49 protein-coding genes, 1 other RNA gene, 2 pseudogenes and 1 riboswitch (1 of these 53 only partly in view) are annotated in these 57,671 nt (G+C 30.7%); of the genes and pseudogenes, 3 read left to right on the forward strand and 49 right to left on the reverse strand.

Translation table 11 applies throughout. The features are described 5' to 3' along the window. Positions 1–202 precede the first annotated feature (202 nt). A riboswitch (cyclic di-GMP riboswitch) is annotated at positions 203–286 on the reverse strand. A 231-nt stretch (positions 287–517) separates the two neighbouring features. Beyond that, positions 518–1,288, reverse strand: a complete 771-nt coding sequence (locus tag B3630_RS02855; protein WP_346895361.1) for a tyrosine-protein phosphatase — start codon at positions 1,286–1,288, stop codon at positions 518–520. A gap of 612 nt (positions 1,289–1,900) precedes the next feature. Here B3630_RS02855 and B3630_RS02860 point away from each other — a divergent pair. Continuing rightward, on the forward strand, positions 1,901–2,872 hold the full coding sequence (locus tag B3630_RS02860) for an LCP family protein (RefSeq protein ID WP_346895363.1): 972 nt from the start codon (positions 1,901–1,903) through the stop codon (positions 2,870–2,872). Between the two features lie 141 nt (positions 2,873–3,013). Here B3630_RS02860 and B3630_RS02865 read toward each other — a convergent pair whose 3' ends face one another. The 19 genes from B3630_RS02865 to B3630_RS02955 all read right to left on the reverse strand — a co-directional run bounded on the left by B3630_RS02865 (position 3,014) and on the right by B3630_RS02955 (position 25,464). After that, positions 3,014–3,643, reverse strand: a complete 630-nt coding sequence (locus B3630_RS02865) for a sugar transferase (protein ID WP_346895365.1) — start codon at positions 3,641–3,643, stop codon at positions 3,014–3,016. Between the two features lie 290 nt (positions 3,644–3,933). Then, entirely contained in the window at positions 3,934–5,259 is a 1,326-nt protein-coding gene (locus B3630_RS02870; RefSeq protein WP_346895367.1) for a nucleotide sugar dehydrogenase, read from the reverse strand. Between the two features lie 118 nt (positions 5,260–5,377). Continuing rightward, positions 5,378–6,502 (reverse strand): DegT/DnrJ/EryC1/StrS family aminotransferase, encoded by a 1,125-nt coding sequence (locus B3630_RS02875; RefSeq protein WP_346895369.1) that lies wholly within the window; start codon positions 6,500–6,502, stop codon positions 5,378–5,380. Positions 6,503–6,790: 288 nt separating this feature from the next. Further along, positions 6,791–7,906, reverse strand: coding sequence for a polysaccharide pyruvyl transferase family protein (locus tag B3630_RS02880; RefSeq protein ID WP_346895371.1), 1,116 nt, complete (start codon positions 7,904–7,906; stop codon positions 6,791–6,793). Between the two features lie 3 nt (positions 7,907–7,909). Beyond that, positions 7,910–9,103, reverse strand: coding sequence for a Coenzyme F420 hydrogenase/dehydrogenase, beta subunit C-terminal domain (locus tag B3630_RS02885; protein ID WP_346895373.1), 1,194 nt, complete (start codon positions 9,101–9,103; stop codon positions 7,910–7,912). Positions 9,104–9,218: 115 nt separating this feature from the next. Beyond that, positions 9,219–10,727, reverse strand: coding sequence for a hypothetical protein (locus B3630_RS02890; protein ID WP_346895375.1), 1,509 nt, complete (start codon positions 10,725–10,727; stop codon positions 9,219–9,221). A 35-nt stretch (positions 10,728–10,762) separates the two neighbouring features. Next, positions 10,763–12,412 (reverse strand): O-antigen ligase family protein, encoded by a 1,650-nt coding sequence (locus tag B3630_RS02895; RefSeq protein ID WP_346895377.1) that lies wholly within the window; start codon positions 12,410–12,412, stop codon positions 10,763–10,765. Between the two features lie 34 nt (positions 12,413–12,446). Further along, a complete protein-coding gene (gene wecB / locus B3630_RS02900; RefSeq protein WP_346895379.1) occupies positions 12,447–13,550 on the reverse strand; it encodes a non-hydrolyzing UDP-N-acetylglucosamine 2-epimerase in 1,104 nt (367 codons plus the stop codon). After that, on the reverse strand, positions 13,501–14,274 hold the full coding sequence (locus B3630_RS02905; protein WP_346895381.1) for a WecB/TagA/CpsF family glycosyltransferase: 774 nt from the start codon (positions 14,272–14,274) through the stop codon (positions 13,501–13,503). The genes wecB and B3630_RS02905 overlap by 50 nt, the downstream gene beginning before the upstream one ends. A 35-nt stretch (positions 14,275–14,309) precedes the next feature. Continuing rightward, entirely contained in the window at positions 14,310–15,359 is a 1,050-nt protein-coding gene (locus B3630_RS02910; protein WP_346895383.1) for a glycosyltransferase, read from the reverse strand. A gap of 3 nt (positions 15,360–15,362) precedes the next feature. After that, the gene (locus B3630_RS02915; protein ID WP_346895385.1) at positions 15,363–16,076 is read right to left on the reverse strand and encodes a glycosyltransferase family 32 protein; all 714 of its coding nucleotides are present in this window, start codon (positions 16,074–16,076) and stop codon (positions 15,363–15,365) included. 138 nt (positions 16,077–16,214) lie between these two features. Beyond that, on the reverse strand, positions 16,215–16,838 hold the full coding sequence (locus tag B3630_RS02920) for a sugar transferase (protein ID WP_346895387.1): 624 nt from the start codon (positions 16,836–16,838) through the stop codon (positions 16,215–16,217). Between the two features lie 1,224 nt (positions 16,839–18,062). Next, positions 18,063–18,483: RNase P RNA component class A (gene rnpB / locus B3630_RS02925), an RNA gene on the reverse strand. Positions 18,484–18,786: 303 nt separating this feature from the next. Continuing rightward, on the reverse strand, positions 18,787–19,581 hold the full coding sequence (locus B3630_RS02930; RefSeq protein WP_346895389.1) for a Nif3-like dinuclear metal center hexameric protein: 795 nt from the start codon (positions 19,579–19,581) through the stop codon (positions 18,787–18,789). A gap of 20 nt (positions 19,582–19,601) precedes the next feature. Beyond that, the gene (locus B3630_RS02935) at positions 19,602–20,288 is read right to left on the reverse strand and encodes a class I SAM-dependent methyltransferase (RefSeq protein ID WP_346895391.1); all 687 of its coding nucleotides are present in this window, start codon (positions 20,286–20,288) and stop codon (positions 19,602–19,604) included. Between the two features lie 20 nt (positions 20,289–20,308). Beyond that, on the reverse strand, positions 20,309–21,196 hold the full coding sequence (locus tag B3630_RS02940) for a PH domain-containing protein (protein ID WP_346895393.1): 888 nt from the start codon (positions 21,194–21,196) through the stop codon (positions 20,309–20,311). A gap of 112 nt (positions 21,197–21,308) precedes the next feature. Further along, on the reverse strand, positions 21,309–22,382 hold the full coding sequence (gene rpoD, locus B3630_RS02945) for an RNA polymerase sigma factor RpoD (RefSeq protein WP_346869618.1): 1,074 nt from the start codon (positions 22,380–22,382) through the stop codon (positions 21,309–21,311). A gap of 18 nt (positions 22,383–22,400) precedes the next feature. Further along, complete coding sequence (gene dnaG / locus B3630_RS02950; protein WP_346895395.1) at positions 22,401–24,176, reverse strand: DNA primase; 1,776 nt, start codon at positions 24,174–24,176, stop codon at positions 22,401–22,403. Positions 24,177–24,447: 271 nt separating this feature from the next. Next, positions 24,448–25,464: a deoxyguanosinetriphosphate triphosphohydrolase gene (locus B3630_RS02955; RefSeq protein WP_346895533.1), complete on the reverse strand. Its 1,017-nt coding sequence runs from the start codon at positions 25,462–25,464 to the stop codon at positions 24,448–24,450. Between the two features lie 507 nt (positions 25,465–25,971). Between B3630_RS02955 and B3630_RS02960 the strand changes: the two genes are divergently transcribed. Continuing rightward, a complete protein-coding gene (locus B3630_RS02960) occupies positions 25,972–27,048 on the forward strand; it encodes a CotS family spore coat protein (RefSeq protein ID WP_346895397.1) in 1,077 nt (358 codons plus the stop codon). Positions 27,049–27,138: 90 nt separating this feature from the next. Here B3630_RS02960 and ppdK read toward each other — a convergent pair. The 27 genes and pseudogenes from ppdK to gpr form a co-directional block, all read right to left on the reverse strand. Then, positions 27,139–29,801 (reverse strand): annotated as a pseudogene (ppdK, locus tag B3630_RS02965) (pyruvate, phosphate dikinase). 53 nt (positions 29,802–29,854) lie between these two features. Further along, entirely contained in the window at positions 29,855–30,487 is a 633-nt protein-coding gene (locus tag B3630_RS02970) for a helix-turn-helix transcriptional regulator (protein ID WP_346869639.1), read from the reverse strand. A gap of 232 nt (positions 30,488–30,719) precedes the next feature. Beyond that, complete coding sequence (locus B3630_RS02975) at positions 30,720–31,262, reverse strand: DUF4342 domain-containing protein (protein WP_346895399.1); 543 nt, start codon at positions 31,260–31,262, stop codon at positions 30,720–30,722. Between the two features lie 55 nt (positions 31,263–31,317). Continuing rightward, positions 31,318–32,049: a DNA repair protein RecO gene (gene recO / locus B3630_RS02980; protein WP_346895401.1), complete on the reverse strand. Its 732-nt coding sequence runs from the start codon at positions 32,047–32,049 to the stop codon at positions 31,318–31,320. An 18-nt stretch (positions 32,050–32,067) separates the two neighbouring features. After that, positions 32,068–32,949: a GTPase Era gene (era, locus tag B3630_RS02985; protein WP_035128906.1), complete on the reverse strand. Its 882-nt coding sequence runs from the start codon at positions 32,947–32,949 to the stop codon at positions 32,068–32,070. Between the two features lie 10 nt (positions 32,950–32,959). After that, positions 32,960–33,358 (reverse strand): cytidine deaminase, encoded by a 399-nt coding sequence (locus B3630_RS02990; RefSeq protein ID WP_346871309.1) that lies wholly within the window; start codon positions 33,356–33,358, stop codon positions 32,960–32,962. 270 nt (positions 33,359–33,628) lie between these two features. After that, positions 33,629–34,327: a diacylglycerol kinase gene (locus tag B3630_RS02995; protein WP_346895403.1), complete on the reverse strand. Its 699-nt coding sequence runs from the start codon at positions 34,325–34,327 to the stop codon at positions 33,629–33,631. Positions 34,328–34,395: 68 nt separating this feature from the next. Then, the gene (gene ybeY, locus B3630_RS03000) at positions 34,396–34,863 is read right to left on the reverse strand and encodes an rRNA maturation RNase YbeY (RefSeq protein ID WP_414632992.1); all 468 of its coding nucleotides are present in this window, start codon (positions 34,861–34,863) and stop codon (positions 34,396–34,398) included. 19 nt (positions 34,864–34,882) lie between these two features. Further along, positions 34,883–37,132: an HDIG domain-containing metalloprotein gene (locus B3630_RS03005; protein ID WP_346895405.1), complete on the reverse strand. Its 2,250-nt coding sequence runs from the start codon at positions 37,130–37,132 to the stop codon at positions 34,883–34,885. A gap of 14 nt (positions 37,133–37,146) precedes the next feature. Then, positions 37,147–38,310, reverse strand: a complete 1,164-nt coding sequence (gene yqfD, locus B3630_RS03010) for a sporulation protein YqfD (RefSeq protein ID WP_346895407.1) — start codon at positions 38,308–38,310, stop codon at positions 37,147–37,149. Further along, entirely contained in the window at positions 38,297–38,587 is a 291-nt protein-coding gene (gene yqfC / locus B3630_RS03015; RefSeq protein ID WP_346871306.1) for a sporulation protein YqfC, read from the reverse strand. Before yqfC ends, yqfD begins: the two co-directional genes overlap by 14 nt. Before the next feature lie 112 nt (positions 38,588–38,699). Next, a pseudogene (locus tag B3630_RS03020) lies at positions 38,700–39,150 on the reverse strand (GatB/YqeY domain-containing protein). A gap of 21 nt (positions 39,151–39,171) precedes the next feature. Next, on the reverse strand, positions 39,172–39,348 hold the full coding sequence (gene rpsU, locus B3630_RS03025; RefSeq protein ID WP_035128888.1) for a 30S ribosomal protein S21: 177 nt from the start codon (positions 39,346–39,348) through the stop codon (positions 39,172–39,174). Between the two features lie 147 nt (positions 39,349–39,495). Beyond that, the gene (locus tag B3630_RS03030) at positions 39,496–39,840 is read right to left on the reverse strand and encodes a histidine triad nucleotide-binding protein (RefSeq protein WP_346895409.1); all 345 of its coding nucleotides are present in this window, start codon (positions 39,838–39,840) and stop codon (positions 39,496–39,498) included. Positions 39,841–39,961: 121 nt separating this feature from the next. Continuing rightward, positions 39,962–41,263: a tRNA (N(6)-L-threonylcarbamoyladenosine(37)-C(2))-methylthiotransferase MtaB gene (mtaB, locus tag B3630_RS03035; protein ID WP_346895411.1), complete on the reverse strand. Its 1,302-nt coding sequence runs from the start codon at positions 41,261–41,263 to the stop codon at positions 39,962–39,964. 1 nt (position 41,264) lies between these two features. Next, a complete protein-coding gene (locus B3630_RS03040) occupies positions 41,265–42,017 on the reverse strand; it encodes a 16S rRNA (uracil(1498)-N(3))-methyltransferase (RefSeq protein ID WP_346895413.1) in 753 nt (250 codons plus the stop codon). Between the two features lie 26 nt (positions 42,018–42,043). Beyond that, on the reverse strand, positions 42,044–42,979 hold the full coding sequence (gene prmA / locus B3630_RS03045; protein ID WP_346895415.1) for a 50S ribosomal protein L11 methyltransferase: 936 nt from the start codon (positions 42,977–42,979) through the stop codon (positions 42,044–42,046). 276 nt (positions 42,980–43,255) lie between these two features. Beyond that, the gene (locus tag B3630_RS03050) at positions 43,256–44,125 is read right to left on the reverse strand and encodes a YitT family protein (protein ID WP_346895417.1); all 870 of its coding nucleotides are present in this window, start codon (positions 44,123–44,125) and stop codon (positions 43,256–43,258) included. A 412-nt stretch (positions 44,126–44,537) separates the two neighbouring features. Beyond that, positions 44,538–45,662, reverse strand: coding sequence for a molecular chaperone DnaJ (gene dnaJ, locus B3630_RS03055; RefSeq protein WP_346895419.1), 1,125 nt, complete (start codon positions 45,660–45,662; stop codon positions 44,538–44,540). 166 nt (positions 45,663–45,828) lie between these two features. Next, entirely contained in the window at positions 45,829–47,688 is a 1,860-nt protein-coding gene (gene dnaK / locus B3630_RS03060; RefSeq protein ID WP_346871298.1) for a molecular chaperone DnaK, read from the reverse strand. 96 nt (positions 47,689–47,784) lie between these two features. Then, positions 47,785–48,411: a nucleotide exchange factor GrpE gene (grpE, locus tag B3630_RS03065; RefSeq protein ID WP_346895421.1), complete on the reverse strand. Its 627-nt coding sequence runs from the start codon at positions 48,409–48,411 to the stop codon at positions 47,785–47,787. A gap of 65 nt (positions 48,412–48,476) precedes the next feature. Then, positions 48,477–49,514, reverse strand: a complete 1,038-nt coding sequence (hrcA, locus tag B3630_RS03070; RefSeq protein ID WP_346895535.1) for a heat-inducible transcriptional repressor HrcA — start codon at positions 49,512–49,514, stop codon at positions 48,477–48,479. A 107-nt stretch (positions 49,515–49,621) separates the two neighbouring features. Continuing rightward, positions 49,622–50,749: a radical SAM family heme chaperone HemW gene (gene hemW / locus B3630_RS03075; RefSeq protein ID WP_346895423.1), complete on the reverse strand. Its 1,128-nt coding sequence runs from the start codon at positions 50,747–50,749 to the stop codon at positions 49,622–49,624. Positions 50,750–50,986: 237 nt separating this feature from the next. After that, a complete protein-coding gene (gene lepA, locus B3630_RS03080) occupies positions 50,987–52,792 on the reverse strand; it encodes a translation elongation factor 4 (protein WP_346895425.1) in 1,806 nt (601 codons plus the stop codon). Positions 52,793–53,056: 264 nt separating this feature from the next. Then, the gene (locus tag B3630_RS03085; protein ID WP_346895427.1) at positions 53,057–53,341 is read right to left on the reverse strand and encodes a hypothetical protein; all 285 of its coding nucleotides are present in this window, start codon (positions 53,339–53,341) and stop codon (positions 53,057–53,059) included. Positions 53,342–53,566: 225 nt separating this feature from the next. Beyond that, positions 53,567–54,595: a stage II sporulation protein P gene (locus tag B3630_RS03090; protein ID WP_346895429.1), complete on the reverse strand. Its 1,029-nt coding sequence runs from the start codon at positions 54,593–54,595 to the stop codon at positions 53,567–53,569. A gap of 83 nt (positions 54,596–54,678) precedes the next feature. Next, positions 54,679–55,692 (reverse strand): GPR endopeptidase, encoded by a 1,014-nt coding sequence (gpr, locus tag B3630_RS03095; RefSeq protein WP_346895431.1) that lies wholly within the window; start codon positions 55,690–55,692, stop codon positions 54,679–54,681. A gap of 229 nt (positions 55,693–55,921) precedes the next feature. On the opposite strand from gpr, the gene rpsT reads away from it, so the two are divergent. Next, on the forward strand, positions 55,922–56,188 hold the full coding sequence (gene rpsT / locus B3630_RS03100; protein WP_150844380.1) for a 30S ribosomal protein S20: 267 nt from the start codon (positions 55,922–55,924) through the stop codon (positions 56,186–56,188). Between the two features lie 61 nt (positions 56,189–56,249). Here the strand turns inward: rpsT and holA are convergent, their stop codons facing one another. Beyond that, positions 56,250–57,260, reverse strand: a complete 1,011-nt coding sequence (holA, locus tag B3630_RS03105) for a DNA polymerase III subunit delta (protein ID WP_346895433.1) — start codon at positions 57,258–57,260, stop codon at positions 56,250–56,252. A 58-nt stretch (positions 57,261–57,318) separates the two neighbouring features. Next, a protein-coding gene (locus B3630_RS03110) for a ComEC/Rec2 family competence protein (protein WP_346895435.1) crosses the window boundary here: on the reverse strand, positions 57,319–57,671 show its final stretch. The gene runs 1,432 nt beyond the window's last position; 353 of the gene's 1,785 nt are visible here — the last part of the coding sequence; its start codon lies off the right edge, out of view — the gene reads right to left on this strand; it ends in the stop codon at positions 57,319–57,321.

Consider the following 57,671-nt stretch of genomic DNA (forward strand, 5'->3'; position numbering starts at 1 on the left):
GTAACGGGGTCAGACCCCCTCCCATTTTATGGAAAGGTATCTGACCCCATGGTATTAAGATTAATTTCAATATATTTACTCTTAATTAAGACTGCCCACCAATTCTTAATTTATAAAACCAGATAAAAATAACCCACCACTATCTTTTACTAATTCATATTCCATAAATTTCCCCTTCAAACTTATAGTTACCCTGAATTAGCACGATAAAGGTGGGTTGCGCTACTAACTCCCTGTAGTCCAAGCGCCCAAGTATAGACTACAGTTCATAATTCCCTTTAAATTTAAGTTATTTATGTCGAATTTTATTTAACCCCTATCGGCTATAAACAGATTTCTAAGCTTCTTTGAAGCTTAGAAATCGTTATCCATGGACATAGCAGCTCTTTACTACCACTTCAAACGAAGAAGGGAGTTTAGAGCTACTAGTCATCGAACTAAAAGTTACCCCAATTTCCAGACTTTTATATAACCGATACACCCAGTTTAAATTTATGTACATTGAACAAGGTTTAATCTATCTTTTAAATATATTAAAAATCCCACCTTGTTTTCTAATTTTTTCCCCTTGAAAGTTCACCTTATTGTTCGTTAAGATTTCCTGAGAAATGTTATCCATCTCCCTTACATATCCAGGGTTTATTTTCTCTATAACCTTTATCCCTGCTATCATATCCGTAGTTCTAACATCAGACCTATGACCATCGGAACCTATAGTGCTATATATTTTGTGTTTTGCAAATAATTTCGCAGTTTTTTTAACTCCATTTCCGAAGTCTCCTGTTATGCTACCTGTGTTTAGTTGAAATAAAAAACCCTCTTCAATAAACTTATTTATTAATTCTGGGGCTTCTATAAAAAGTTTATAACGCTCTGGATGAGCAATGATAGGTACAACTTCCTTTAGTTGAAGTTCATAGATATTATTTATAACTTCATCCATAGAAAAATTTCTTAAAGGAAATTCTATTAACATATATCTACTGTTTTCTATGGTGCCTATATCACCACATTGAAAGCTTTCTAAGATTCTACTAGTATAGTAAACCTCTTGGCCACAATATATTTCTATATTAATGCCCTTTTCTTTAGCTAAACTTTTCAATCTAGCTACTTCTTTTTTTATTTCTTCATAAGATACTTGAAACCTACCCCTAAAAAAATGGGGAGTGGCAACAATTCCTGTGGTTCCTGACTTTTTCGCTAATTTAAGCATGTCTACAGTCATATCTTCATCTTTAGATCCATCATCCACTCCATGAAGTATATGGCTATGAAAATCTATCATAAGCACTCCTCCAACCTCTAAGTGAAATTTTATATATTATTTATTACCATAATGCTATTTATTTTAGTATGTATCCCATTTAATATGGTGCCAATGATGTTTGTATTAACCTTTTTTAAAGGATTTATAGAATTTACAATAGAATCTTTTTTTATTTTTTCTGCTCTAATGACAAGTAATGTTCCATATTAATTCTCCTTACAAAATCAATTTATACACATTACAACATTTTATGTATATTTATCATATGAAAGTATAATTTGAATATAGTTTTAAAACCTGTATAATAGTACATATTTCTTTATATTTTAATTGCATACAAAACTGTTACATCTGTATAATATCATATTTTCAGTAACATTGCTAGTAAAAAATCAATGTTACTAGTAATATTTTGTATAATTATGAATAATAACTTAATGTATCCAACAATTTAATTGATTTTATGCCTATATATACTATTATTTTTATTGTTAATTCATAATTATATCATCGTATCATGTTCATAAAAATTTATAATAAACTTCATGGAATAATTCAACATTATGTATTTGTTTATATTTACACCTTTAACATATGGTGATAGAATTAGGTACAGAGAGGAGTGTAACTATGTCACAGAATAGAATTAATCCTGAAAAAAAGAAAAATAAAAGAAGAAAAAACAAGAAAAAATCCCTGGGATTTAAAATTTCAATGGGAATTCTAGGAGTGTTGATATTTATAATAGCTATTGGAGGAGGATATTTTTATTCATTATATAATAAGATGGATAAGGTAAAGATAGACAAATCTAAATTAGGTATTGCTTCAAAGGATGCCTTTAAAGAATACGACAACCATGAATCTATAAAAAATATAGCCTTATATGGTATTGATGCAGAAGAAGGACAAGCTGGTCGTTCTGACTCTATAATGATAGCTACTATTGATTCTGCTCATAATAAGGTTAAGGTAACATCTATTATGAGGGACTCTTATGTTAATATCCCAGACCATGGTATGGATAAAATAAATCATGCCTATGCCTTTGGAGGAGCTCCCTTAGCTTTAAGAACCTTAAATGAAAACTTTGGACTTAATGTAGAGGATTTTGTATCAGTAAACTTTTCTTCATTGCCAGAAATTATTGATATCCTTGGTGGAATTACAATAGATATTACTGAAGAAGAAGTATCTCATATTCCTGGAGTAAGTTCTACGGGCCCTACCTTATTAACAGGTAAACAAGCACTAGCCTATTCTAGAATAAGATATGCTAGTGGTGGAGATTACGAAAGAACTCACAGACATAGAAATGTAATGTCTGCAGTGTTTAATAAAGCTCTTGCTGCATCTCCTACATCTTATCCTAGTATTCTAAATAACATCCTTCCTCTAGTTCAAACTAACCTAAGTTCTGGCGATTTTATATCTCTAGCAACTAAGGTAGCTGGTTTAGGAAATGGGAGCTTAGAGCAAGAAAGATTTCCAAGGGATGGAGATGGAACTGGTGATATGAGCACTGGAATATACTACTTAAAGTTTGATATTGAAACCGTCAAAAAGCAAATGAGAGATTATATATTTGCTGATAAGAAATAATAGTGAAAACACCGAATATCTAAGATATTCGGTGTTTTATTTATGTTATTTAGTTTTTAATCTTAAATTACAATCTCCAGTAAACCATAGTATCTGCATCTACACTATGTCTATCTATAATGCACCATAAATCTACGTTAACTACATAACATCCTTTGATTCTATTGAATGATAGGATACTTGTACCTCATTTTCTTTTCCATTAACAATATCTTCTTGCTTAAAAACTTTAAATAATGTAATGAAAAGTATTTTTACATCAAAAAGAAAACTTTGTTTTCTCATATATTCAATTTCTAAATTAATTTTTCTATATACGGATATGCTATCTCTACCATTAATTTGAGCCCATCCTGTAAGTCCTGGTACCAACTTATGAATACCATATTTCGTTCTCATCACCAATAACTTTTTTTCACTTTTATTTATGTCATTAATTACAGGTCTTGGTCCAACTAAACTCATATCACCTTTTATAATATTAAATAACTGTGGCAATTCATCTAAGCTAGTTTTTCTTAAAAATTTACCTATTGAAGTTATATATTCATCAGGATTTTCTAAAGATGTGGTTGCTACCTCTGGTGCGGCTTCTACCATTGACCTAAATTTATAAATTATAAATTCTTTATTGTCTTTTCCTACTCTATACTGTTTAAAAATTACAGAACCATGATTGTCCAATTTAATTAATATAGAAATAATTAGAATTATAGGTGACAATAGTATTAAGGATATAATACTTACTACTAGATCAAACGCCCTCTTCACTCTATTTCCTCCAATCAAAGATATGAAGTTTTCAATCATCATAAATTCAACTAATTTTATAGTTCCAACAAAAATACATAATATTTTTTATTACTCAAAAGATTATACCATATTTCATTAGATTTTGCTATATAATTCGCGTTGCAACAGTTCTATTTCTAATATTATTTATACAACTCTTATGGATGATTAATGTGTGAAATTAAAAGAAACTATTGCAAAATGACTAAAAATTAGGCATGAGCAATAGCTTCTCTATCTATATCTTATTTCTGTGGTAATCTTTTATATTACAATCTCCAGTAAACCATAGTATCTGAATCTACACTATTCTTATTCATAATTCCTTTTACATCTATGAATACATCTTTTTCTACTTCATCCTTAGCTGCTGCTACTTCATCTAAAGCTTCACTTCTATATAGTGGAGCAAAATCCTTTATGATCATTTCTCTGTAATTATGATGAGATACAGCAAGGATAATAGCGTCTACATTTTTAATGTCTTCCATAGAAACCATATCTATTCCATACTCATGTTTAATTTCTTCCTTACTTGCTACAGGATCTGTAGCTAATACATTAATTCCATAATCTTTAAGTTCATCTATAATATCCACTACCTTAGTATTTCTTGTATCTGGACAATCTTCCTTAAAGGTAAGTCCAAGAACTGCTACCTTAGCATTTTTAACTCTCTTATTAGCTTTTATTAAACTTTTCACTGTGTTTTCTGCAATATACTTAGCCATTCCATCATTTATATTTCTTCCAGCAGCTATAACCTTTGATTCAACACCAACCTCGTTAGCTCTGTGGATTAAATAGTATGGGTCAACTCCTATGCAGTGTCCTCCTACTAAACCTGGGTTTAGCTTAATAAAGTTCCACTTACTACCTGCGGCATCTATTACAGCTTTAGTATCTATACCCATTTTATCAAAGATCATAGCAAGTTCATTTACGAAGGCTATATTAACATCTCTTTGGCAGTTTTCTATTAATTTAGCTGCTTCTGCAACCTTTATACTTTCAGCTCTATATACTCCAGCTTCTATAACTAGTTCATAAACTTTAGCAACTGTATCTAGTGTTTCTTCATCCATACCAGATACTATCTTCATTATATTTTCTAATCTATGAACCTTATCACCTGGATTTATTCTCTCTGGAGAATAGCCAATTTTAAAATCTTGTCCGCAGATAAGTCCAGATTCTCTTTCTAGTATTGGTACACAGATTTCCTCTGTTACCCCTGGATATACTGTAGATTCATATACTACTATAGAACCTTTAGTTAAATTTCTTCCTAAAATCTCACTAGCACCTATAACAGGTCTTAGATCTGGAGTTTTATCTTCATTAGTTGGAGTTGGTACTGCAACTATGTGGAAGTTACATCCTCTTAATTTTGTTTCATCACTTGTAAAATCTACAGTAGATGCTTTAATAGCTTCATCGCCAACTTCATTAGTTACATCTACTCCACTTAAGTACTTATTTATCTTTTCCTTGTTTACATCAAATCCAACTACAGAAGCCTTTTTAGCAAAAGCTACCGCTAAAGGCATTCCTACATAGCCAAGTCCTACTAAGGATATTTTTAACTCTTTCATTATATCGTCTCCTACTGTTCAAATTAGCAATTATTGTTTTAATAAATTTTGATATATTTTTAACAATTAATTAAATTTATCCAACAACCTGGTTGTTGTTAGATAAACAAAGCCTTTATTAATTATAGAATTCTTTTATACATCCACATATATACTGAACTTCTTCATTAGTAAGCTCTGGATATATAGGTAATGCAAGAATTTGCTTACACATCTTTTCAGTTACTGGGAACTGGCCTTCTTTGTATCCTAGGTACTGAAAACACTTTTGTAGGTGTAATGGTTTTGGATAGTATATACTAGTTGCCACACCTTTAGATTTTAAGAACTCTGCAAGGCCATCTCTGTTTTCAGCAAAGATATTAAATACATAATAAACATTCTTTTGGTCTGCAGCCTTAATACCTTGAACTTTTACACCTTCTACATTTTTTAATCCTTCAGTGTAGAGCTTAGCAACTCTTCCTCTATTTTCAATGGCATTGTTTATATATTTAAGTTTAACTCTAAGCACAGCTGCTTGCATAGCATCTAATCTTGAGTTATAGCCTATGTAGTCATAGTGATATTTCTTTGATGCTCCATGAACTCTAAACATACGACACATATCTGCTAATTCATCACTATTAGTAACTATCATTCCACCGTCACCATATCCCCCTAAAGTTTTAGTAGGGAAGAATGAAAACACCCCCATATCTCCAATGGTTCCTGCATGTCTATATCTCTCTTCACCTTGCATCTGCCATCTCATTCCAAAGGCTTCAGCTGCATCTTCTAACACCTTTAAATCATGTTGCTTAGCAATTTCCATTATATTATCCATATCACACATTTGATTGAATAAGTGTATTGGAAGTATACCTACAGTATTATCATTAATAGCAGCCTCTAATTGAGCTACATCCATACCACAAGACTCTTCATCTATATCAACAAACACAGGTTTTCCACTATGCTTTGCAAGACAAGATGTAGAAGCTAAAAAAGTAAAAGGTGTAGTTACTATTTCCTTATTATCACTAAAGCCAAGGATATCTGATGCAATAACTAAAGCATCTGTTCCTGATGCAACTCCTATGGCATGTTTAGCTCCAGTAAAATCTTTTATTTCATCCTCAAAGGTTTTAACTTCATTTCCTAATATAAAAGCTCCACTATCTATTATATTTTTTATAGCTCCATCAAATTCATGTTTTTTTTCTTTATATTCTCTTTGCGATTCATAAAAATTGATTTTCAAAAAAATCCCTCCTAATTTACATATACAAATTGTACACCAACTTGTAAAAAAATAAAATATTTTTTTCTTATGTTTAATAAAATTTCATACTTAACAAATATACCACAAATTAGGTATTATATCATCTATTAATATATTATCAGTTTTTTTCTTTGAGATTATGATAAATTTCTTAATAATTTTAATGTGTGTGGAGGAAGAGTTGAAATTATATTATTTTAAAAAAATTAGATGGGATATTAATTACACTATAAAAGCTAACTAATATCCCATATTAATTATATTAAACTACTTTAATATAGCATTTAATAAATATTCTAGGCTTTCTTCTCTTTCCTTCATTAAAAGATTAGTTGCCTTATTATAATTAACATTTAAATGTTTATCTATAGAATATTTGTCTTCATCCAATACCATTTGGTCCATTAGGTCTAATTTAGATAGTATATTTACTAATCTAAGATTTTGATTTTCTTTGTCACTTTCCTCATGCCTACGAAGTGCAAAGAAATTTTTTTCTAAATTTAGGGAAAAAATTGTTCCATGGAATGAATCTGTACAAATATACGACGCTCCTAAAATTAATCCAATAAATTCTCTAGGTCCTACTGCAATTCTTTGTTCATCTCCCCAAAACAAATCTTTAATTTCTACTGGAATATTAACAATTTTACATCCAGTTTTCTTTTTAAGATTTTCAACAAATTTTCTAGTAGCCTTACGCTTACCTAAAAAATAACACAATATATATGGTTCTTTAATATCACTTTCAACTGAAAAATCTATCCACTCTTCCTTACTTCTTAAAAGTGTTGGATCTACAACTACCTTCGCATCTCGATTACAAATTTCTTTTATTAACTTTGCTCCATGTTCTTCTCTTATTGATAAGTAGTCTATTCTATTAATTAAATTTTTCATTATTCCTTTTTTATCATCAGGAATCTTAGGATATCCTATACTTGGTGCATAAGAAATTTTCTTTATACCTTCTGGTACAAAATCTAGAAAGAATGTTGTATCCATTGCTTTTGGAATAGGGGTCCATATCTGGTCACTACCACATATAAACGCCTCATAATTATCAACATCTTTTATAAGTTCATCCTTTGAATTATATACCTTACTTTGAGGCATATCATTTTTTATAAAATTTTCAAATAAATAAATTTTTTCTTTAAACTGTTTCCAAAATAATCTTCTTATCAATGCTGGAGGTATTCTAGTTAAAAAATTCTTTATCTTTTCCATTGTACTTTTTTTAATCAAACTACCAGGCTTTTGATAAGCTACTATTTCAGTATCAAATCCTTTGTCATTTAATACTTTTGCTACTGAATATGATTGTAATACAGTACCATAATTATATGTATTATACCACGTTAAAACTCCATATTTAGCCATTAGTTACACCATCCTATTTTTTCTATTCATGATTATTGACTTCTTAGCTCTAAGCCATACAATCACTTTACGCTTTAAAGATACCTTTGTTAGCTTTTGAATACATTCAACAATTTTTCTAGAATCCTCAGTATTTTCTATTACCTCTAAAAAGGTTTCTCTACTTCTAGGTTCCTTTGCACTTGTTGTAAATGATGCATTAGTGTTTATAACATTTTCTATTGTCGAAGGAATACAATTAATTGTATTAACTATTCTACTAAAAAGTTCTTTTCCTTTTTCACTTTGATTAATAACTAGTGAAACTCCATTATAATTATATATTTCAGGATGTACATCTTTAACGTACCAATAATCAGCTAGTTTAATGTCACTTTCACTATTACACTTTTTAAATTGACACTCATAACAAGCTGGCCTTAAGGATATATGAGAATATTGTGCTTGTATATATGCATCAAGATATCTGCTTCTAAAATATTTTCTATTATTTCCTTTTATTAACATACCAAAATTGTCCCAACCTTGATTTTTATTACGAAATTGAACATCACTTACTTTATATAAACTATTCTCTTTATAATAATTTATATATGCTTTATATAATTTTGGACTTGGAACTCCTGTACAAATAAAATCACAAGTGAGTAATTTAGAATAATCTTTTTTTAAATACTTTTTTAATCCAGCTACTTGACACGGTGCTCCACTAAATAATACGTACCTATCATGTAATAAAAATGCCCTTACCTCTTTAAAAGTATTTTTCATGTTACTCTGAACATATTTAGAGCCTCTAAATTTAATTAATTCTTCTTTATTTTCTACACAAGTATGATATACATTAAATTCATCATCGTATGCAGCACCAAATACTACTCCTCCATTACCAATTATCTCATTGGCTAGATGAGTGAATACTCCACCTGATGAACTTTCCATCAAAATCTCTCTATTCTTACTCACACATGCAAAAACCGATACATCATCTATGGATTTATCCTCATTTTTTTTCTCTTCCATAGGGCATATTTCATTGCATGCACCACATTGAATACACTCTTTTACATCTACTTTAGGATATAAAAACCCCTCATCATCTTGAATCATTGATATACATGATTTAGGGCATATATTTATACAAGCAGTACATCCCATGCACTTTTTTTTATCTTCTATAATTATGTGATTACTCAAGTTATTAACTCCTTACGTATTTTTAAATTCCCAGATTTAAAACCTACATCTGCATCAAATAAGCGTATATGCTTTTTAAAATTAATATATTTATCTCAATATATATTTAACTTATCTATATTACTTTACTTTTTCTTATTCTATAAAATAATTTAAAAATGATACGTCTTAAACCCTTTGAGCAAATCATATTTATTACAAACATTAGTATACTACATACAATTCCATAAACTGTAGAATGTAAGAACCAGCTTACATAATTAGTACTATTAATAACAAATATTTTATCAGAAAAATATGAAATTAAAATTATAATAAACATATTGATAGCAAGAGTAAAATAATACTGTATAGATGATTTGCCAAATATCTTTCTGTACATATATATAGGTAAAAATATCATAGTTGTACTAATTCTTGATACTATTGTTCCTAATAATACTCCTATCATTCCAAGTTTCTTAATAAACAGAAATGATAATACTAAATTAATTAGAGATTCCAATAATACTACATATTGTGTTTCTTTAAATAAGTTTTTTACTTCTTTAATCATATGAAATGGTCTAAGTACTATGGTTAAATATAAAGATAATATCATTAAAATTAATGCTACATTAGTCATTATCATTTTAGTACCAATCCATATGCTTACAAACGGCGTCATTACTTTATATAATATAATACTTAAAATGCTAGCAGTTAAAATAAATATTGAATTTATTTCCTCAAATATAGATAATCTTGTTTCTTCAGATTCCGTTACCATTACATTGCCAAAACTTGGAGTTGCTGCCGTTGCACACATTTGAATAATATCTGTTAAGGTTTTTACAATATAGTTGTAAGAAGCATAGATGGTTACCATTGTTGAGTTTAAAAAAGCTGATAATAGTATTATATCTGTATTGTAATAAACCGCACCTACTATTTTATGATAAAACACATTATGCATTCCCTTAATAGGTATGATTTGCTTCTTATCTACAGATTGCAACCAAGGGTATTCCTTATATACTTTTCTATTTGTAACTAAATATGCAGAAAATCTTACGAAAATAGTTACAATTAACAATATAATATAGTTTACACCAATATATAAAAGCACAATCTCTACTATCATTTCTACAATACGGTAACCTTGAATTAATAAATTTACCTTATATAATTTTTGATCTGCTTGTATTACAAATCTAGGTGATAACATTACGTATTCTATCACACTACGGAATAAAAATAGTATAAATGCAACTTGCATATATATCAATGGTAAATCATTGTTAGTCAAAACATTTAAAAAGAATGATACAACTAATCCTATACCAAAGATTATTAATGAAATATTTCTAAATACATATTTGCAAGAAGTAAATATAATATTAATCTGTTTTTTATCCTTATTAGCTAAAGCTTTATAATATAATTGTGTGACAAGTGTCCCTGCACCTGCTTCAGCAATAGATATATACGAGAATATTTGCAAAAATACTTGGTTAAGTGCATATACATCCTCACCTAATCCATTTATATATGCATTTACTCTTGTAAATCCAAGAAGTGTTATAAAAAAATAAGGAACTACGCTTGTAACTAAATTTTTAATTGAATTTTCTTTTCTAGCCATATATTCTCCTTGTATAATATTCATTCTCTCAATGGTTAATTAATAAATTTCATACATAATGATACCATTAAAACTATACATATAACTGTTCCATTTAATACATTAACTCTTTTATAAGCTATAACATCATTATCATTTACATGAGAAATTCCTATTTTATATAATAGAATTACCATATTAATTACAACATATATACTAACTGCAGGAGCTGTGAAAACATGCCCAGCAAAAAATGCGCTTCCAAATCCTAATAATACTGAAATACACCCTACTACTATTTCTAAATTCATAAAACTTACTTTTAAATTTTTCGAAAGTTTAACTACTATACTAACTATTATTAATAAAATCGGTATCCAATATATAATAGTTCCCAATATTCCATATGAAAACCAAATATCTAAGTAATCAATTTCTATCATACTATTTACTGTTAGTCCTTCACTATTTTTAGTAAGATAGCCCATACCAAATATTTTTTCACTAATTTGAGCATTTTTAAATTGACTCAACCTTTCAAGTGCATATCTATCCCTACTACTAAATATATAACTTAAAATTCTTGCTTCATTATCAGTAATACTAATTCTAGTTTCATTTTTTGTATCTTTATTTATGTTTTCTTCTGTTTCTTCATTATTCACATCATCTTTTATTTGTTTGTCGTATTCTCCCTTTTGGTTGTCAATCCGTGCTTCTTCATCTTTCATTATGTTTTCAGTGTTCTTTTCTTCAGTGTCATTATTTTTATTATCATTTTTAGATATGTTTTCTTGTTTAGATACATCTTCACCATCAATATATGATTCTACTATTTTATCTTTATTGATATCAAACCATTCTGAATGCTGATTTAAATTTTTTCGAGTTGGTGACACTATAAATATTCCGATTGAAAATATAACTAATATTATGCATATAATCATTTTTTTTAATGAGTTCTTATTTTTATTTTCAAACAAAAACTTAATTAAATAATGAATTATAATACACATGAATGTTACAATAACAGTAATCCCAGGTACTTTTGTACCAATTTGATACATAGTGAATACAAATGCACTTATAGTTATCATCTTTATTATACTAGATATTCTCTCACTCTCTAAAATAAATAAAGTAGCTGTTGGAAATATTATTGACATAATAGCTCCAACTTCATTAGGCGCATAGAACCACCCTACATGTCCAGCTTTAAAAGAATATTGTTTAATAAATGTTTGAGAAACTCCAGCTAAAATAATAACTATCGCATAATAATAAAAATTATTAGCAATAATTTTACTGTTTAACTTTTCTTTACTATCATATATACAGTTTACTATACCTATCAAAATAATCGGAAAATAAAATGCTTTAATTAAATCTTTTCCTTCACTAATAACATTTCCTATTCCTTCTATTGAATATACATTTATAAAAAATCCTATAATATATAATCCTACTAAAACTAAATAACATAAAGTTACTAGTTTAAGCTTAGGATTATATTTTTTCATTTTCACTAAATATAATATTGTAAATACTAAAAATAAACCTCTAAGTAATATTCCAATAGATAATTCAATTTCAAATTTAACCTTCATAATTGAAGTTAACAAATCAATAGTTGGATTCATTAATAAAAATACCATTAAAATATCCAAATACCTAACATCTTTAGTTCTTAATTTATCTATATTCACCCTTTATTCCTCCAAAATATAGTATCATACAATTCTAATTAAACCTCTTAATAATTTCATCAACAATACGCTTACTTGCCTTACCATCACCATATGGATTAGATGCCTTACTCATTTTTTCATATTCCTGTTTATTACTTATCAATTCTTCAATCATATTGTATATTACTTCTTCATTGGTGCCTGCTAATTTTAAAGTACCAGCTTTTATTCCTTCTGGACGTTCTGTGGTATCTCTTAACACAATAACCGGCTTTCCTAATGAAGGAGCTTCTTCTTGTATTCCACCGCTATCAGTTAATATCAAGAAGGATTTATTTAAAAGATTGTGAAAATCAATAACCTCTAAAGGATTAATCAATTTAATTCTATCGCAATTTCCAAATATCTCTTCAGCTGCTTGCTTTACTATAGGATTAAGATGAACTGGATATACCATCTTTATGTCATCATATTTTTCTATTATTCTTCTTATAGCCCTAAACATATTTCTCATAGGTTCACCTAAATTTTCTCTTCTATGGGCCGTAAGCATTATCATCTTATCATTTCCAATCCAATCAAGAATCTCATGATTATAGTCATCACAAACTGTAGTCTGCAAAGCATCAATGGCAGTATTGCCTGTTACTACAATTGTTTCATTTTTTTTGCCTTCTTTTAATAGATTTTCTCTACTCATTTCAGTAGGTGCAAAATGAATATCAGCTATATTACCTACAAATTGGCGATTTGCTTCTTCTGGAAATGGTGAATATTTATTGTATGTTCTAAGCCCTGCTTCTACATGTCCTACTGCAACTTGATTATAAAAAGCAGCTAATGCACCTGCAAAAGTAGTTGTTGTATCACCATGAACTAAAACTATATCAGGTTTAACCTCTTTTATTACACCATCCAATCCTTGTAGAACTCTACTAGTAATATCAGTTAAAGTTTGTCCTTGTTTCATGATATCTAAATCATAATCCGGAATAATTTTAAATGCATTTAAAACTTGATCTAGCATTTGTCTATGTTGTGCAGTTACACATACAATTGATTCTATTTCTTTACGTGACTTTAATTCTTTAACAAGTGGAGCCATCTTAATTGTTTCTGGTCTTGTTCCGAATACAGTCATTACCTTTATTTTCATTGATATGCCCTCCATTTTTTAGTCTTGCCAACTCTTTAATATATTTAATATTACTACTATAAAATCTTTTTATTCTTTTAGGCTCTTTTCCTATCCTATATAACCATTCTAAATTTAATTTTATAAAAATCTCAGGTGCTCTTTTTTTACAACCACTAATTACATCAAATGCACCACCAACACCAACAAAAATCCCCTTTTTAACATTTTTATATACGCCATCTATAAATAACTCTTGTTTAGGTATTCCTAAGGCTACTAATACAACATCTGGCTCTAATTTTATAATATCTCTATGTACATCTTCATCACTTTTATTATAACCATCAATATATCCAACTAGGTCTATATCTGGATATTCTGTTTTAATTTTTTCCACTAAAGAGTTTAATGTTTTCTGACTCGCTCCGTATAGATACAGCGTTTTGCATAATTTATTTAAAGTTTCTAATAAATATGATACATATTCTACTCCTGTAATTCTCTCTCTTATTGGTATTCCTATATAATTAGCCCCTTTAATAATTCCTATACCATCAGGTACTATAATTGTATTTTCACTTTTTAGAACATCATAAAATGTGTCACTTTCTTTTCCAATCATTAATGTTTCCGGGTTTGCCGTAACAACAAACATCTTTTTATTTAGCTTTAAAGCTTCATACGAATCATCATAAAATTCACTTTTACTACCTCTATATATTCTACTAAAGAACTCTCTCATGCTTACCTCACCATAGTATTACATATTATTTTTAATTATATTAATGAGTCAAATACCGATAAAGATGATTGATTATATTCATTCAAATCATCATATATTTTTTCTTTTCTTTGCACTTCACATAAAGCACTCACAATATTGTCTACTCCATGTATCCCAGCGTTATACTTTTCTAATCTTTTAGGTATAATAACTTGTAACCCTAAAGCTTTTGCTTCCCAAAGTACCATCCCTTGTCCTTCATATCTTGAAGTCAATACAAATGCATCCATACTCTTCAAATATTTATACGGATTTCTTTTGTTTCCTAACAATTTAACATATGAACCTAATTGCAACTCTTTTATCTGTTTCTCCAGATTAACTTTTTCTGGTCCATCACCTAATATGAATAATCTTAAATCTTTTCTTTTGTTTAATGCTTTCTGAAAATCCTCTAATAATAAATCGAACCCTTTTTGGTGGCACAATCTTCCCATTGATACTATATTAGTGAAATTTTCATCTAACTTCAAATCATGATTTTCTTTACTTTTATCTGTTATTTCATTCACATTAATTATATTAGGCATTGTATAAATTGGTACATTATTCATTTTGCTTTCTTTTCTAAAAGAGTCTATTATTCCATCTGAAACAGCTACAAAAGCATCAAAATACTTAAATTTTTCTTTGAAAAAATGATGCAATATTTTATATTTAAACTCTTCACTTTTTTTAATACCCATATCATTATGAATCCACATTATTTTCTTTTTAGCATCGCAATTTATAGTTCCTAGTGCACACTCATTTCTATAACTACTAAAGTCAATTGCAATATCATACTTTTTATCACTTTTATATTTTTTAACTATACCTTTTAAAATATTAAAATATATAAACCTATTTATATATGGAAGTTTGTTCAAATACTTAATATGTATCTTATCTGAAAACTCCAAATTATAAAAGTTAGTTCTTTCATTTAAATAAACATCAATTTCATACTCTCTGCTTTCATCTAAACTATTTAATAAATTAACTAGTGATTTTTGAATACCACCAACATTTAAATCACTTTGAAATATTGCAATTTGCTTCATACACTAACACTTTCCCTTTCGTATAAACTTGTCATACAATTTAGCAGATGTCTTACTTTTAATTCTTACTTTTAACCATAGGACAAATTTTTTTAAAATTTCTCTCTTTCCTTCAATCCAAGTTCCAGTAAACACATGTATTGTAGATGATTTCTTAGATGGATTACATAATATATAATCAGGATAAACTTTGATACCAGTTTCTAATATCTGTTCTTGATTATCTACTTTACAATTGTACTTATTTATTAGTATTTCAGATACTATTTTAGTATTAACTTTTGCCATCTGATCATTTGAATCAAATTCAAAGTCTAATTCATCATAATATTTTAACATATCTTGAACAAAAGGATGATTTTTTTCCGCTCCAAACACAGCTGTAAAAGGATAAAGATGATTTTCAAACCCTACAAAGGCTTTATTATCCAAAAATGCCTTTAAATTATCCAATACTAATACATCAGTATCTAAGTAAATCCCCCCATAATTATATATAGCATATGCTCTTATATAGTCACTTACATATGCCCATTTTTTAGCTTTATAGGCTTGTTTCACAAACTTATTTGAGTTTATATCAAAATTTTCTTCATTCCACTCTATAATCTTATAATCCTTCAAGTGTTTTTCCCATGTTTTCATACATCTTTTAATATTCTCTGGTTTCTCTTTTCCACCAACCCATACATAGTGAATTATTCTTGGTATAGCCATATTAATGAATTTCTCCTTTAATTAATTTATATATTTCTTCATTTCTTTCTTAGTCCTAGCTTTGTACCTAGCATTATATTTGCAACAAATATTCTAATTTAGAATTATAGTATTTAAGTTTTTAATATTTTCAGATAACTACATAGCATCCTTTGCTTTTACCGAATGATAAACCACTTCTTCCAACTCTTCTCTTCCTTCAACAATACCCTCTTGTCTAAAAACCTTCACAAAGGTCATAAAAAGTATTTTAAAGTCAAATGTAAAACTTCGTCTTTCTAAATACTCTTTTTCTAAGGTTATTTTTCTAGCTGTAGACATACTATCCCTACCATTAATTTGTGCCCAACCAGTAAGTCCTGGAACAAGTTTATGAACCCCATACTCTGTCCTTAATTTCAATAATTCTTTTTCACTTTCATCATTAATAACAGGCCTTGGTCCCACTAAGCTCATATCACCTTTTATGATATTTAATAACTGTGGCAATTCATCCAAACTTGTCTTTCTTAAGAACTTACCCATAGTAGTTATATACTCATCAGGATTTTCTAAAGCTGTACTAGCCACCTCAGGTGCATATTCCACCATGGATCTAAACTTATAAATTACAAATTCTTTATTATCTTTCCCTACTCTATACTGCTTAAATATTACAGAGCCCTTATTGTTTAACTTGATTAATATAGAAATAATTAGAATTATAGGTGATAATACTATTAATGCTATAACACTTACCACTAAATCAAACGCCCTTTTCACTTTTACTTCCTCCAATCAAATATACGAAATTTCCAATCTTCATAAATTTAATTAATTCTTAATCCTACATATTCTTTAAATTACTATAAACTTCCCTTATATAATATACGATTTTAAAAGATACATATTACCTATAACACCATATATTTCATTTCTTCTTCTGTAATGAGTCTTATTTTCTATATATTATTTATGTACAATCAATAAGCTTGTCTATTTTTTAAGCTTCGTGAATCCTTGTTAACCTGCACAGTTACTAACTTTCGTTAACAGCGACTCTTTATTTATGTCGTTACTCAAAAAATTATATCACAATTTATAATAATTTGCCATAGATTTTACTGTTATCGCATAGGGTTATATCCAAATATATCCTTTAATTAAATCTTTTATAGAAATTCTAATATATTTAAAACAATACTATATTCCTATGTTTTTATATTCTTAGCTTTTTACATTTTTATGTTCTTCCTTTTTCAAACCCTTGATAGAACTATTATTTAACCTCCTATGGAGATACCTTTTTCTTTATAAAAATATATCTTAATTCTATCATTGCTTTATTCAATCCCCTTTAAATTTTCTTGAAAATTTTTTATATTTAAAATTATTCTTCTATAAAGCAAAAGACTAGGATTGGGGGAAATCCTAGTCTTTTTATGGTATATACAAACACCACGATGCGTATATTTAGCGCTTGTATGAAATGCTTATTGTTTATTAGATTTTAAGGGTTTTTTATTTATTATTAATAAGCCTATGGATACTATTGCTATTCTCACAAATGCTATTTTATGAAAGGATTATAATTACGTAACTAATTCGAAACTAAATTTGAAGTTAATTGTTTCAATTTCATGCAATTTACCAAATTTTCTTTATATTATAATAATATAACATTATTTAAAATTATGAAACTTCATTTCATCTCATTTAAGACTATTTAAGTAAAATAACCTTATTTTCCTATATATTACTACATTTTTATAGATATCTCAAAGATTTTCACTAATTATTTTTATCTTGTGATACATTTTATTTTATATTAAGTTTCATTTTATAAAAGTTATATTTCCCCTTTATAAGTTAACACTGAATTCTACCGAAAAATAAAAATCTTATTCTTTCTAATTGAAAGAATAAGATTTTAAAAAGTTAATTATTCGCTATTTGTTGAAAAATGATAAAATAAAAACACTAAGTTCATACCTTAGTGTTTTTAATGGATCGAGTAAGTCTATAAGCCGAGTTCTGTGTTAGACAATCATCTATCTAGGCCCATTATTACTAATAGACTCAAGCGATACACCCGGGAACGGGACGGGCAGCCCCATAATGTTCCACTTTCGATCTTGCTCCAGATGGGGTTTACATAGCCGCAAAGTCGCCATTGCGCTGGTGAGCTCTTACCTCGCCTTTCCACCCTTACCTTAAATTAAGTGAGAGTCTAAATCTAAGATTTAGTCCCTCGAACTTATGAATTCTAACAAGTTAGAATGTATTCCTCTAAAAAAGTCATTAAGGCGGTATATCTCTGTTGCACTTTCCTTAAAGTCGCCTTCACTGGGAGTTACCCAGCACCCTGCCCTATGGAGCTCGGACTTTCCTCTCCTGATTTCTCAGCAGAGATTGTCTGGCTTACTCGCAAAATTAATATTAACATAAATCTTTTATCATTGCAACGCCTTTAAATTTCCCATTTTAAGTTATAATATCCATATATGAAACAATTTAACTAGATTGATAGATAAATATAGACCTATATACCTATGTTTATATTTATCTATGAAACTATAGAAAATTTTAACTATATTCCTAGTTAAATATATAAAATTTAAACTAGTTAACTATTTAAATAGTTAACTAGTTGTTGGTGTAGTGTGGATTTCAGAGTTTCCCGCACTCTATTAGGCATGTTTTTATATGGGATTATTAGAGCTGGTAGTCATCAAATAAAATTATAGGGATCCTTAGTAGCTTTTGATAAAATAACCTCCACACCTCTGGGCTCTAATATTTTTTTAATCTTTTCTGTTAAACTCATTACAAGGGGCCATTCTGAATTAAAATGTCCTATATCTATTACAGAGAGTCCCATCTCTTCATAGTCAGATACAAAGTGATAGGTAGTATCACCTGTGATTAATAGTTCAGCACCTAGGTCATAGGATTGCTGCAAGTAATCTTCTCCACTTCCATTAACTAAAGCTATGGTTTTTATCTTTTTATTTAACTCTCCGGAATATCTTAAATTTTGTAATTTCAATTTATCTTTAATGCCCTTTATTATTTCCTCTAGCGTAGTTTCTTCCTTTAGCTGAACTATTCTTCCCACTCCTGCTCTAGGCTCTGATGGAGCTGCTTCAATGATTTTACTTTCTTGAAAGCCAAGAAGCTTTACAAATTCATCGTTTAAGCCACCCTTTACAATATCCCAATTAGTATGACTAGAATACAGTGCTATACCATTTTCTATTAACTTCATTATCTTTTTCCCTTGGAGACTATCTGTAGTTATGGTTTTAGGCTTCTTAAACAGCAGTGGATGATGAGTTAGAATAAACTGAACTCCTAATTCCTTTGCTTCTTCTATGACCTTTATGGTGCAATCTAGAGCGACTAGGACCTTTGTTACTTTTCTTTCTCTATCTCCAACCATAAACCCAACGTTATCGTAACTTTCTTTTAGGTTTAAGGGAGCAAGTCCCTCCATTATATCAATGATTTCATTTATTTTTACCATAAAAATATACCTCCAACCATTTACTCAAGCAAAAAGCCCTTTATCCTTTGAATTTTATCCCATAACTCCAGCTTTCTTTTTCTTGAATTTTCCGTGTCACCCTTAAGCTCTTCATGGATTCTTAAATACTTTTCTAACTTATAATTTAAATATTCCCTATAGGTATTATCTTTCTTACCTAAAAGTAGCTTACTTATTTCATAAAAAATAGGCTCAATAACCTTAGGCTTATCTCCCCAGGATATCTTCATAATTTCATAGTATTTTTCTTCATCATATATTATCCACTCATCTAGGATGTTGCATCCTGATGTATAAAGATATTCCCTTAAGACTTCTGGATTTTGTACTGGCTGGACTATAACATAGTTTAACTCTTTAAAGATCTCCCTACTTTCCTCTAGTATATCTCTTATCAAGTTTCCTCCCATACCAGCAATTACAGCTACATCTACTTCTCTAGGAGCTACCGTTGTAAGTCCTCCTCCAAGTCTACATTGTATCTCATGTTGTAAATTATTATCTCTAACATTTTTCTTAGCCTTTTCCACAGGACCTTTATTAATATCACTGGCTATGGCAAAGTCTATTTTATTTTTTTTTAAAAGTTCTATGGGTACATATCCATGGTCAGTTCCTACATCTACCATAGAATTAACCCCTGTGATTAAATCACTTATTAACTTTAATCTTTTGCTAATCATCATATTTTCACCTAACACCTTAATTATATAACAGACATAATAAGTCTCATTTGAAGATATAGGAATAATATTGCCACTAAAAGTGATATATACATATACCTATAGGCAGACTTTTTATCATATTTTGCACAAAAGTGAGCTGCATAATACATACAGAACATCACTGCCATATTTAATAGACCATAGAGCATCTGGGCAAAAGCAAATTGCTTATCTGTACCTACTTCTCCCGCTTCTTTAGACACGTTAATAACTAAAGGCATTACATCTGGAAGTTTATTTAATATATATAAAACCATTGGAAAAAAAGTTGTAAATAAAATTATTGTACTAGTTAAAATCAATGGATATATAAACTTTTTATCCTTATGTAGTCTACTTACCTTATTATATTTCTTTGTCCAAGTCTTTTCTTCAACACCTAGGTTATTTAAAATTTCTAGGAACTTTTCAGAGTTTTTAGGTGACACAGCATAGCTTATATCTTGAGTTTTTAAATATATAACACTATTTCCGCTTGTCACAAACATTCTAGCGGTTCCTAAGTTTTTTACTACAATTCTTCCTATTGCAAATTTATTAGAGCATATACCTGAAAGGCTTATACCTCTTATTTTTCCTTTTTCCACAGTGTAGCATTCTATATCACTTAAGGGTAAAATTACTTTTTTAAGTCCTCCTAGTGCATTTATCCTCAATTCACTATTTGTTACTTCATACTTTACAGTTAACCATATTCCAATATGATATAAGTAGAATATATTGCAAATCACTAACATTACTCTTATTAAACTCAACATAAGATAGGAATCTAGAATATATGCAGACCAACCCCCTATTACATTAAATATAACAAATGTGAATATAGTTGGAATTATTTCTAGTTTCTTATTGCTATTGAAACTATTCATGGATTACCTCCTTATAAATTGTATATACCTTTATTTTATATTATACTAATGTATTTTGTCTATTACAAATTTTGTATGTATAACAAAAGAGCTGCCAGAAGACAGCCCCTAACTAATCTAAATAATCCTTAAGTTTTTTACTTCTACTTGGATGTCTTAACTTTCTTAATGCCTTTGCTTCAATCTGTCTAATTCTTTCTCTTGTTACATTGAACTCTTTTCCAACTTCCTCAAGAGTTCTAGCTCTTCCGTCATCAAGACCAAATCTAAGTCTTAACACCTTTTCTTCCCTTGGAGTTAAAGTTCTAAGTTGACTTATTAGTTGTTCCTTTAACATAGTGAAAGCTGCTGCTTCTGCTGGAGCAAGGGCATCATCATCAGGAATAAAATCTCCAAGATGAGAATCTTCTTCTTCACCTATAGGTGTTTCTAAAGATACAGGTTCTTGAGCAATTTTCATTATTTCCCTAACTTTATCTACGCTCATATCCATATGTTTAGCAATTTCTTCCGGTAATGGCTCTCTTCCTAATTCTTGAAGAAGCTGCCTTGATACTCTAATTAACTTATTAATAGTTTCTACCATGTGTACCGGTATTCTAATAGTTCTAGCCTGGTCTGCAATAGCTCTTGTAATTGCCTGTCTAATCCACCATGTAGCATAGGTACTGAATTTAAATCCCTTACTGTAGTCAAACTTTTCTACAGCTTTTATAAGTCCTAAATTACCTTCTTGAATCAAGTCTAAAAACAACATACCACGACCTACATATCTTTTAGCAATACTTACAACTAATCTAAGGTTTGCCTCTGCTAATTTCTTTTTAGCATATTCATCACCATTTTCTATAAGCTTAGCAAGTCTCATCTCTTCTTCAGCTGATAATAGAGGCACCTTACCAATTTCTTTAAGGTACATTCTAACTGGATCATCTATGGCAATTCCTTCTGGAATTGTTATATCAACTTCTACTTCTACTTCTTCTTCATCCTCAACTTCTGGCTCTAAACCTATAACGTCTATTCCCATAGATTCTAGAACTTCATAAATCTTTTCTATTTGCTCTGGAGTTAGTTCTACACCTTCTACTTCTTCCATTATCTCTTTATAAGTTAAATTTCCTTTTTTCTTACCCTTTTCTACTAATTTCTTTACTATAGCAACTTTTCCTGCTTTATCCTTCATTGCATTACCTCCTCTCTCCTATAGTTTTCCCATTTCCTTTTGTATATCCATAAGCTCTCTAGCTAACATCAAAGTTTCCTCAACCAACCCTTCAGACTCACACTTTCTAATTTTATCCATAATTTTCTTTCTTGACTCCTCTAACTTGTATTTTTTTATGTTATTCACGCAGTCACTTACCATTTTGTCTATGGACCCTTCATCTATATCAACTTTATATTCTTGAATTTTTATCCATTCCTTTGTGAACTCACTATCCTGCATAGTTTGCAGGTTAATAATCTTTATCAATTCTTCCTTAGAGCACATATTGTTTTCTTTAATGATTTTATAAATTACTTTATGTGCCTTTAATATAAGGTCATCTTCACTTACATTACTAAATATTTTATCACTTAGCCTTTTATCAAGGGCAAGGCTTAATACTGTTCTTTCAGCCCTAACAAACCCAGGCTCTAAATATAATTTTTGCCCAAATTTCCTATTTATATTATGATTTTTGCTATTTTGTATAGATTTATCGGGATTTTTATCTAAGGATTCCATTATAGCTTCTTCACCTATGCCACTTTTCTCCGAAACCTGCTTAATATATACGGCTTTTTCTAGTGGATCAAGGTCCTTTAGCACATTAATTACTTTCTTTAGATATTTAATCACCATTTCCTGTTTTGAAAAGTCAATCCCCTTTTCTGCTATCCTTAGTTTAAAATCTATAATTGGTAGAGCCCCATCTACTAGATTTAGAAATTTTTCTTTACCGAAAGATCTAATAAATTCATCGGGATCTTTTCCACTAGGAATTTGTAGAATTTTAAGGTCAAACCCAGATTTTTGTAATATTTCCAATCCTCTTATAGTAGCATTTTGACCTGCTACATCTGAATCAAAGGATACTATTACAGTATCAATATATCTCTTTAATAATTTACATTGACCTTCTGTTAATGCAGTTCCTAAGGTGGCAACTACATTGGTTACTCCTTGCTGAGAAAGAGAGATTACATCCATATAACCTTCAACCATGATAACTGTTCTAGCTAAATTATTCTTTATTGCTAAATTTAATCCATAAAGATTTGTTCCTTTATGAAATATCGGGGTTTCAGGAGAGTTTAAGTATTTGGGTTTAGAATCATCTAAAACCCTTCCACCAAAGCCTATTACCCTACCACTGACATTAAATACAGGAAATATAATTCTGTTTCTAAATCTATCGTATATATTTCCCTTTTCATTTTTTGTAGTAAGTCCTAGTTCTAATATTTCTTTTTCACTAAAGCCTCTTTGTTTTAAATAGGAACGTATTCCCTGCCAATTGTCTAGTGCAAAGCCAATACCGAACTTTTTAATAGTATCATCCGTTATACCTCTTCCTTTTAGGTATTCATAAGGAGCCTTAAATCTTTTTAAATTAGTATAAAAATACCTGGCCGCTTGTATGTTTATATCATACATCCGCTTAAATTTTTCATTAGCTGCTGAACTTTTACCTGATAAATCTGCATCATCTACTACAATGCCTACCTTTTCTCCAAGAAGTTTTACTGCTTCTGGGAAAGACATGTTCCTAGTTTTCATAACAAAACTTATTACATTACCAGCCTCTCCGCATCCAAAGCATTTATATATTTGTTTTTCACTTGATACAGTAAATGAAGGTGTTTTTTCACTGTGAAATGGACATCTTCCTAAATAATTTTTCCCCGTTTTTTTTAAGGTTACTACCTCTGAAACGATATCCACTATATCATTTTCCTCTTTTATTTTTTGTATTATTTCTTCAGAAAACATTATTAACTCACCTCACTCTCAAGTGATTCTAAACTTAAAGAAACCTACTAAATATATTATTCATTAAGTCTAAAAGAATTTAACTCTACGTACAAATTCCTAGCTCTTATAATTCGACATATATTTCTTAAATCCTTTTTTTAAAAAAAGTTTTTTGTAATATAATTGTATTGTATGCTATATATATTCTTTATAAGATATAGTTTTCCTTCATAAAGAGTTATTTTATTTAAATAAATATTTGTATAGTCATTACTTTAAATAAATATCCTTAACTAGGTATATATATGTCCTTAAACAGATCTATACAGTATTCATCACTCATTCCTGCTATATAATCAGCAACACCTTGATTAAGTCCTTCTTCCTTGGCTATTGACTTGTAAAATTCAGGTAGTTTTTCTTCATGAAAATAAAAATATTTATAAAGCTGAATAAGAATAAACCTAGCTTTATCCCTTTCTTCTTTTAGAAATTCTCCATTATAGACTTCTTTAAACATAAAATCTCTAAGCTTTTTAAAGTTATAATCTATATCTTTAGATAATGACACTTGAATATCACTGTAATTTATATTGCTTTTTGTTCTATAGATACAGTCCTTAACTAAGGTATCTACTCTCTCTCCATGAGTATTCCCTAAAATCTCAAGTATATCCTTTGGTATATCCTCCATTGATAAAATTCCTGCTCTTAGGGAGTCGTCAATGTCATGATTTACATAAGCGATTTTATCGCTATACTTTACTACTTGCCCCTCTAAGGTAAAAGCTTTGCTACTGTTATTAGAAAAACCACTATGATATAGTATTCCGTCCAGTACCTCCTTTGACAAATTTAACCCTTGTCCATTATTTTCTATATGTGTTAATACCCTAACACTGTTTTGGTTATGGCTAAAACCATTGGTGAGTAATTCATTAAGTACTTCTTCTCCACTGTGAGCAAAGGCAACATGTCCAATATCATGACCTAGCGCTATAGCTTCTATTAAGTCTTCATTTAGCCCTATGCCTCTACCTATAGTTCTTGCAATTTGTGCCACTTCCAAGGTATGGGTAAGCCTGGTTCTATAGTGGTCGCTCCAGGTTTTAATGTATACTTGAGTCTTTCTCTTTAGCCTCCTGAAGGATTTACAGTGTATTATTCTATCTCGGTCAATCATATAGGTAGTTCTAACTTCATCTAATTCTTCACTTCTAGCCCTGCCCATAGAGTTTTTAGATTTTGAGCCCTGTGGTATTATACTATACTCTTCACTCTTTTCTATGTTTTCCCTAATATTCATCATTGCACCTACCTTTATTTCTTATTGAATACCTAAAGTTATGCTTAGATGTCCAAATTTAGTTTATAAAAACTTTTATATTATAACATAAATTGTAGTTTTATTTCTATAGCATTCAAGTATTCTATATATTAAAAATATTAAATTTAATCACTATTTATCCAATGACTACCAGCTCTAATACTCCCATAAAATTGTAGTAAAGAGCTGCTACGTCCTTAGATAACAATTTTCCCTAAAGGACAACGAATTCTAGGTATCAAATAAATTGATACTTAGAATTCTTTTAGTAAGCTTCAAAGAAGCTAACAACTCTGTTAAGCATATTTAATAACTATATTATGTATGTATATAATTTCTTTACTATACATGAATATTCCTTTAATAGACTATAAAAATCTTTCAATATTTCAATGAATTGATATATTTATCATAAATTTTTCATAAACATAATTGTAGTAGAGATATTTAATATTATCTTATAGTATTTTTAAGGAGAGAAGTACAATGAGTAACGCAATAGCAGATAGTTCTAACTCTAATTTACTATCGCCAAGTAATATTAAGAAAAATGTATTACCTTATTATAATTTATCTAATAATTGCAGTATATATCAGGTGAAGTTTAAGGATACCGATAAGCAAAGAGCTGTTTATAAAATAGAAAGTGATTCCCATGAGTATTGTTTAAAAAAAGTATATTATGATGTAGATGAACTGCTTTTTATTTATTCAGCCATAGAATGGTTATATCGTAATAATATAAATGTACCTAGAATACTATCTACTACTAATCATGGAAGATATGTAAGGTACAATGATATGTTGTTTATTCTCACAGATTGGATTCAAGGGGATAAATGCGATTTTGATGATATAAATAATGTGAATATGGCAAGTAGAAATTTAGGACAAATTCACGAGACTTCTTTAGGATTTTCCCCAATTTTAGGTAGTAAACATAAAGAAGGTTTCACCAATCTTACAGACTCTTTAAATAAACATACTGTTCAACTTGTTAAAAATGAAAAGCTAGCATTAAAGTATAAAGATTATTTTTCTAAAATATACAAAGTTAGCTTTACTAATAGCATGTGTCTAGCAAATTTATCAACTAATGTAGCCAATACCATAGACTATGACAACTTATCTGTTTCTATATGTCACAATGATTATGTAAGTAAAAATCTTATTATAAATCAGAGTAAAATTTATGTTATCGACTTTGATAAATGTAGATACGACTATTCAGCCTTTGATATTTCTTATTGTTTAAGGCGACTGATGAGAAGAGAAAACACTTGCTGGAATGGAGATTTAGCCATAAACTTTTTACAGGAATACGAGAGCAGTCATCCTTTGACCTTTGATGATTATAAATATATCCTTGCCTACTTAGCCTTTCCACAAAAATATTGGAAATTATCTAGGGATTACTATAAAAATATATCAAAATGCAATAAAAAAGCCTTTATTAATCTGCTTAATAAAGCTGTATTACACAATGATATCCATATTGATTTCAGTTATAAACTACTGGATTATATTGAAAATAAATTCAGCACTAAAATTTCCTTTAAATAAGACTCTCAAGGATATATAAAGAGGTAATCTGAAAATTTTTTAATTCTTTTCAGATTACCTCTTTGTTAATTGTTATTTTTTATTTTATTTTTACTTGCATCCACAGCAACATTTTTTTCTTGGATTTTTAACTTCAGCTTGAGCAGCTGCAAGTCTTGCTACTGGAACTCTGAATGGTGAGCATGATACATAGTTTAATCCTACTTCGTGGCAGAATTCAACGGAAGATGGATCTCCACCGTGCTCTCCACATATTCCAAGTTTGATGTCTGGTCTAGTTGATTTTCCTAGGTCTGCAGCCATCTTAACAAGTTTTCCAACTCCAACTTGGTCTAATCTTGCAAATGGATCGGATTCATATATGCTCTTGTCATAGTAGTGTTTTAAGAAGTTTCCAGCATCATCTCTTGAGAATCCAAAGGTCATTTGTGTTAAGTCATTAGTTCCAAAAGAGAAGAATTCAGCTTCTTTAGCTATTTCATCAGCAGTTAAAGCAGCNNAGCAGCTCTTGGAATTTCTATCATAGTTCCTACCATGTACTTCATATCTATGCCTGATTCTTTTATGATTTTATCAGCTATTTCTGTAACTATGTTTTTAACATACTTAAGCTCTTTTACTTCTCCAATTAATGGTATCATGATTTCAGGTACTATATCATAACCTTTTCTAGTTTTAACATCTATAGCAGCTTCTATTACTGCTCTCGTCTGCATTTCAGCTATTTCTGGGTAAGAAACTGCAAGTCTGCAACCTCTATGCCCCATCATTGGGTTAAACTCATGTAATGATTCAACAGTATTTTTTAGTTCTTCAAAGGTAATTCCAAGTTCTTTAGCTAATTCTACTATTTCATCATCTTCATGAGGAAGGAACTCATGTAGTGGTGGATCTAAGAATCTTATAGTGGCTGGTCTATCTTGTAACTCCTCGTAAATTCCTATAAAGTCACCCTTTTGCATTGGTAATAATTTTTCTAGAGCTGCTCTTCTTGTAGCCTCATCCTTAGCAACGATCATTTGTCTTATAGCCATTATTCTCTCGCCTTCAAAGAACATGTGCTCTGTTCTACAAAGTCCTATTCCTTCTGCTCCGAACTTAACTGCTTGAGCTGTATCTCTTGGATTATCAGCATTAGTTCTTACTTTTAAGCTTCTTATTTCATCAGCCCATGCCATGAATGTTCCAAAGTATCCACTTATTTCAGGATCTACAGTTTTAATTTGTCCTGCATATACATTTCCTGTACTTCCATCTATTGAGATGTAGTCCCCTTCTTTATAAGTAACTCCACCTACTGCAAAGGTTCTATCTCCTTCATTTACTGTTAAGTCGCCACAACCAGCAACACAGCATGTACCCATACCTCTAGCAACAACAGCTGCGTGAGAAGTCATTCCACCTCTTACTGTTAATATACCTTCAGAGGCAATCATACCTTCAATATCTTCTGGTGAAGTTTCAAGTCTAACTAAAACTACCTTTTCACCACTTTCATGGGCAGCTTTTGCATCTTCTGCAGTGAAGTAAACCTTGCCGCAAGCAGCACCAGGAGATGCTGGAAGTCCTTTAGCTATAACTGCTGCAGCCTTAAGTGATGCTGAATCAAAGGCAGGATGTAATAATGTATCTAATTGTTTTGGTTCAACTTTAAGGATTGCTTCTTCCTTAGTAAGCATTTTCTCTTCTACAAGGTCAACAGCTATTTTTAATGCAGCTTGAGCTGTTCTCTTACCGTTTCTTGTTTGTAGGAAGTAAAGCTTACCTTCTTCTATAGTGAACTCCATATCTTGCATATCTCTGTAATGGTTTTCTAAAGTGTTTACAATATCCATGAATTGTTTGTATACTTCTGGATTTTCTTGTTCTAATTGCTCTATTTTTTGAGGTGTTCTGATACCAGCAACAACATCTTCACCTTGAGCATTCATTAAGTATTCAGCAAATATTTTCTTTTCTCCTGTAGATGGGTTTCTTGAGAATGCAACCCCTGTACCAGAAGTATTTCCTTTATTACCAAATACCATTTCTTGAACGTTTACTGCAGTTCCCCAACTACCAGGAATATCGTTCATTCTTCTATATACTATAGCTCTAGGATTGTTCCAAGATCTAAATACAGCAGTGATAGAAGCTATTAATTGTTCTGTAGGATCACTTGGGAATTCTTCTCCCTTAGCTTCTTTGTAGTAAGCTTTAAACTTAGCTACTAATTCTTTTAAGTCTTCTGCATTTAATTCTGTATCAAGTTTTACGCCTCTAGCAGCCTTCATCTTATCCATGATATCTTCAAAGTTTCTCTTTTCTACTTCCATAACTACATCAGCAAACATTTGAATGAATCTTCTGTATGAATCATATGCAAATCTAGGATTTTTTGTTTTTTTAGCCATTACTTCAACAGTTTCATCATTTAATCCTAGATTAAGGATAGTATCCATCATTCCAGGCATAGATGCTCTAGCACCAGATCTTACTGAAACTAATAAAGGATTTTCTAGACTTCCAAACTTTTTGCCTGTAAGTTTTTCTAACTCAGCCATTTTTTCATGAATTTCTTTAACGATTTCTTCTGCAATTTTCTTTCCGTCATCGTAGTATTTATTACAAGCTTCAGTTGTTACTGTGAAGCCTTGTGGCACTGGAATTCCTATGCTTGTCATCTCTGCAAGGTTTGCACCCTTTCCACCTAGTAAATTTTTCATGCCGCCGTTGCCTTCATTAAAAAGGTACACATATTTTTTCTTTTCCATGTTATACAACCCCTTAACTCTTAAATTATAGTTATATAGTCAAATGAATAAAATTATTCATTTTCACCCAGTTTTACAAATACCATAGAAATTGTTGTCTTAGATATTTTTCCTACAATTTTCGGAACTTCTTTTCCCCTTAAAAGTTCTAGTCTTACAACAGGTAAGGAATCTACCTGATGCTCAATTATTTTCTTTGCGGCATCAAAGGCTGAATCTTCCTCTGATACACTAACAATATTAGGCATTCTAGTCATGATAATTCCAACGGGTACTCTATGCATATCAGCTGTTCCCATAGCCATCTTTATGAAGTCTTTTCTAGATACAGCTCCTAATAGTGCTCCTTCATTTTCAATGAATAAAGTTCCTGTGTCATTTAAAAAAAGTGTTAGAATGGCCTCATAAACAGGTGTGTCTTCCTTTACCAGAACAGGTTCAGACATTACATCTTTAACCTTTATATTTCTAATTTCACTGTTTTTAGGTTCTTTATTTGAATTTTTAACACACACATATCCAACTTTAGGTCTTGCTTGAAGTATACCGGTCATAGTCAATATAGATAAATCTGGTCTTATGGCGGATCGCGTAAGCCCTAACTCTTTTGCGATAGCTTCACTGGTTATTGGTTCATTTTCTTTAACTAATTCTATTATTTGTTCTTGTCTAAGCGAGAGTTTAATAACAATTCGCCACCTTTCAAAATTTTATTATTCACTCCAAATTCTATGATTTTAATTATATCACACATTGGGGTAAGTAAGTGTTATTTTTAAGTAATTTTCTATTATATTGTATAAGAGATTTATTTAATTTGCAACTTTCTCTAAAAATTTTTAAAATATTTCGTTAATTCTTTGGTAAATTTTATTCTAAATAAAAAAAAGATGAGTCTGTACCCATCTTTTATTTATGTTATCTTTTCATATTATTCTTGGCTTCAGAAATTTTTTCTTTAATCTTCCCTGAGGTTTCAGAGAAGATTTCTTTTAGTTCATGGGTTACTTCTGTAGCTTTCTTTGCAGTTGTTTCCATGGTACTCTTTACAATTTTATTAACTACTTCTACAGTTCCATCTTCTTTAATTATATCTATTTCTAAATCAATAAATACTGCAGTAGCAGCTCCTAAAACTATTAAAACTGGTTGCAATAATAATACTATACCCACCACAATTCCTGCATTTACAGGGATATTCACTAGGATAGAATCATCCTTTCTGATAATAATTCTAGAAACATTACCAGCATTTATCAGCTCTTTTATATAGGTTACAAATTCACTTTGAGAAATTTTCTCATTGAAATTTCTATTATCCTTTTGTTTTTCTCTTTCACAGTGAATTAACGCTTCTATTAAGTCCCCATTGAATCTTTCTAATAAGTCTTCAGCTTCTTCTTCAGATAGATTAGCTCTTTCTTTTAATATATTTATCTTTTTTAATGTAGCTTCATCCATAAATATTTCCTCCCTAGCGATATTTAATACTTAAGTATATTATACCACTTATATACTAAAACTTTTTAAGTAAGGATAGGCTATTAGGTTTTTTTCTATAATTTAGACTTATAAATGTTTCTAGGATTTTTCCTATTTGTTCCTTTGTATTCATATCTAAATTAAGTCTTCCTACCTTCTCCAGCTCTACTTTACTTAGAAACTTTAATCCATTATATGTGGCGGCAGATACTTTCGTACCATATTGTTTCTCACATTGGTTACAAATTCCACCATAGAACTGAAAAGAAATATAGTCTGTGGTATTTATCTTATTTCCACATAGGGCACAGTTTTCTAAAGATATACCATAGCCTGTAGCCTTTAAAACCTTAACTTCAAAGGCTCTTGCTAAAAGGTCTAAGTCTATAGCCTTATTTCTCATAAGATAAAAACATTTCACTAAATCTATAAATATGGGATGACTCTCACCTTCTTCTATGGCAATATCTATGAGTTCATTAAAATAAGAACCATATATTAAGGTGTCATAGTCATTTAATATATCCTGAAAGGAATCTATAATTCTCCCTTCATTTAAGGTGTATAAAGTTCTTCCTTTATATAGTAGATACTCACCAAAGGAGAAAGGTAGGGTATTTGAAAAATTTTTATTTTTACTTTTTCTAGCGCCCTTTGCAATTACAGTTACCTTTCCAAATTCCTCTGTAAATATCCATAATAATTTATCATTTTCTTTGTATTCTTGGGTTTTTAAAACTATCCCTCTAGTCTTGATAGTATTCAATGAATAACACCTGCAATTCTACTTATAACCAAGTTCCTTTAACACAAATGCACTATCTCTCCACTCTGATTTAACCTTAACCCAAATCTTTAGGTTTACTTTACAACCCAGGAACTTTTCAATATCTTGTCTTGCATAGGTAGATATCTTCTTCATCATAGCTCCATTCTTACCAATTATTATACCCTTATGTGAGTTCTTCTCACATAGCATGTTTGCCTCAATAAGATAACTTCCATTTTCATTCTTCTTCATGGTTAAAATTTCTACAGCAATACCATGAGGTACTTCTTGAGATAAAAGTCTTAGTGCTTTTTCTCTTATGGTCTCCATTACTATAAATCTTTCTTGCTGATCTGTTATCATGTCTTCTGGGTAATACATAGGTCCCTCTGGTAACTGATCAACTACTAATTCTAATAATTTTTCCGTGTTCTTTCCATTAATAGCTGAAATAGGTATTATTTCTTTAAAATCTAAAACTTTAGTGTATTCTTCTAGAGTTTTAGCTACTCTATCAGCAGGGTTTTCATCTATTTTATTTACTACTAAAAATACTTTAGTATTGCACTGCTTTAGTTGTTCTAGAATATGAAGGTCTGCCTTGTTTATCTCCCCTTCTGGTGTTGTTAAAAATAGCACCACATCCACATCCTGCATGGAATCTTTAGCTATCTTAACCATGTACTCACCTAACTTATGTTTAGGTTTATGCATACCTGGTGTGTCTACAAATACTATTTGAAAGTTATCTCTTGTAAGTATTGTTTGTATATTGTTTCTTGTAGTTTGTGGTCTACTTGATACTATAGATAATTTCTCTCCCATTAAATAATTTAAAAGGGTTGATTTACCCACATTTGGTCTTCCTATTATAGTTATAAATCCTGATTTAAACATATATCTCTCCTTATTTAAGTAAGTCCTCTTTAGTAAAAGCTCCTGGTAGTATTTCTTCTAATGTTTTTACTATATACTCATCTTGATTTTTAATTAATACTATTTCTATATCTTTAGCAGCAAACTCAGCAATAACCTGTCTACATATTCCACAGGGAGCTGTATATGTTGACATATCTCCTACTATGGCAATTTTTTTCATTATAGAATGCCCTTCAGATACAGCTTTAAATATAGCTGTTCTTTCAGCACAGTTAGTAGCGCCATAAGAAGCATTTTCTATGTTACAGCCTGTAAATACACTGCCATCTTCCATTTCAATTGCTGCTCCAACTTTAAACTTAGAATATGGCACATAAGCTTTTTCTCTAGCCTCTATAGCAAGTTTTACCAATTCTTTTATCTCCATTTTATCTTCCTCCAACCTAATTACTCAAATCTATCCACAGTTTAAAATAATTACACATTTCTTTTGTTAATTTACCTTCTTAGTTATATTAGTTTACCATAGAATACGAATTTTATCACATAATTTTTATTGCTTATATTTTATTTAGTTTGTTTATTTAATAGTATTTAAAATATCTACTTTACCTAAAATAGCTCATTTTAGTAAAATAACGATACGAAAGGTATGAGGATCAATAATATAAGTACATGGTCAACATTAATACTGTAATTATCCAATAAGCTGATATAACAGTAGGGTTAGTAAGGATCCAAAGGCTCCTCCAAGGACTACTTCAAGAATGGAGTGTACGTTAGAATCTACTCTGCTTTGGGCTACTATGAAGGCTAATAAAAATGCCAATATCATTATTAGTGGCTCTGTGGTTAATAGTGTAATGGTAGTTGCCACAGCAAAGGCTATAGAACTATGACCACTTGGCATTCCACCTCTNNAAGGTGTACCTTCATCATATACAGCCTTTACTACTACGGTTGCAATACTAACTATTACTAACATTAAAAATATCATGTGAGGGTCAGAATTTTTAATTTTTAAAAGAATAATTATAGAAAAAGGTAGAACTTTATCACCAAAAATTATATAGGCTACTAAAACTGCATTTATTGCAGTGACTAATACTGCTCCTGCAGCTACATTTTTCGCAATCTTTGCCAGAGGATGATAAAAGTTGGTAGTAGCATCTATGGCACATTCCACTGCTGTATTTATCATTTCTGCAACCACAACCATTGTTATTGTAATGGCAATTACCAAAAGTTCCATCTTTGTCATGTCAAAGAAAAAACAAGCTGTTAGTATTAACATAGCTATTATCATATGTATTCTCATATTTCTTTGAGTTCGTATTGAATAAATTATTCCCTCTATAGCATAGTTAAAACTATCCACTAGTTTCTTTACCTTCATAAATAACCCCACCTTAATTAAAGCTGATATAACCTATATACTCTATTATCTTTCAATGTTAAACTCACTTAGAATTTCNNTCTCATTATTACCTTATCATCATCTTCCATGTGATCATATCCAAGCAAGTGAAGAATGGAATGAGTTACTAGGTAGCACACTTCTCTTATAAAGGAGTGTCCAAACTCTTCACTCTGCTCTTTTGCTCTCTCTAAGGATAATACAATATCTCCAAGGACTAAATTCCCTTCATTTAAATCAATAATTGAAAATTTATGATCTAAATAACACTCCTTGAATACTTTTTTTTCATCATAGTCTAGCATGGGAAAAGATAGTATATCTGTAGCCCTATCTATCCCTCTTGTATCTGAATTTATTTCTCTTATGGTTTCATTATCCACAAAAATTAGACTTACTTCATAGGGAATCAGCACCTTTTCCTCTTTTAAAGCATAATCTATAATTTCTTTAATGTTTTCTTCTAAGTCTTTTTCAACGGAAATAAGACTTTGCCTATTATCTATATAAATCATATTCTATCTCCTATTTATCCTATATCTGCTTTTCTTTTTCAACTTCTTTAGTTTGTATAACTACTTCTGGCTCTTTTAACTTAAACTGTTCTTCCTTAGTTGATACCACTTCTTTATCTTCTTCAAGTTTTTTTTCATTGTTTTCTTTCGTTAAATTAATCTTGTCTTTAGGATATTCTATTCTTTCATGGTAAATTCCAGATAGAACCTTTAGAAAACTCTCTCTTATTTTCTCTAAATCTTTAAAGGTTAAGTCAGAGTTGACAAACTGATTTTCATCAATTCTACTCTTAATTATATTATTTACCATTTCTTCTATCTTCTTTTTATTAGGCTTATTAATGGACCTTACAGAGGCTTCAACCCCATCTGCTAACATTATAATGGTAGATTCCTTTGATCTTGGTGGTGGTCCGCCATATCTATAATCTGCCTCATTTACTTTATCAGGATTCTCACTTTTGTTTCTCATAGTTATATAAAAATACTTAGCTAGAGAATCTCCATGATGCTCTCTCACAACATCAGTGATACCTTCAGGTAAGTTATATTTTTCTGCTAATTTAACCCCATCTTCCACATGGGATAGTATTATGGCAGAGCTCAAAGCTGGCGACATATCATCATGAGGATTTGCTATACCTATTTGATTTTCCTTAAAATAATACGGCCTTTCTAGCTTTCCAACATCATGATAATAGGAAGCTACCCTAGCTAGTATTGGATTTGCTCCCACACTTTCTGCAGCCATCTCTGCTAAGTTTGCAACTAACACACAGTGGTGATAAGTACCTGGTGCTTCTAAAAGTAATCTCCTCATTAAGGGATGATTAGGGTTAGCTAACTCTAGAAGTTTAATATTAGTTAATACGTCAAATATATTTTCTAAAACTGGTAGTATTCCTATGGCTAATATTCCTGAAACTATAGCAGACACTCCTGTAAGCATAGCCTTATTGATTATACTAGTCACATTAGTGCTTAGGAAATATCCCATGGCAGCAGTAAATACTACATTTATAGCTCCAATGAGCAAGGAAGAATACAATATGTCATTTCTTTGCTGAACCCTTTTTAATACCATTGGAACTATTACTGCATTAACCATAGCTATAAGAGTCAAATCCACTGAAAATTTAACAATAAAGGATATAAATATTACATTTAAGATTCCTATGGTTACAGATGTTTTACTATCAATTAGTACAGATAATAAAATTGAAATACAAGCAAAGGGTATAACATAAGGAGATATGAGAATAGATATCCTAGCTAATACTACAGTTAGTACTGTCAGTAGGTTTATCAGTATAACCTTACTATTATCTTCATATATGTCTCTGCGCTTTTCTTTTATATATCTCCACTGTAATCCCAATACTCCTGCAACAACTAGGAGTAAAACTAGGTTCATATAAATGCCTGTAGATTTATCATTATCTAGAAGGCCTAAGTCATTTAAAAGCTCAATTTGTGATTCAGTAATAGGTTGACCTTCTGCTATTATAGTTTGATCTTTTTTATAGATTACAGGTGTTACATTTTTAGTTATGTTTTGTCTTGCTTCTTCTGTCTTTTCATGATCTACAAAATAGGTGGCCTTAGTTTGTGAATAACCTATGGCCATAGCTAAATCCTTAACATTTTTAGCATAGCTAGTATTATTAAAGAAGGCAGTTATATATCCTTGTGCTGAAACTATATCCTGAGGTTTATTCTCATATATAGGGGTAGTATCATATAAATTATTCATACATTTTACTATCTCTTCATTTAGGCTATTTAATCCAGTATCATTTAAGGATAAAAGCAATCCATAGTTTTCAGTAGAAAGATTTTTTATAACACTTTCCTCTTTTAATTCTTTCAGCTTTATCCCATTGATTTTATCCTGTTCTGACTTAATTTTTTCATTATCATCTTCACCAGAAGAATTATAAGGAGGATTTTCAGAATTTATCTTTTTAACTAATTCAAAAAGTTTATTTATATTATCTAAAGCACCCTTTCTTATGTTAGCATCATAGGTATAGGTTTCTTGTACGTGTTTTAGCTCTTCTTCAATACTTTTTTGAGTTGCTACCTTATCCTCCACATCTCTTGGTGCTTTAATATCAAATTTAGCTATTTCATCTACTTGAAGGTTATATTTTTTACTTACTACTACAGTGCTTAAAATCAAATAAACTATTAAAGTTGTAATTATAAAAGTAATATAGGGTTTTACTCTTGGAAATCTTATCCTTGATAATCTTTTTTTATGTCCCATATTTACACCTCTTTTTAAGTCTCAGGGGATTCATCTTCTTTTTCTGTTTCTGTATCTACAACTTGACTTTCTGCTATGTCTTCTTCTACAGTAACTAATACTCTAATTTCATATTCCTTCTCTTGCTTTTTAACTTCTGGAGTTATCTCTAGTATTTTAACTCCTCTATCTAAATTTAATGTAATTTTGTTTTGTAATTCTTTTATTACAGTGTCAGTGTCAGTAGCTTCTTCCACCTCTTCTGTTTCATAATAAGTTTCTTTTATAAAGATGCCCCAGTTTTCTTCTATTTTATCATAAGTTGTATAGTTATTTAATGATTTCTTAATATAAATTTTATTATTGTTTACATTTACTCCATATCGTACCTGCTTATTTCCTGTTCTTCTTTTTGAGGTAATAGATATAGGTACTTTTGTGAATTCTTCATAAAAAGTAGTAGCATATATTTTTCCTTCAGCTTTTACTGAGAACTCCATGCCTTCTTTTCCTTCTTGACCTTTTACAATTAACTCACCTTTATCAACTACTGTGCCAAGTTGTTTCACAGGAGTTCCAGCGCTAGTATATATTCTATTTATAACTCCACTTTTTTTAGCTATTAAATCTCCTGTGTACTCCTTTTCTTTTATCTTTGGTGGTTCTTGCCTCTCTACTATATCTACACTGAGCATAGAACCTTCAATTCTAACTTTAACCCACATTATTTCATCTATATCAGCAACTAACTTTTCCTCAACTTTTAGAACATCTATTGAGCCCTTTTTACTTCCAACCATTATTCCATAGCTTTTCAGTATATTTCTAACTTCAAGGGGAGCTAGATATTTATCTGTATCTATATCTACACTCCAAATAAAGCTACTCAAATAGTATAAAATAACGAAAAATGCAGCGATACCTGCAATTAAAAGTTTCCTAGTACTTAATCTAAGATAAAAAAAGTTTATCCCTTTACGATGCAAAATCTTCACTTTTCCCTTTACTTTTTTAACAGCTTCTTTTAAGTGAAGATAATCTGATATTGATATTTCTAGTGTTATCGAAAAGGCGTTATTTCTTTTTATATTTTTTACACTTACATTTTTATTCCAGAGATAATTGAGAATTTTTTCTCCTTCAAGGGAATCTACTTGAACAGTTATATAGCTTTTATTAAAATTATTAATCTTCTTCATAGTTTTCATACACCATAGATTTGAAATTTCCACTTAAAGTTATGGTGGTACCTCCTACAAAAATAATTTCAAAATCCTCACCTAAAATTTTCAAAGGTCCAATACTTGTATTTATAACTAATTCACTGTCACTAAATTTTATTATCCCTTTATGATTCTCTACCGTTACTTCTTTTCTTGCTATCACTATTATTTTAGGCAAACTAAGGGCTACATCTACTGGTAAGTCTAATCCATAAATGACTTTTTCCTTTACCCTCACTAATTTATCACTCAACTTCATCACCTCTAAATCATAATTTTTACTTACAAAGTTTCTCTTTTAAATTTTATGATTTCTTTTCATGATAAATTACTTAAAATAAAAAGAACTCAGTAAACTGAGTTCTTTATTTATTCAAATATTCTTTTACTATTTGACTAACTACTTTGCCATCTGCTCGACCATTTACCTTAGGTCTAACATCTGCCATAAGTTTTCCCATATCTTTAATGCTACTAGTACCAAGTTTTTCGGCTGACTCCAGAACAATTTTTCGGATTTCTTCTTCCGTTAACTGCTGAGGAAGGTATTGTAATAAGATTTCGATTTCAGCTTTTGTTTGATCAACCAAATCTTGTCTATTTCCTTTATCAAACTCAACCAAAGAATCTCTTCTTTGTTTAACTTCCTTTGCTAAAATTTCAATGACTTTACTATCATCTACTTCTCCTGCCCCTGATTTTTCAACCATTAAAACAGCAGCTTTAGCCATGCTTATTACATTTGCTTTAAACTTATCNNCTTTGTTTAATAGCATTTTTCCAGTCGTCCTGTAATGTTTCCCTAATGGATGACATTAATAAACCTTCTTTCAAATTCTACTTAAATTTTCTTTTTCTAGCAGCTTCTGATTTTTTCTTTCTCTTTACGCTTGGTTTTTCGTAATGTTCTCTCTTTCTAACTTCTGAAAGCACACCTGATCTTGCACATTTCTTTTTAAATCTTCTTAATGCATTCTCTAATGATTCATTTTCTCCAACTTTTATCTCTGACATTTATATCCCTCCCTCCGCTAGCTCAATTTAATTTTAATTAAAAGTAGCCAATGCGAGGCCTAAATAGCACATTTTCAATTATACAATTCACATTAACTTATGTCAAGATTTTCATTAGTTTTATTTACATATTTTTAGTCCTTAATTTTAGCCTGGTGGCCATTTTAAATTTCTTCCACCTAACAAATGAAAATGTAAATGTGGAACAGTCTGACCTCCATGGTCTAAGGTGTTAGTTACAACTCTATATCCACTCTTATATATTCCTAACTTTTTTACTAGTTCTGGTATGATGGCGAAAATATGAGCTATAATGCTACTGTTTTCATAATTTATATCATTAACGCAGCTTATGTGCTCCTTTGGGATTATAAGAATATGCACAGGTGCTTCAGGACTTATGTCATTAAATGCTAATATCTTATCATCTTCATAGACCTTTGTTGAAGGAATTTCACCCTTTGCAATTTTACAAAATAAACAATCTGACATCTTTTCACCTCCATTCTCAGTAGTAAAAACCTACATTTATAGTTTCCTACAATGTATAATATGATATCTCATATCTTATATTATACTCTAAAAATCTATGTTAGTGTATCTATATTTTGTATTATTCTATGATTCCTACCATGTTTTCTTGTTTTAGAGCTACAAGTTTTGTAGGCACTATTTTGCCCTCTAGGTTTTCATCACTTTCTGTTATTACTTTTATATAGTTCTCTGTATATCCTACATAAGTGTTTTCTTTTCCACTTATAGCTTCCTCATAAAGTACTCTCATTTCTCTTCCTAGGAATTTCTCCATGAATTCTACTTCTAAGACATTATTTAGTTCTATTAACTTTTTACTTCTTTCTTCCTTTATAAGACCATCTACTTGGAAAGGCATTTCCGCTGCCTTAGTTCCTGTTCTTTTACTATACTTAAAGATATGCATTTTGCTTAGTTTTATCCCTTTTAAAAACTCATAGGTAGCTTCAAATTCAACATTAGACTCCCCTGGAAAGCCTACAATTATATCTGTAGTTATAGACACATCCTTCATATACTTTCTAAGATTTTCTACTACATCCTTATATTCCTGTGATGTATACTTTCTATTCATTCTTCTAATAGTTGCATCACAGCCACTTTGAAGGGATAGATGGAAATGTGGACACATCTTTTCTAGGTTACAGATTCTCTCTATTACCCCTTCAGTGAAGAAGGTTGGATCTATAGAACCTATTCTAATTCTTTCTATTCCTTCTATTTTATTTATCTCTTCTAGGATTTTAACTAAATTCCAATTACCTTCTAAATCTACTCCATAGGAAGCAGTGTGAACTCCAGATAAAATTATTTCTTTAAAACCATTTTTACTTAGTTCTTTTACTTCCCTTAATATTTTCTCAGGCTCTTTACTACAAACTCCCCCTCTAGCAAAGGGAATTAGGCAATATGAACAAAATCTATTACATCCATCCTGTATCTTTAAAAAGGCTCTAGTTTTATCCTGATATTCATTGATAGCTAGTTGTTCAAATTTATTATTTTTAAGTACATCTTTAACCTCTACTACTTGCTTACTTTCTTCCCTTGCTCTATTAACCCAGTAAACAACATCTCCCTTATTTCTACTTCCCAAGACTACATCTACACCTTCAATTTGTGCTATTTCATCAGAAGCTATTTGCGAATAGCATCCAACTACTGCTATTATAGCCTCTGGATTATGACGTCTTGCTCTTCCTATCATCTGTCTTGACTTTTTATCTCCCATATTAGTTACTGTACAGGTATTTATAACATAAACATCTGAAAATTCATCAAAACTTACAACTTCATATCCCTCTTTTATGAATTTTTCTGCCATGGCTTCTGATTCATAAGAGTTAACCCTACATCCTAGTGTATATAGTGCTACTTTCATTTTAATTTCCTCCTAAATCACCAAGCTCATACATAATTAAGCTAAGAGCTACAAAGCCAGCAGTCTCCGTTCTTAGTATTCTAGGTCCTAAGGTTACTATAAATGCTCCAGCATCCTTTAATGCCTGAATTTCATCCTCTTCAAAGCCACCCTCAGGTCCTATGATAATGGCTGCTGTTTCTATATTTTTATCTGATACTTGGTTTTTCACATATTTTATTCCTTGATTTTCTTGATTTTCATAGGGTACTATAACTAAATCAAAGTTCTTTATCTCTTCTTTTAGATTATTAAAATCTATAGGTTGGTTTATAGTTGGAATTATACTTCTTTTGCTTTGTTTGCAAGCTTCTAAAGCAATTCTGTTCCATCTATCTACCTTTTTAAATTCTGAGGACTCATTACCCTTAACTACAACTCTCTCTGTAATTATAGGGGTGATTTCACTAACTCCTAGCTCAGTACACTTTTGAGCTATTAAATCCATTTTAGCTGCCTTTGGTAATCCTTGAAAAAGCTGAACTCTTAAAGGACTTTCATTATTTAAAGCAACTTTTTCAATTAGGTTTACTCTTACTTCTTTTTTATTTACCGCTAAAATTTCTCCTATATATTCAACACCCTTGCAGTTATTGATATTTACTTTATCCCCTTCTTTAAGTCTAAGCACCTTATATATATGCTTAACATCATCGCCTTCAATGATACACAGAGATTCATTTATGCTATTATCTTCCACAAAAAATTTATGCATTTTAAATATACTCCCATCACTAAGTTTTACTTTTTAGCAATAATACAAATCCATTCTCCATCTTCCATAACTTCTTCAATTTTAAAGTCTAGGGCTTTTAATTTGTCAGTTACTCTATCTCTTTGAGTATTTAAGATTCCAGAAGCTATGAAGTATCCCTCATCTTCTATAAAGGCTGATACACCTTCACTTAAAAACATGATTATATCAGCTAAGATATTAGCTACTACTATATTAGCTTTACCTTCTACTACTTCCATTAAATCTCCGTAAAGAATTTCAATATTATTTACCTTGTTGAACTCTAGATTTTTCTTTGCAGATTCTACAGCTACTGGGTCTAAATCTACTCCTACTACATGTTTTGCTCCTAATTTAGCTGCAGCTATAGATAATATTCCAGAACCAGTACCTATGTCAAATATAGTGGTATCTTTCTTAACTTTCTTCTCTAGAGCTTTTATGCACATTCTTGTAGTTTCGTGGGTTCCTGTTCCAAAGGCCATTCCTGGGTCTAGCTCTACTACAACCTCTCCAGGCTTTTCTTCATAATCTTCCCAGGTAGGCTTTACTACAATGTGCTCTCCAACATTAGTTGGTTTATAGTACTGTTTCCAGTTATTTGCCCAATCATCTTCATTTACCTTATGATAGGTTACTATACCTTCACCTTTATCAAAGCCAAATTCACCTAATTTATCTACACTTTCTTTTATGTAGTTTAGTGTATTCATAAAATTTTCACTATCTTTAAAGTACCCTTTAACCATAGCCCCTTCGTCAATAGTTAAAACTGACTCATTTATAAAATCTGCAAATCCCAGGTTTTGCTTCTTAAATTCCACATCTGCCACATCTTCTACGGAAACTCCTTCTACATCACAGTTATAAAGAAATCCAGCCACAGCTTCTGTAGCCTCACTGCTTGTAAGTACCGTTACTTCAATCCAATCCTGATCCATTTCAACTTCCTCCATATCTATATATAAATTACACTTAAGTTATATGAACAATAGTTAATAAGTTTTAGTTAATATTATTGTCCTTAATTTAAAAGATGTCTATGGTATTATAACAAAATTTATTATACACTAAATAATCTTTATTGTGTAATTACATATTTCAAAATAACAAAATAACTCTTCCTTAGCAATAGTGAATCTTTTCTATTGCAAGAAAGAGTTTTGTTTAGTTCTGTATTTTCAACAGAACCTATTATTTTATTGTTCTATAAAGCCTTAGTCAATTAGGTTATCTTTAAATCCAAGACCAAAGGCTTCATCAAAGGAAGAAATCATAGTCATTGCTGTTGGGTCTATTGTACTTACAATCCTACGCAAATTATATACCTGAGATTTACTACAAGCACACATTAACATTTGACGACTCTCTCCCGAAAAAGCACCAGTAACATTCATTATAGTTACTCCTCGTCCAACTTCCTTTCCAATGACATCTGCAATTTCCTTTCCATGATTAGTTATTACCATTGCCATTTTTCCTGCTTCAAAACCAGACATAATCTTATCTATAATTGTAGAACTTGATATAGTCATAATAATTCCTAATAAAACAGCATCAATAGTTCCAAATACTAATCCACCTAGAAGAATAACACAACCATCAATAGCAATTGTAATCTGCCCAATAGATAGGTGAGGTGCTTTTTTTCTTACAGAAAGAATTAAAAAGTCTGTTCCTCCAGTAGATGAATTTCTCATATATATGAGTGCTAGTCCAGCTCCAGATAATACTCCTGCAAACACAGCTGCAAGTATAGGATTTCCTGAATAAATTGGGATAAGTGGGAAAACTGCATCCATAAAGAAGGCTGAAATTACCATGGTTTTTAGAGATTTAACTAAGAACCATTTTCCTAACACTTTATAACTAATTATTATTATTGGTATGTTAAGTAATAAGCCACATATACCTATTGGTATTTTAGTAAAAAAGTTTATAATTATTGATAAACCTGAAATTCCACCAGGAGCAAAGTTAGCTGATAATGCAAAGGTATAAATACCAGCAGCATAAAGTATACTACCAATGATGTCATAGAAGGTATCAATCGTAATGTCATAGATCTTTTGTTTTTCAATTTTCATGTTATTCCCTCCAACCTCTTTATTAAAGTTATATCTTATGATTTTGTAGAAAGTAACATAATTTAGATATTAATAAAAGGTTTACATCCACTAAAAAACTTAACTTCTACACCATTAGTAATAAAAACACAATAAATCCTAAAATATCATTAAATTCTACAGTAATATTATAAATATTTTGTCTAAAAAAGTCAATTATTAAATTTTAAAAATATTCGTATTGTTATCTCTATTTGGCTAATGGTTTATTTTACCATTAATATACTTAATTTCAAGGCTTTGATTTAAATTGACTCTATTGATAATTACAGTAATAGAATATATAATCACTAAAAATAGCTAAAGTCCTATACCAACTGTTACAAGACTTTAGCTATATTAAAAATATTTGTAGGTTAATTAATCCTATTTATTACTTTCCAAATATTCCTTTTTTGTGTTTTTTCTTTTCTGCAGTAGTTTCTGGAGCTTCTCCACTAGCCTCCATAAACATTCTTAAAGCTTCTGCTTGTTTCTCATTAAGAGATTTTGGTACATCTACTATTACCTTAACATAGTGATCTCCTCTACCTACAGAGTTAACTCTAGGAACCCCTTTAGATTTTAATCTAAATACAGTTCCAGGTTGAGTTCCTGCTGGAACCTTATAAGTAACATCTCCATCCACTGTTGGAACCTTTATATCTGTACCAAGAGCAGCCTTCGCAAATGATATGTGAGTTTCCATGTGGATGTCAAAGCCTTTACGTTTAAATATATTATGAGATGTAACTCTTATATTTATATAAAGATCTCCTGCTGGACCTCCATTTTCTCCTGCTTCACCTTGTCCTCTTAGTGGCATTACATTACCTGTATCAACACCTGCTGGAACATTCACTGTTAAATTTCTAGTTTTTCTTTCTTTACCAGTTCCTCTACAAGTTGAGCATGATTCCTCTATTATAGTACCTTTACCTCCACAAGCATCACAAGTTGTAGTTGTAGAAATCACTCCTAATGGAGTTCTTCTTTGAACATTTATCTTACCTCTACCACTACACTTAGAGCAAGTTTTAGGAGTAGTACCTTTTTTAGCTCCTGTGCCTCCACAAGTTTCACATTTTTCTCTTCTAGTAACTTTAATTTCCTTCTCACAGCCAAATACAGCCTCTTCAAAGGTTAAGTTTAAATTAAATTCTAAATCTGCACCCTTTCTTGGAGCATTTTTATTAGATGAAGAGGAAAATCCTCCACCAAAGATATCGCTAAAAATATCTCCAAAGCCTCCAAAACCTCCACCGAAATCAAATCCATCAAAACCTTGGGCTCCGTTAAAGTCTGTAGTACCAAATTGATCATATCTCTGTTTCTTCTCTGGATCTGATAAAACTTGATATGCTTCATTTATTTCTTTAAACTTTTCTTCTGCTTCAGCATTTCCTTGATTTCTATCTGGATGATACTTTAAAGCAGCCTTTTTGAAAGCCTTTTTTATCTCATCATCACTGGCATTTTTATCTAAGCCAAGTACTTCATAATAATCTTTATTAGCCATATTTAAAATTCACCACCTATTTTACTTCGAATAATATATTAAGATATATTATGTATAATTGCAACCATGTATTAATGGGAACATTAAATTTTCACATTAAAACTTAACGTTAAAATCAATTTTAAGGGATGAGTGTTTCATCATCCCTTAACTAATTTAATGAATATTATTCTCCATCTACTTTAAAATCTGCATCTACAACATTATCATCATGTGGTGCATCTTGAGCTCCTGCTCCTGCTGCTCCACCCATGTTGTTTGGATCAAAACCTTCTGCTCCTGGCTGTCCGCCTTCAGCTTGGTATACCTTTGAAGATACAGCGTAGAATTCTTGTGTTAACTCTTCTGTAGCTTTTTTAATAGCTTCTATATCTTCTCCGTCTTTAACTGATTTTAATACTTGGATTCTTTGTTCTACCTTAGCTTTATCATCAGCAGAAACTTTATCTCCTAGGTCAGTTAAAGTTTTTTCTGTTTGGTAAACCATTTGATCTGCAGTATTTTTAACTTCTATAGCTTCTTTTCTCTTCTTATCTTCTTCTGCAAATCTTTCTGCTTCATTTACTGCATTTTGGATTTCATCATCACTTAAGTTAGTTGAAGCTGTGATAGTTATATTAGCTTCTTTTCCAGTTCCTTTATCTTTAGCAGAAACTTTAACTATACCGTTAGCATCTATATCAAAAGTTACTTCAATTTGAGGAATTCCTCTTGGAGCTGCTGCAATTCCAGAAAGAGTGAATCTTCCTAAAGTTTTGTTGTCAGCCGCCATTTGTCTTTCACCTTGAACTACGTGAATTTCAACAGATGTTTGACCGTCTGCTGCAGTTGAGAATACTTGGCTTTTCTTAGTTGGAATTGTTGTATTTCTTTCGATTAATGGAGTAGCAACCCCTCCTAAAGTTTCAATTCCTAATGTTAATGGTGAAACGTCAAGAAGTAATACATCTTTAACATCTCCTGTTAAAACTCCACCTTGAATAGCTGCACCTGCTGCAACACATTCATCTGGGTTAACTCCTTTTGATGGTTCTTTTCCTGTAAAGTTTTTAACTGCTTCTACAACAGCTGGTATTCTTGTAGATCCACCAACTAATACAACCTTGTCAATTTCTCCTATTGAAAGCTCAGCATCTTGAAGAGCTTTTCTCATTGGCTCAATAGTTCTTTGTACTAAATCATGAGTTAACTCATTGAATTTAGCTCTTGTTAGGTTCATATCTATATGTTTTGGACCTGTAGCATCAGCTGTAATAAATGGAAGATTGATGTTTGTTTGAGTAGAAGATGATAATTCTATTTTAGCTTTTTCAGCAGCTTCTTTTAATCTTTGAAGTGCCATTTTATCATTTCTTAAATCAATTCCATTAGAAGCTTTAAAATCTTCAGCTATATAATCCATAACCTTTTGGTCAAAGTCATCTCCACCAAGACGAGTATCTCCATTTGTAGATTTAACTTCGAAGACCCCATCTCCAAGTTCTAAGATAGATACGTCGAAAGTACCACCACCAAGGTCATATACAAATATCTTTTGGTTTGTATCCATTTTGTCAAGACCATAAGCAAGAGATGCAGCTGTTGGCTCGTTTATGATTCTCTTAACATCAAGACCTGCTATTCTTCCTGCGTCTTTAGTTGCTTGTCTTTGGCTATCATTGAAGTATGCTGGAACTGTGATAACAGCTTCTGTAACTGTTTCTCCTAAGTAAGCCTCAGCATCTGCTTTTAATTTTTGAAGTACCATTGCAGATATTTCTTGTGGAGTATATTCTTTTCCATCTATATTTACTTTGTGATTTGTTCCCATTTCTCTTTTAATTGAGATTATAGTTTTATCTGGGTTTGTTATTGATTGTCTTTTTGCTACTTGACCAACAAGTCTTTCACCATCTTGTAAGAAAGATACTACTGATGGAGTAGTTCTAGCACCTTCTGCATTTGGTATTATAACTGGATCTCCACCTTCCATAACTGATACACAAGAGTTTGTTGTTCCTAAATCAATTCCTATAATTTTTGCCATTGTAATTTCCTCCTATAAATTAATACATTTATTTTCTTTTAATTTACTATATACATTTATTTTTAATTAAAGATTGAAATCTTTATAAATCATAGATTAATTTGCTACTTTAACCATACTATGTCTTAATACTTTATCGCCTTTTTTATATCCCTTTAGGAATACTTCAGCTACTTGATTTTTTCCTAAGTTTTCATCTTCTATATGCATTACTGCATCATGGAAGTTAGGGTCAAATTCTCCATCAGATGAGATTTCTTCAACGCCTAGCTTTTCAAATGAAGCTGTAAACTGATTTATAGTTAATTCAATACCTTTTTTAAGATCTTCTGCACTACCATCTACTGCAACAGCTCTTTCTAAATTGTCTAATACAGGTAGTATTTCCTTTAATACATCAGCACAAGCCTCTGTATATATATTTTCTTTTTCCTTAGAAGTTCGTTTTCTAAAGTTATCATATTCAGCTACAGTTCTTAATAATTTATCTTTCAAAGAATCATTTTCTTCTTTAAGCTCTTTAATTTCTTCTTTGCGATTTCTGAATTTTTTCATCTCATCTTCCTTCTCATCTTCCTCTTTAACCTCTGAGGTTTCTTCACCGGAAGTGCTTTCCTCTTGATTTTGATCTTTTTCAGAAGGATCATTTTCTAAAATTTCATCCGCATTATCTTCCATATCTTTTTTATCTAGCTCTTGGTTTTCTTCCATATTATTTTCCAATGCTCTTTCCTCCAATCTAAATGCTTATCTCATTTACTTTGAATTTTAAATATATATACCCATAGTTAATCTGGATCATATATGTTAGAGATCTTGTCGTTTATCTCATTAACAACAGTATCAAGAACAGCTATAACTTTATCATAATGTATTCTTGTAGGTCCTATAACTCCTATGGTACCCATAATACGTCCATTACAACTATAGCTAGCAGTGATTATACTGCACTCCTTAGCACACTCCACAAAGTTTTCTTCTCCTATACTGATAAATAAAGCTTCTTTGTTTCCTTTACTAAGAATTTCATTTAGGTTTTCTTCATTATTTACTAACCCTAAAAATGCCTTTGCCTTATCGATGTTATTATATTCAGGATAGTTAAATATATTTGTAGCACCCTTAGTATAAATTTCACCATAATCTCCCAACACCAGCGTTTCATGAAGAACAGGAATTATACAGTCAAATATCTCTTCGTAACCAACTAATTCATTTTTTAAATTAACAAGAAAATCTAGAGTGATTTGTTCTATACTAATCCCTACAAGTAGTCTATTAAGAGCATTATTTACTTTTACTAGCTTATTGTCATCTACTGGATTTGTTACTCTAATAGTATTATTTTTTATATTACCATTGTCTGTTATTATTGTAGATAAAATTATGTGCTTTTCTATCGCTAATAACTTTATATACTTAATACTCGACTTTTTAACAGAAGCAACTTTCACTACAGAAGTTAGTCTAGTTATATTAGAAAGTACATCTATAGCACCCTTAATTATACTATCTATTTCACTTATAGATGTGTCCTTTATCAAGTCATGTCTTATAGTTTCATGCTCTTCTTCTGTAAGTCTGCTAGGGGTCATAAGTCTATCTACATAAAGTCTATAACCCTTATCAGAAGGTCGTCTTCCAGAGGATGAATGGAGTTGTTCTAAAAATCCCATCTCTTCAAGATCAGCCATTTCATTTCTAATAGTAGCTGAACTTATTCCTAAATCGTATTTTTTAGATATGGTTCTTGAACCTACAGGTTCTCCGTAAGTTATATAATCATTTATTATAGCCTGCAAGATTTTAATCTTTCTTTCATCCATATCCATGTTATCACCTCTTTGTTAGCACTCACTACTCACGAGTGCTAATGACTATATTTAATATATATCACTTATAAAATTCAATGTCAATATGATTCATAAATTATTTACAAAATTAAATCTGACATAACTTGATTACTCAGTTCTATACCTCTTTTAGTAAGGTATAATTTATCTCCCTTTAAATTTAATAAATCTAACTTTACATACTTATCTATAACCTCTTTATATTTTTCAAAAATGGAGATGTTAAACCTTCTTTTAAATTCTTCTATACTTATACCTTCTATTTTTCTTAATCCTAAGAACATGAACTCTTCCATATCATCCTTTAAGGAATTTTCATTACTCTCCACCACTGCAGAGCTTTTATTTTCTATAGATATAATGTAGGTTTCTATTTTTTCTTCATTTCTATACCTAATACCATTAACATAGGAATGGGAAGCTGAGCCACAACCAATATAATTTTCTAAATTCCAATATATTTTATTATGCCTGCACTCTAATCCATCCTTTGCAAAATTGGAAATCTCATACTGGTGATATCCTTTTATCTCTAAAAAATTAATGGCTTCAGCATACATGTCCCTTTCCACATCTTCATCAGGTAAAATTAATTTATCCTTCTCATAAAGATTATAAAACTTAGTTCCTTCTTCTATGATTAAACTGTAGCAAGAAATATGCTCTGGGTTTAACTCTACAACCTGATTTAAAGTTTCCTTCCATTGAGTTAAACTTTGATTTGGAAGTCCAAACATTAAATCTACATTTATATTATTAAAGCCAAAATTTCTTAACATTTCATAGCTATGTTCAAAGTCTTCAAGGGAATGGATTCGTCCCAGCGAAGCAAGGTGACACTGTTGCACTGCTTGAAGTCCCATAGAAATTCTATTTACACCCATAGACTTAAAAATTTTTAGTTGCTCCTCATTAAAGGTCCTAGGATTTCCCTCTATAGTAAACTCAAAACCTTCTTCTATCCTATTTAATCCCCCTAAAGATTTTTCTATAATTTTCCACCCATCAATGCACAAATAGGTGGGAGTTCCCCCACCTATAAATATGGTGCTTATAATTTTATCTTGGCAAGAAACTTTAATTTCCTCACTCAATGCCTTAGCATAATCCATCATTAAATTTTCTTTACCACTATATGAAGGAAAATCACAGTAATGACATTTCATCTTACAAAAGGGTATATGAATATATAATCCTACTGTATCCATTTTTCTTCTCCTTTAATATCCACTATCTTTATATACACTAAATAATATGTTTATATTATTTAGTGTAACTTATATTTACTTTATTAACTTTTGAAAATTCTTCGTAATGCCAAAAGGTAATCACCGTAGAAACAATCATAAATTTCTTAATGAAATTTAGTTTCCTAGGGATTAACCTTGGCATGGAGAAGAATTTTTCATAACATTAATAAATTAATTAATTATAAGTACTACTATCTAGTCAACTTTAAGTACTGCCATGAATGCTTCTTGTGGAACTTCAACGCTTCCTACTTGTCTCATTCGTTTCTTACCTTCTTTTTGTTTTTCAAGAAGTTTCTTCTTTCTTGAGATATCTCCACCATAACACTTAGCAAGTACGTCTTTTCTCATAGCTTTTACAGTTTCTCTAGCTATTATTTTAGCTCCTATGGCTGCTTGAATTGGAATTTCAAACATTTGTCTTGGAATAATCTCCTTAAGCTTTTCTACCATGGATCTTCCTCTGTGGTAAGCCCTATCTGCCGGTACTATCATAGATAGTGCATCCACTACATCTCCATTAAGAAGTATATCAAGCTTAACAAGTTGAGTTCTCTTATATCCTTTAAGTTCATAGTCAAAGGATGCATATCCTCTTGTTCTAGATTTTAAAGCATCAAAGAAATCATAGACTATTTCATTAAGTGGAATATCATAGTTAATTACAACTCTAGTTTCTTCGATATACTGCATATCTATGAAGGTTCCTCTCTTCTCTTGGCATAACTCCATAATTGCTCCTACATAGTCTGAAGGTGATATTATTGAAGCCTTAACCTCTGGCTCTTCCATATAAGATATTTCACTTGGCTCTGGTAAGTTAGTTGGGTTTGTAATCTCTATAATTTCCCCATCAGTTTTAGCTACTTTGTAAACAACAGAAGGTGCAGTGGTAATTATATCTAGATTAAACTCTCTCTCTATTCTCTCTTGAATTATCTCCATGTGAAGCAATCCTAAAAATCCACATCTAAATCCAAAACCCAAAGCTATAGATGTTTCTGGTTCAAAAGATAAAGCCGCATCGTTAAGCTGTAGCTTTTCAAGAGCTTCCTTTAAGGTTTCATATTTAGCTCCATCTACAGGGTATATACCACTAAATACCATAGGTATAGCTGGTCTATATCCTTCTAAAGGTTGAGATGCTGGTCTTCCTGCTTCTGTGATGGTATCTCCAGCTCTAGCATCTTTTACATTTCTAATAGCTGCACTTAAATATCCAACGTCTCCAGCTCTAAGTTCATCCACCTTTAATGGACCTGGAGTAAATACTCCTACCTCAGTTACATCATAGACTTTATTGGTGTTCATTAATTTGATTTTAGTTCCTGGCTTCACTACCCCATCAAATATTCTGATATAGGTTACTACACCTTTATATGAGTCGTAGTAAGAGTCAAAGATTAACGCCTTAAGAGGAGCTTCTTCATCCCCTTCTGGTGCTGGCACTTTATCGATAACAGTTTTAATTACATCCTCTATATTTAACCCTGTTTTAGCAGATATTAATGGTGCATCATCTGCTGGAATTCCAATAACATCTTCAATTTCTTTCTTAACCTCATCAGGTCTTGCACTTTGAAGATCTATTTTGTTTATAACTGGAGCAATTTCAAGATCATGATCTAGGGCTAAATAACAGTTTGCAAGGGTCTGTGCTTGTATACCTTGAGTTGCATCCACAACTAATACAGCTCCTTCACAAGCTGCTAAACTTCTTGAAACCTCATAGTTAAAGTCTACGTGCCCTGGAGTATCTATTAGATTTAAAATATACTCTTCGCCCTCTTCTGTTCTATGTATAAGTCTTGCTGCTTGAGCCTTGATTGTAATTCCTCTTTCTCTTTCTAATTCCATATTATCTAGTACTTGGGCTTCCATTTCCCTAGCTGTTAAAGTACCTGTTTTTTCAAGTAATCTATCTGCTAAAGTAGACTTGCCGTGGTCTATATGGGCTACTATTGAAAAATTTCTTATGTGTTTTTGTCTGTTAGTCTGCATCTACTCAAATACCCCCGTAAATTTATATTAACTCTTTATTAAAGTCACTCTTTTTAATCTAATTATCAACTATACTCAATTAGATAATAAACCAAAGTAAACAGAGTTCTTAGCTTCTTCGAAGCTTAGAAATCGTTATCCAGGGACGTTAACCGCTCTTTATTACCGCTTTGAAGAAGATAGGAATATTAGAGAGGTCGTCATCGGATAAATTATACCATAAAATAAAGGTTCATTGTCAATATACTTTATAATGTTAACTTTTTAAGTTTCATGGGATGGCAATATTAGCTCCTTAATAGTATCTCCTACAACCTTAGTACCTTTAACAAAATTCTTAAATGGCTTACCATTAAGGACTATATTAAATTCTCCTATCTTTATATTAATCTTTGAGTTCCTCTCATTAGAGCTTACATAAAACCTAGAGTTTTGTCTCACCACCTGAGGTAAATTCATATTTACCACTAAAATTCCATATATCATAAATCCTACTGAAATTATTATTAAAAATTTGCATATTCCTGTCCTTAGTGTCTTACTATTCATCTTATCTTTTCTCCTTTGCCTATTATGGATTCTCAAAATAAAAAAGTACCTCACATTTAATGATGTACTTTTTCTTATATTTTTATTCTTTCTTAGTCATCTTCAAAAAATAAATAAGCCAGAATGCTCGTATATTTTGTGTTATACTGCGTCAACAAAGCCCTTAGATAGTGCTACTATCTGCGGAACCTGTTTCCTTGTCTAANNTATTTATTTTCAGATGCCTTACTTAGAATTTAAATGTTGTGCAAAAACTATACTCATATATTTCATTGAGTTTTTAGCTTCTTGTAATTTGTTGGTATCTGCTCCAACCTCCATGAGTATAGCATTATCACTTAAATCTTGGTTATAAAATAGAATACCGCCATGGTCATAGGCTATAATGCTCCTGTCTCTATACAACCCAGGATAAAGCTTATTTGCTATAGCAACTATGGATTTAACATTTTCTATATGTTTAGGATATTTAGGGTCCTGCATAGTTGTTACTAAAGTAAGCTTTGCAACATCCTCTCCGTTTATATTTCCAGTAACATCTTCTTTTCTAGGACCACCATCTCTATGAAGATCTATTATCAAATCAAACTCTCCATAACTACTTATATTTTTACCTATGGTTTCTCTAGAAGCATGATAAGCTCTATTATAATCAGCCTTATCATGTATTGTTTTGTCATGGACAACTGTAAAGCCTAATTTTTCTAGTTCAGAAGTAAGAGCATCCCCAACTCCTGCTACAGTGGTAGATAATCCACTATTCCCTTCTGCATAAGCTTCATTAGTGTGAGTATGATATATCAATATCTTCTTTTTAGAATTATCTTTGGGATCACCAACTACATCTACCCCTTCTTGAAATTTATTTATGTCCGTATCTTTTAGTTCGAAGGGATTTATTGTGATTTTTTGTACTACCTTAGCATGTTCCTTCACATTTTCTAGAGCAGTTTTATCCCTTAAATTTTCTTCGTCTAAAAAGCTTATCTCCTTCCTAACTATATCTAAAGGATTCAAGGTAAAATTACCTATAAATTTTGTATCATCCTTATTTACTGCTGGCTTTAAAGCACTGACACTTTGCCCTATGAGCTTCATAAAAAAATTAGTTCTATTGATACTTTCTAAATTATCATCATCTAAGGCTTGAGTTGACCTAGATAAACCTATAGATATTACCATGACTACTGCTATTATAGCAAGGATAGCTCTAGAACAATACTTTCCAGCATTTGTCTTACTTTTGTTATTCACCGTATCCCCCCCTGTTTGAGTTATACATAGGTATAATTAATTACTCTAATAATTTATATGAGGGGGTAATAAATTTTATTACTTTAGTTTAAATAGGTATTTATATCATCTAATGTTAACGCTGGTTGGAGGGCTATGTTTATGCCATTGGCAATTATTTTAGATACACTATCTATGACTTTATCAATATCTTTAGGAGTTACTACCATGCCCCCTAATTCTGGATCTAAAACTTCTCTAATTAATGTTTGTCTTTCATCTCTATCAACTTCCTTAAGCATGCTATAAAATGCCCCTCCCTTAGTTGAAGACTTGATTAAGCTTTCTAAAACTAAGTCTATGGTGTCATTAGCTATAGTTCCTGCATCTACCACTGTAGGCACTCCTATGGCTATTACGGGAACTCCTAAGGTCTTCTCACTAAGCTCTAACCTTCTATTTCCAACTCCTGCTCCTGGAGATATACCTGTATTACCTAACTGTATAGTTCTATTTACCCTCTGTGTTTTCCTAGAAGCAAGAGCATCTATACAAATTATTACACTAGGTTTTATCTTGTCTACTATACCCTTTATAATTTCGCTAGTTTCCATACCTGTAAGTCCTAAGACACCAGGGGATATAGCACACACTGGTCTTACACCCTCATCAATGCTATCCGGCACATATTCTTTTAAGTGTCTACTTATCATCATCTTTGACACTACCTTTGGTCCTACGGCATCAGCGGTGATATTCCAGTTACCTAACCCTACCACTAAAGCTACCATATCTTCATTTAAATTTATGAGCTTTGATAATTCCTTGGCCATAACTTCACTTACATCTATTATTCTCTCACCATCATAGTATACGAATTCTGGAAATTCTAAGGTAATATATTCACCAATAGGTTTTCCTATGTTTTTAGCTCCTTCTTCATCTAATATTTTTACAGCAGTAACTCTAACGTTATTATCTATGTATTCCTCTGATTTTACTCCTGATAATTTTCCAGGATTTTTTTCGCTATAAATCTCTTTAGCTTCTAATGCTAAATCTGTCCTTACACTGTAAACTACTTCTTCCTTATCCTTAGACTTGCTTACCTTCATCATAATTATTACACCTCATTTATGGTATTTTTCATATTATTCCTATATACATTAGTATGTATATTTATCTTTTCCCAAAGTTTCTTTCATATACTAATATATTAAAGGTAAATTCTACTTGAAGTACGCAAAATTTAATGTTATAATAGCTTTTGTTATATGAAACTCGTAAGCAGACTTCCCCAAAGCTGCCGCTGAGAGATTGATAAAAATACAAGGGGGTGAATTAATAATGGCAAACATTAAGTCAGCTAAAAAAAGAATCAAAGTTACTCAAGTTAAGACTATGAGAAACACTATGATAAAGTCTTCTTTAAAGACAACTATAAAGAAATTTGAAGCTGTTCTAGCTAGCAATGACGTTGCTGCTGCTCAAGAAAGCTTTAAAACTGTAGTTAAAGCCCTTGATATGGCTGCTTCTAAAGGCATAATACATAAGAATAAAGCAGCTAAGAAAAAATCTAGATTAGCAGCTAAGTTAAATGGATTATCTGCTTAATAAATAAACCGGTGTATTCACCGGTTATTTATTTTTTTGCATATATTAAATTTTAACCTTTTTATTTATTCATCATGGTCTTTACCATAAGCATTTCAATGGCATTCTTTTGATCTACAGATTTACTTTTTATTTCACTTTCCGTTTCAATGCAATTTTCTATATTCTTCTTTAGAGCTTCCTGAGAAAACTTTTTACTTTGAATTATCATCTTATCTGCAATATATGGATTTAGGTTATATTCCTTTACTATGTCTTCTTTTCTAATCCCTTTTCCAATCTTTATTCTTATGGCAAATAAAAGCTTAAATTGACGCCCTATCATAGATAAAATTTTAGGTGGTTTTTCACCCCTATATATCAATTGATTTAAAGTATCTATAGCTGCCTTTATATTTCTTTCTGAAAGATAGGATACTAAATTAAATATATCATTCTCCTTTTCATAGGGACACATCTTTATTATATCTTCTCTAGTTATCTCCCTTCCTTCAGTATATAAAATGAGCTTCTCTATCTCGTTATCTACTATGTTCATGTTATTTTCTATGATGGAGCAAAAGTATCCAACTTCACTTTTTCCTATGGACTTTCCCTTTTCTTCAAAGATGGCTTTTACTTTACTTTGAAGACCCATCCCCTTTAGTTTATCAACTTTTACAACCTCACATACATTTTGAAGCTTCTTAACCTTATTACTAAGCTTTTCTCTATCATCTTCAAAGACATAGTACATAATTAAAAATGTATAAGGAGGAATATCCTTAAGATAGTTTCTAAGGCTATCTATATCTTCTCCCTTATCTCTTAAAAAGTTAGCTCTAAAAATTTCTACCATTCTATTTTCACTCATAAAAGGTATAGTTTCACAATTATTTATTAAAGCATCTACATCAAGCTTATCTCCAGAAATTCTTGTATAGTTAAAATCAGCAAAATTTTCATCTATCTTTAAATTTCTTATTTTTTTTATAGCTGTCTTTATAAGTCCTTCATCAGAACCACAAAGTATATAACAATTTTTTAGTTTATTTTCTTTTATGTATTTTTCAAGTTGTTCTAAGGTTATCAAAAAAAAATTCCTCCACTCTTTAATTTAGTATAATACTTATTTCAGCATAATACTTATTCTAGTGAACATAATTATGATATAATTCTCCACCTATGAGTTTATAGTTTTCATAATAGCGTCCTAGAATAATTCCTTCTCTTTTTCTGTTAATCTTTATTATATCACAATTTGGACTTGTTGATGAAGAATTGCTTTTATAACAGCATTGAGTGGTTTCTTTTTCATATTCCTTGTCTATAATTATATTGCTAATTTTACCCCTATGATTTATTTTTAAAGAGAGAACCCCATCCTTATCTTCTACATCTATAATGCAATGCTTTGAAAGTTTTACGGTTAGCTCTTCTTCAAATTCATCATAGATTCTATCTAACCCCTTATAATTTTCATAGACATATTTCAACTTCACCT

This window comes from Clostridium sp. UBA7503 (genome assembly GCF_002477055.1).
Lineage (GTDB): Bacteria > Bacillota > Clostridia > Clostridiales > Clostridiaceae > Clostridium_J > Clostridium_J sulfidigenes.

Excerpts from the sequence above, each read along its gene's own strand:
- B3630_RS02905 (WP_346895381.1), bottom strand. The coding sequence starts at position 14,274 with ATGAGAGAGTTCTTTAGTAGAATATATAGAGGTAGTAAAAGTGAATTT.
- era (WP_035128906.1), bottom strand. The coding sequence starts at position 32,949 with ATGTTTAAATCAGGATTTATAACTATAATAGGAAGACCAAATGTGGGT.
- rpsU (WP_035128888.1), bottom strand. The coding sequence starts at position 39,348 with ATGTCAGAGATAAAAGTTGGAGAAAATGAATCATTAGAGAATGCATTA.
- B3630_RS02890 (WP_346895375.1), bottom strand. The coding sequence starts at position 10,727 with ATGGCTAGAAAAGAAAATTCAATTAAAAATTTAGTTACAAGCGTAGTT.
- B3630_RS03050 (WP_346895417.1), bottom strand. The coding sequence starts at position 44,125 with ATGAAAATTGAAAAACAAAAGATCTATGACATTACGATTGATACCTTC.
- yqfD (WP_346895407.1), bottom strand. The coding sequence starts at position 38,310 with ATGAAGAAGATTAATAATTTTAATAAAAGCTATATAACTGTTCAAGTA.
- B3630_RS02930 (WP_346895389.1), bottom strand. The coding sequence starts at position 19,581 with ATGGTAAAAATAAATGAAATCATTGATATAATGGAGGGACTTGCTCCC.
- B3630_RS02870 (WP_346895367.1), bottom strand. The coding sequence starts at position 5,259 with ATGAAAGAGTTAAAAATATCCTTAGTAGGACTTGGCTATGTAGGAATG.
- B3630_RS02990 (WP_346871309.1), bottom strand. The coding sequence starts at position 33,358 with ATGGAGATAAAAGAATTGGTAAAACTTGCTATAGAGGCTAGAGAAAAA.
- B3630_RS02960 (WP_346895397.1), top strand. The coding sequence starts at position 25,972 with ATGAGTAACGCAATAGCAGATAGTTCTAACTCTAATTTACTATCGCCA.
- dnaG (WP_346895395.1), bottom strand. The coding sequence starts at position 24,176 with ATGTTTTCTGAAGAAATAATACAAAAAATAAAAGAGGAAAATGATATA.
- hrcA (WP_346895535.1), bottom strand. The coding sequence starts at position 49,514 with ATGGATGAAAGAAAGATTAAAATCTTGCAGGCTATAATAAATGATTAT.
- B3630_RS03085 (WP_346895427.1), bottom strand. The coding sequence starts at position 53,341 with ATGAATAGTAAGACACTAAGGACAGGAATATGCAAATTTTTAATAATA.
- rpoD (WP_346869618.1), bottom strand. The coding sequence starts at position 22,382 with ATGAAGGATAAAGCAGGAAAAGTTGCTATAGTAAAGAAATTAGTAGAA.
- B3630_RS03030 (WP_346895409.1), bottom strand. The coding sequence starts at position 39,840 with ATGTCAGATTGTTTATTTTGTAAAATTGCAAAGGGTGAAATTCCTTCA.
- B3630_RS02975 (WP_346895399.1), bottom strand. The coding sequence starts at position 31,262 with ATGGATGAAGCTACATTAAAAAAGATAAATATATTAAAAGAAAGAGCT.
- B3630_RS02915 (WP_346895385.1), bottom strand. The coding sequence starts at position 16,076 with ATGGCTATACCAAGAATAATTCACTATGTATGGGTTGGTGGAAAAGAG.
- B3630_RS02860 (WP_346895363.1), top strand. The coding sequence starts at position 1,901 with ATGTCACAGAATAGAATTAATCCTGAAAAAAAGAAAAATAAAAGAAGA.
- hemW (WP_346895423.1), bottom strand. The coding sequence starts at position 50,749 with ATGGATACAGTAGGATTATATATTCATATACCCTTTTGTAAGATGAAA.
- dnaK (WP_346871298.1), bottom strand. The coding sequence starts at position 47,688 with ATGGCAAAAATTATAGGAATTGATTTAGGAACAACAAACTCTTGTGTA.
- rpsT (WP_150844380.1), top strand. The coding sequence starts at position 55,922 with ATGGCAAACATTAAGTCAGCTAAAAAAAGAATCAAAGTTACTCAAGTT.
- dnaJ (WP_346895419.1), bottom strand. The coding sequence starts at position 45,662 with ATGGCTAATAAAGATTATTATGAAGTACTTGGCTTAGATAAAAATGCC.
- B3630_RS03005 (WP_346895405.1), bottom strand. The coding sequence starts at position 37,132 with ATGGGACATAAAAAAAGATTATCAAGGATAAGATTTCCAAGAGTAAAA.
- lepA (WP_346895425.1), bottom strand. The coding sequence starts at position 52,792 with ATGCAGACTAACAGACAAAAACACATAAGAAATTTTTCAATAGTAGCC.
- B3630_RS02855 (WP_346895361.1), bottom strand. The coding sequence starts at position 1,288 with ATGATAGATTTTCATAGCCATATACTTCATGGAGTGGATGATGGATCT.
- mtaB (WP_346895411.1), bottom strand. The coding sequence starts at position 41,263 with ATGAAAGTAGCACTATATACACTAGGATGTAGGGTTAACTCTTATGAA.
- prmA (WP_346895415.1), bottom strand. The coding sequence starts at position 42,979 with ATGGATCAGGATTGGATTGAAGTAACGGTACTTACAAGCAGTGAGGCT.
- B3630_RS02935 (WP_346895391.1), bottom strand. The coding sequence starts at position 20,288 with ATGATGATTAGCAAAAGATTAAAGTTAATAAGTGATTTAATCACAGGG.
- wecB (WP_346895379.1), bottom strand. The coding sequence starts at position 13,550 with ATGAAAATAAAGGTAATGACTGTATTCGGAACAAGACCAGAAACAATT.
- B3630_RS02955 (WP_346895533.1), bottom strand. The coding sequence starts at position 25,464 with ATGAATATTAGGGAAAACATAGAAAAGAGTGAAGAGTATAGTATAATA.
- B3630_RS02880 (WP_346895371.1), bottom strand. The coding sequence starts at position 7,906 with ATGGCTAAATATGGAGTTTTAACGTGGTATAATACATATAATTATGGT.
- B3630_RS02910 (WP_346895383.1), bottom strand. The coding sequence starts at position 15,359 with ATGAAGCAAATTGCAATATTTCAAAGTGATTTAAATGTTGGTGGTATT.
- gpr (WP_346895431.1), bottom strand. The coding sequence starts at position 55,692 with ATGATGAAGGTAAGCAAGTCTAAGGATAAGGAAGAAGTAGTTTACAGT.
- B3630_RS03040 (WP_346895413.1), bottom strand. The coding sequence starts at position 42,017 with ATGCATAAATTTTTTGTGGAAGATAATAGCATAAATGAATCTCTGTGT.
- B3630_RS02940 (WP_346895393.1), bottom strand. The coding sequence starts at position 21,196 with ATGAATAGTTTCAATAGCAATAAGAAACTAGAAATAATTCCAACTATA.